The organism is Streptomyces sp. NPDC041968, assembly GCF_055589025.1.
Window position 1 is genome coordinate 1 of record NZ_JBVJCB010000020.1, and the last position, 54,756, is coordinate 54,756.

At 71.6% G+C, this 54,756-nt stretch carries 51 protein-coding genes and 7 pseudogenes (1 of these 58 only partly in view); 23 read left to right on the forward strand and 35 right to left on the reverse strand.

Annotated elements, in window-relative coordinates; translation table 11 throughout:
* Positions 1-577 precede the first annotated feature (577 nt).
* The 3 genes from ACZ6EG_RS33280 (at position 578) to ACZ6EG_RS33290 (ending at position 3,679) form a co-directional block, all read left to right on the forward strand.
* Complete coding sequence (locus tag ACZ6EG_RS33280; RefSeq protein WP_262377497.1) at positions 578-700, forward strand: hypothetical protein; 123 nt, start codon at positions 578-580, stop codon at positions 698-700.
* Between the two features lie 100 nt (positions 701-800).
* Positions 801-995 carry a hypothetical protein gene (locus ACZ6EG_RS33285; protein ID WP_469610250.1) on the forward strand — a complete coding sequence of 65 codons (195 nt, stop codon included), beginning with the start codon at positions 801-803 and terminating at the stop codon, positions 993-995.
* A 20-nt stretch (positions 996-1,015) separates the two neighbouring features.
* A complete protein-coding gene (locus tag ACZ6EG_RS33290) occupies positions 1,016-3,679 on the forward strand; it encodes a helicase associated domain-containing protein (RefSeq protein WP_469610253.1) in 2,664 nt (887 codons plus the stop codon).
* Positions 3,680-3,873: 194 nt separating this feature from the next.
* On the opposite strand, the gene ACZ6EG_RS33295 is transcribed toward ACZ6EG_RS33290, so the two are convergent.
* The 4 genes from ACZ6EG_RS33295 to ACZ6EG_RS33310 form a co-directional block, all read right to left on the reverse strand.
* Positions 3,874-5,688: a hypothetical protein gene (locus tag ACZ6EG_RS33295; protein ID WP_469610256.1), complete on the reverse strand. Its 1,815-nt coding sequence runs from the start codon at positions 5,686-5,688 to the stop codon at positions 3,874-3,876.
* Positions 5,685-6,104, reverse strand: coding sequence for a hypothetical protein (locus ACZ6EG_RS33300; RefSeq protein WP_469610259.1), 420 nt, complete (start codon positions 6,102-6,104; stop codon positions 5,685-5,687). The genes ACZ6EG_RS33295 and ACZ6EG_RS33300 overlap by 4 nt, the downstream gene beginning before the upstream one ends.
* 594 nt (positions 6,105-6,698) lie before the next feature.
* A complete protein-coding gene (locus ACZ6EG_RS33305) occupies positions 6,699-7,010 on the reverse strand; it encodes a hypothetical protein (protein WP_469610262.1) in 312 nt (103 codons plus the stop codon).
* A 38-nt stretch (positions 7,011-7,048) separates the two neighbouring features.
* Positions 7,049-7,204 (reverse strand): hypothetical protein, encoded by a 156-nt coding sequence (locus ACZ6EG_RS33310; protein WP_469610264.1) that lies wholly within the window; start codon positions 7,202-7,204, stop codon positions 7,049-7,051.
* Between the two features lie 632 nt (positions 7,205-7,836).
* Between ACZ6EG_RS33310 and ACZ6EG_RS33315 the strand changes: the two genes are divergently transcribed.
* Positions 7,837-8,307, forward strand: coding sequence for an NUDIX domain-containing protein (locus ACZ6EG_RS33315; RefSeq protein ID WP_469610268.1), 471 nt, complete (start codon positions 7,837-7,839; stop codon positions 8,305-8,307).
* Positions 8,308-8,578: 271 nt separating this feature from the next.
* On the opposite strand, the pseudogene ACZ6EG_RS33320 reads toward ACZ6EG_RS33315, so the two are convergent.
* From ACZ6EG_RS33320 to ACZ6EG_RS33350, 7 genes and pseudogenes are all read right to left on the reverse strand, one after another.
* Positions 8,579-8,740 (reverse strand): annotated as a pseudogene (locus ACZ6EG_RS33320) (DNA helicase); the annotation flags it as partial.
* Between the two features lie 13 nt (positions 8,741-8,753).
* On the reverse strand, positions 8,754-10,010 hold the full coding sequence (locus ACZ6EG_RS33325; RefSeq protein ID WP_469610271.1) for a serine hydrolase domain-containing protein: 1,257 nt from the start codon (positions 10,008-10,010) through the stop codon (positions 8,754-8,756).
* A gap of 1,141 nt (positions 10,011-11,151) precedes the next feature.
* Positions 11,152-11,805: a DUF5825 family protein gene (locus ACZ6EG_RS33330; protein ID WP_469610274.1), complete on the reverse strand. Its 654-nt coding sequence runs from the start codon at positions 11,803-11,805 to the stop codon at positions 11,152-11,154.
* 29 nt (positions 11,806-11,834) lie between these two features.
* On the reverse strand, positions 11,835-13,754 hold the full coding sequence (locus ACZ6EG_RS33335; protein ID WP_469610277.1) for a RiPP maturation radical SAM C-methyltransferase: 1,920 nt from the start codon (positions 13,752-13,754) through the stop codon (positions 11,835-11,837).
* 93 nt (positions 13,755-13,847) lie between these two features.
* Complete coding sequence (locus tag ACZ6EG_RS33340; RefSeq protein WP_256359348.1) at positions 13,848-13,976, reverse strand: hypothetical protein; 129 nt, start codon at positions 13,974-13,976, stop codon at positions 13,848-13,850.
* Positions 13,977-13,992: 16 nt separating this feature from the next.
* Positions 13,993-15,822: an alpha/beta hydrolase family protein gene (locus ACZ6EG_RS33345; RefSeq protein ID WP_469610280.1), complete on the reverse strand. Its 1,830-nt coding sequence runs from the start codon at positions 15,820-15,822 to the stop codon at positions 13,993-13,995.
* Positions 15,819-17,045, reverse strand: a complete 1,227-nt coding sequence (locus ACZ6EG_RS33350; protein ID WP_469610283.1) for an MFS transporter — start codon at positions 17,043-17,045, stop codon at positions 15,819-15,821. Before ACZ6EG_RS33350 ends, ACZ6EG_RS33345 begins: the two co-directional genes overlap by 4 nt.
* 425 nt (positions 17,046-17,470) lie before the next feature.
* On the opposite strand from ACZ6EG_RS33350, the pseudogene ACZ6EG_RS33355 reads away from it, so the two are divergent.
* The 3 genes and pseudogenes from ACZ6EG_RS33355 to ACZ6EG_RS33365 all read left to right on the forward strand — a co-directional run bounded on the left by ACZ6EG_RS33355 (position 17,471) and on the right by ACZ6EG_RS33365 (position 19,395).
* Positions 17,471-17,928 (forward strand): annotated as a pseudogene (locus tag ACZ6EG_RS33355) (hypothetical protein).
* Between the two features lie 41 nt (positions 17,929-17,969).
* Entirely contained in the window at positions 17,970-18,365 is a 396-nt protein-coding gene (locus ACZ6EG_RS33360; RefSeq protein WP_391972023.1) for a MerR family transcriptional regulator, read from the forward strand.
* 148 nt (positions 18,366-18,513) lie between these two features.
* Positions 18,514-19,395 carry an NADP-dependent oxidoreductase gene (locus ACZ6EG_RS33365; protein ID WP_469610286.1) on the forward strand — a complete coding sequence of 294 codons (882 nt, stop codon included), beginning with the start codon at positions 18,514-18,516 and terminating at the stop codon, positions 19,393-19,395.
* An 84-nt stretch (positions 19,396-19,479) separates the two neighbouring features.
* On the opposite strand, the pseudogene ACZ6EG_RS33370 reads toward ACZ6EG_RS33365, so the two are convergent.
* Positions 19,480-20,256, reverse strand: a pseudogene (locus ACZ6EG_RS33370) (IS110 family transposase); the annotation flags it as partial.
* Between ACZ6EG_RS33370 and ACZ6EG_RS33375 the strand changes: the two are divergent.
* Positions 20,188-20,483, forward strand: a pseudogene (locus tag ACZ6EG_RS33375) (IS110 family transposase); the annotation flags it as partial. The pseudogenes ACZ6EG_RS33370 and ACZ6EG_RS33375 overlap by 69 nt on opposite strands.
* Positions 20,484-20,689: 206 nt before the next feature.
* Entirely contained in the window at positions 20,690-20,890 is a 201-nt protein-coding gene (locus ACZ6EG_RS33380; RefSeq protein ID WP_391972025.1) for a type II toxin-antitoxin system VapB family antitoxin, read from the forward strand.
* Between the two features lie 91 nt (positions 20,891-20,981).
* Here the strand turns inward: ACZ6EG_RS33380 and ACZ6EG_RS33385 are convergent.
* The 4 genes and pseudogenes from ACZ6EG_RS33385 to ACZ6EG_RS33400 all read right to left on the reverse strand — a co-directional run.
* Positions 20,982-21,150, reverse strand: a pseudogene (locus ACZ6EG_RS33385) (IS5/IS1182 family transposase); the annotation flags it as partial.
* Positions 21,151-21,436: 286 nt separating this feature from the next.
* A complete protein-coding gene (locus tag ACZ6EG_RS33390; RefSeq protein ID WP_469610289.1) occupies positions 21,437-21,532 on the reverse strand; it encodes an FAD-dependent monooxygenase in 96 nt (31 codons plus the stop codon).
* 90 nt (positions 21,533-21,622) lie between these two features.
* The gene (locus ACZ6EG_RS33395) at positions 21,623-22,615 is read right to left on the reverse strand and encodes an endonuclease/exonuclease/phosphatase family protein (protein ID WP_469610372.1); all 993 of its coding nucleotides are present in this window, start codon (positions 22,613-22,615) and stop codon (positions 21,623-21,625) included.
* Between the two features lie 77 nt (positions 22,616-22,692).
* A complete protein-coding gene (locus tag ACZ6EG_RS33400; protein WP_469610292.1) occupies positions 22,693-23,385 on the reverse strand; it encodes a D-alanyl-D-alanine carboxypeptidase family protein in 693 nt (230 codons plus the stop codon).
* A gap of 87 nt (positions 23,386-23,472) precedes the next feature.
* Between ACZ6EG_RS33400 and ACZ6EG_RS33405 the strand changes: the two genes are divergently transcribed.
* The gene (locus ACZ6EG_RS33405; protein WP_391972027.1) at positions 23,473-24,186 is read left to right on the forward strand and encodes a response regulator transcription factor; all 714 of its coding nucleotides are present in this window, start codon (positions 23,473-23,475) and stop codon (positions 24,184-24,186) included.
* Positions 24,179-25,270, forward strand: coding sequence for a sensor histidine kinase (locus ACZ6EG_RS33410; RefSeq protein ID WP_469610295.1), 1,092 nt, complete (start codon positions 24,179-24,181; stop codon positions 25,268-25,270). The genes ACZ6EG_RS33405 and ACZ6EG_RS33410 overlap by 8 nt, the downstream gene beginning before the upstream one ends.
* Positions 25,271-25,694: 424 nt before the next feature.
* Here the strand turns inward: ACZ6EG_RS33410 and ACZ6EG_RS33415 are convergent, their stop codons facing one another.
* From ACZ6EG_RS33415 to ACZ6EG_RS33425, 3 genes are all read right to left on the reverse strand, one after another.
* Entirely contained in the window at positions 25,695-27,500 is a 1,806-nt protein-coding gene (locus ACZ6EG_RS33415; RefSeq protein WP_469610298.1) for a serine/threonine-protein kinase, read from the reverse strand.
* Positions 27,501-27,610: 110 nt separating this feature from the next.
* A complete protein-coding gene (locus tag ACZ6EG_RS33420; protein ID WP_469610382.1) occupies positions 27,611-27,982 on the reverse strand; it encodes a DinB family protein in 372 nt (123 codons plus the stop codon).
* Positions 27,983-28,387: 405 nt separating this feature from the next.
* A complete protein-coding gene (locus tag ACZ6EG_RS33425) occupies positions 28,388-28,948 on the reverse strand; it encodes a hypothetical protein (protein ID WP_391972030.1) in 561 nt (186 codons plus the stop codon).
* Positions 28,949-29,105: 157 nt separating this feature from the next.
* Here ACZ6EG_RS33425 and ACZ6EG_RS33430 point away from each other — a divergent pair, with 157 nt between their 5' ends.
* Entirely contained in the window at positions 29,106-29,684 is a 579-nt protein-coding gene (locus tag ACZ6EG_RS33430; protein WP_391972031.1) for a TetR/AcrR family transcriptional regulator, read from the forward strand.
* Between the two features lie 69 nt (positions 29,685-29,753).
* Here the strand turns inward: ACZ6EG_RS33430 and ACZ6EG_RS33435 are convergent.
* A pseudogene (locus ACZ6EG_RS33435) lies at positions 29,754-29,930 on the reverse strand (tetratricopeptide repeat protein); the annotation flags it as partial.
* Between the two features lie 533 nt (positions 29,931-30,463).
* Here ACZ6EG_RS33435 and ACZ6EG_RS33440 point away from each other — a divergent pair.
* On the forward strand, positions 30,464-31,351 hold the full coding sequence (locus tag ACZ6EG_RS33440) for a septum formation family protein (RefSeq protein WP_469610301.1): 888 nt from the start codon (positions 30,464-30,466) through the stop codon (positions 31,349-31,351).
* Between the two features lie 497 nt (positions 31,352-31,848).
* Here ACZ6EG_RS33440 and ACZ6EG_RS33445 read toward each other — a convergent pair whose 3' ends face one another.
* The 4 genes from ACZ6EG_RS33445 to ACZ6EG_RS33460 all read right to left on the reverse strand — a co-directional run bounded on the left by ACZ6EG_RS33445 (position 31,849) and on the right by ACZ6EG_RS33460 (position 36,806).
* Positions 31,849-32,718: an AraC family transcriptional regulator gene (locus ACZ6EG_RS33445; protein ID WP_469610304.1), complete on the reverse strand. Its 870-nt coding sequence runs from the start codon at positions 32,716-32,718 to the stop codon at positions 31,849-31,851.
* 596 nt (positions 32,719-33,314) lie between these two features.
* On the reverse strand, positions 33,315-34,484 hold the full coding sequence (locus tag ACZ6EG_RS33450; RefSeq protein ID WP_469610375.1) for a macrolide family glycosyltransferase: 1,170 nt from the start codon (positions 34,482-34,484) through the stop codon (positions 33,315-33,317).
* Positions 34,485-34,567: 83 nt separating this feature from the next.
* Positions 34,568-35,221: a CatB-related O-acetyltransferase gene (locus ACZ6EG_RS33455; protein WP_469610307.1), complete on the reverse strand. Its 654-nt coding sequence runs from the start codon at positions 35,219-35,221 to the stop codon at positions 34,568-34,570.
* Positions 35,222-35,336: 115 nt separating this feature from the next.
* Complete coding sequence (locus tag ACZ6EG_RS33460) at positions 35,337-36,806, reverse strand: MFS transporter (protein WP_391972035.1); 1,470 nt, start codon at positions 36,804-36,806, stop codon at positions 35,337-35,339.
* Positions 36,807-36,955: 149 nt separating this feature from the next.
* Between ACZ6EG_RS33460 and ACZ6EG_RS33465 the strand changes: the two genes are divergently transcribed.
* Positions 36,956-37,522, forward strand: a complete 567-nt coding sequence (locus tag ACZ6EG_RS33465; protein ID WP_469610311.1) for a TetR/AcrR family transcriptional regulator — start codon at positions 36,956-36,958, stop codon at positions 37,520-37,522.
* Between the two features lie 43 nt (positions 37,523-37,565).
* On the opposite strand, the gene ACZ6EG_RS33470 is transcribed toward ACZ6EG_RS33465, so the two are convergent.
* From ACZ6EG_RS33470 to ACZ6EG_RS33480, 3 genes are all read right to left on the reverse strand, one after another.
* Complete coding sequence (locus tag ACZ6EG_RS33470) at positions 37,566-37,871, reverse strand: hypothetical protein (RefSeq protein ID WP_391972037.1); 306 nt, start codon at positions 37,869-37,871, stop codon at positions 37,566-37,568.
* A gap of 261 nt (positions 37,872-38,132) precedes the next feature.
* The gene (locus tag ACZ6EG_RS33475; protein ID WP_469610315.1) at positions 38,133-38,621 is read right to left on the reverse strand and encodes a hypothetical protein; all 489 of its coding nucleotides are present in this window, start codon (positions 38,619-38,621) and stop codon (positions 38,133-38,135) included.
* Between the two features lie 84 nt (positions 38,622-38,705).
* The gene (locus ACZ6EG_RS33480; RefSeq protein WP_469610318.1) at positions 38,706-40,079 is read right to left on the reverse strand and encodes an NlpC/P60 family protein; all 1,374 of its coding nucleotides are present in this window, start codon (positions 40,077-40,079) and stop codon (positions 38,706-38,708) included.
* A 175-nt stretch (positions 40,080-40,254) separates the two neighbouring features.
* On the opposite strand from ACZ6EG_RS33480, the gene ACZ6EG_RS33485 reads away from it, so the two are divergent.
* Positions 40,255-41,379, forward strand: a complete 1,125-nt coding sequence (locus ACZ6EG_RS33485) for a hypothetical protein (protein ID WP_391972040.1) — start codon at positions 40,255-40,257, stop codon at positions 41,377-41,379.
* 68 nt (positions 41,380-41,447) lie between these two features.
* Positions 41,448-43,058 (forward strand): serine/threonine-protein kinase, encoded by a 1,611-nt coding sequence (locus tag ACZ6EG_RS33490; RefSeq protein WP_469610322.1) that lies wholly within the window; start codon positions 41,448-41,450, stop codon positions 43,056-43,058.
* Between the two features lie 224 nt (positions 43,059-43,282).
* On the opposite strand, the gene ACZ6EG_RS33495 is transcribed toward ACZ6EG_RS33490, so the two are convergent.
* The 3 genes from ACZ6EG_RS33495 to ACZ6EG_RS33505 all read right to left on the reverse strand — a co-directional run bounded on the left by ACZ6EG_RS33495 (position 43,283) and on the right by ACZ6EG_RS33505 (position 45,401).
* Positions 43,283-44,173, reverse strand: coding sequence for an SCO4651 family lipoprotein (locus ACZ6EG_RS33495; protein WP_391972042.1), 891 nt, complete (start codon positions 44,171-44,173; stop codon positions 43,283-43,285).
* Between the two features lie 149 nt (positions 44,174-44,322).
* Positions 44,323-45,021, reverse strand: a complete 699-nt coding sequence (locus ACZ6EG_RS33500) for an NUDIX domain-containing protein (protein ID WP_391972043.1) — start codon at positions 45,019-45,021, stop codon at positions 44,323-44,325.
* On the reverse strand, positions 45,018-45,401 hold the full coding sequence (locus ACZ6EG_RS33505) for a DUF4406 domain-containing protein (RefSeq protein WP_391972044.1): 384 nt from the start codon (positions 45,399-45,401) through the stop codon (positions 45,018-45,020). The genes ACZ6EG_RS33500 and ACZ6EG_RS33505 overlap by 4 nt, the downstream gene beginning before the upstream one ends.
* A 48-nt stretch (positions 45,402-45,449) precedes the next feature.
* Here ACZ6EG_RS33505 and ACZ6EG_RS33510 point away from each other — a divergent pair, with 48 nt between their 5' ends.
* The 4 genes from ACZ6EG_RS33510 to ACZ6EG_RS33525 all read left to right on the forward strand — a co-directional run bounded on the left by ACZ6EG_RS33510 (position 45,450) and on the right by ACZ6EG_RS33525 (position 48,635).
* Entirely contained in the window at positions 45,450-46,208 is a 759-nt protein-coding gene (locus tag ACZ6EG_RS33510) for a DeoR/GlpR family DNA-binding transcription regulator (protein ID WP_391972045.1), read from the forward strand.
* Positions 46,209-46,497: 289 nt separating this feature from the next.
* Positions 46,498-47,556, forward strand: coding sequence for an aminoglycoside phosphotransferase family protein (locus tag ACZ6EG_RS33515; protein WP_469610327.1), 1,059 nt, complete (start codon positions 46,498-46,500; stop codon positions 47,554-47,556).
* Positions 47,557-47,723: 167 nt separating this feature from the next.
* Positions 47,724-48,164, forward strand: a complete 441-nt coding sequence (locus ACZ6EG_RS33520; RefSeq protein ID WP_469610330.1) for a VOC family protein — start codon at positions 47,724-47,726, stop codon at positions 48,162-48,164.
* Between the two features lie 165 nt (positions 48,165-48,329).
* Positions 48,330-48,635, forward strand: coding sequence for a DUF8108 domain-containing protein (locus tag ACZ6EG_RS33525; RefSeq protein ID WP_356611004.1), 306 nt, complete (start codon positions 48,330-48,332; stop codon positions 48,633-48,635).
* Between the two features lie 120 nt (positions 48,636-48,755).
* Here the strand turns inward: ACZ6EG_RS33525 and ACZ6EG_RS33530 are convergent.
* A pseudogene (locus tag ACZ6EG_RS33530) lies at positions 48,756-49,145 on the reverse strand (dihydrofolate reductase family protein); the annotation flags it as partial.
* 49 nt (positions 49,146-49,194) lie between these two features.
* Positions 49,195-49,587: an SgcJ/EcaC family oxidoreductase gene (locus tag ACZ6EG_RS33535; protein ID WP_469610333.1), complete on the reverse strand. Its 393-nt coding sequence runs from the start codon at positions 49,585-49,587 to the stop codon at positions 49,195-49,197.
* Between the two features lie 176 nt (positions 49,588-49,763).
* Here ACZ6EG_RS33535 and ACZ6EG_RS33540 point away from each other — a divergent pair, with 176 nt between their 5' ends.
* Positions 49,764-50,360 carry a dienelactone hydrolase family protein gene (locus tag ACZ6EG_RS33540; protein ID WP_469610336.1) on the forward strand — a complete coding sequence of 199 codons (597 nt, stop codon included), beginning with the start codon at positions 49,764-49,766 and terminating at the stop codon, positions 50,358-50,360.
* An 86-nt stretch (positions 50,361-50,446) separates the two neighbouring features.
* Here ACZ6EG_RS33540 and ACZ6EG_RS33545 read toward each other — a convergent pair whose 3' ends face one another.
* A complete protein-coding gene (locus ACZ6EG_RS33545; protein ID WP_469610339.1) occupies positions 50,447-51,490 on the reverse strand; it encodes a saccharopine dehydrogenase family protein in 1,044 nt (347 codons plus the stop codon).
* Between the two features lie 129 nt (positions 51,491-51,619).
* On the opposite strand from ACZ6EG_RS33545, the gene ACZ6EG_RS33550 reads away from it, so the two are divergent.
* Positions 51,620-52,558 (forward strand): helix-turn-helix domain-containing protein, encoded by a 939-nt coding sequence (locus tag ACZ6EG_RS33550; protein ID WP_391972051.1) that lies wholly within the window; start codon positions 51,620-51,622, stop codon positions 52,556-52,558.
* Between the two features lie 66 nt (positions 52,559-52,624).
* Here ACZ6EG_RS33550 and ACZ6EG_RS33555 read toward each other — a convergent pair whose 3' ends face one another.
* A complete protein-coding gene (locus ACZ6EG_RS33555) occupies positions 52,625-52,975 on the reverse strand; it encodes an STAS domain-containing protein (protein ID WP_469610342.1) in 351 nt (116 codons plus the stop codon).
* Between the two features lie 714 nt (positions 52,976-53,689).
* Here ACZ6EG_RS33555 and ACZ6EG_RS33560 point away from each other — a divergent pair.
* Positions 53,690-54,151 (forward strand): carboxymuconolactone decarboxylase family protein, encoded by a 462-nt coding sequence (locus ACZ6EG_RS33560; RefSeq protein WP_356610992.1) that lies wholly within the window; start codon positions 53,690-53,692, stop codon positions 54,149-54,151.
* 74 nt (positions 54,152-54,225) lie between these two features.
* Here the strand turns inward: ACZ6EG_RS33560 and ACZ6EG_RS33565 are convergent, their stop codons facing one another.
* On the reverse strand, positions 54,226-54,756 hold the 3' end of the coding sequence (locus tag ACZ6EG_RS33565; protein WP_469610347.1) for a nitrosuccinate lyase. It continues 885 nt past the right edge of the window; the window shows 531 of its 1,416 coding nt (coding positions 886-1,416); the start codon falls outside the window, past its right edge; it ends in the stop codon at positions 54,226-54,228.

A 54,756-nucleotide genomic window follows, 5' to 3' on the forward strand; every position in this document is an offset into this window, starting at 1 on the left:
CCCGCGGAGCGGGTACCACATCGCTGCGCGATGTGCAAGCGAACACCCGCGCTGCGCGCGGGTGTTGCGCTCCCGCTCCGCGGGAGCGCTGGCGGGACGCTGCGCGTCCCGCTCACCAAGCCCGCTTCGCGGGCTTGGTGCCGCTCCGTCCGCTGCGCTCCCGGAGCTGCGGGGATTCGCCCCGCTGACCCTGGGCTTCGTTTCGCTCCGCCCTGGGTCGGCGGGTCCGCTGCGCTCCCCCGCCTCAAGGGCCCTTCCGGCTGCGCCTCCAGGACCCAGGGGCCCGCTAGCGCGGGCCTGGCTGGCTACGAGGAGCGGGTGTCGCTCATTCGTGTCGGGTTCTAGTGTAGTGGCTGCCTCAGATAGATGCAGCATGTACCTTTGGCAGAAATCTGGGACACCCGCCAGTCACTCGGGAATCTCCCAAGTTCCGAGAGGATGGCCAGATGACCGGTCACCACGAATCTACCGGACCAGATCCCACGCTGAGCAGCGATTCGATGCGCCGGGTGACGCAGTATCAGACGGCGGGTGTGAACGACCGGTTGAGACTGTTCGCGCTCCTGGAGCTCCAGGCGTGCCCGCGAGCGAGGCGGACGACCTGGTGGCCGGGGCGCAGTGCGAGGTGGTGGAGCTGGACGGCATGGCGCCGGCTTCTCGGGGTGTGCTGTGTTCGCGGACGGCTGGGACGAAGGCGTGATGGCGGTGAGCGAGGCCCTGGGGGGCATCGCGGGCCGGGACTGGCCACGGCGCGGCGCCGGTCGGGCGGGGTGGCTGAGCTGGCCGTACATTTCGCGGACGTGAGGCAGCGTGAACGGGCGGACATGGTGCGGCTGGAGGGGTTCGTCCGGGAGACGGTGAACAGCGACGAGGACTGCGACCAACCGCCCTTCAAGGACGGAAAGCCCGGCTGGCACAGGGCGGGTGCGTCGATCTGGAACGGATCGGGTGCCGCCTGCATTCCGCACGCGGCCATCGAAGGACCACAGAAATAGGAATCAGGGAGGGCTTAGAAATGATTTTGATTCCGCTCAAGGAACACCAAGTCGACCAGAAATTGTGCTTTCGTAACTGGGTCGGATTTCCTGCAAGATCCTTTGTGCCTCCGGAGGGGGCACGTGCCATGGGGGTGTCCGCGACCGGGTCCGGTAAGACGATCACCACCGCTGCGTGCGCTCTGGAGTACTTCCCGGACGGCCGGATCCTCGTCATGGTGCCCACCCTGGACCTGATCGTGCAGAGTGCCCAGTCCTGGCGGCGGGTCGGGCACCGGGCGCCGATGGTCGCGGTCTGCTCGGTGGACAAGGACGAGGTCCTGGAGCAGCTCGGAGTGCGCACCACCACCAACCCGATCCAGCTCGCCCTGTGGGCGGGGTCCGGGCCGGTGGTCGTGTTCGCCACGTACGCCTCCCTCGTGGACCGCGAGGACCCCGCCGACGTCACTGGTCGCCGGACTGTCCCTGGGCCGTTGGAATCGGCTCTGGCGGGCGGAGAGCGGCTGTACGGGCAGCGGATGGCTCCGTTTGACCTGGCCATTCTGGACGAGGGGCACATGACCGCCGGGGACATGGGGCGGCCGTGGGCGGCGATCCACGACAACACCCGGATCCCTGTCGACTTCCGGCTCTACCTGACCGCCACCCCGCGCATCCTCGCCGCGCCCCGGCCGCAGCGCGGGCGGGACGGGCAGGAGCGGGTGATCGCTTCGATGGAGGACGACTCCAGTACCTATGGCACCCGGATTTTCGATCTTGGGCTGGCGGAGGCGGTGGAACGCTCGATCCTCGCCGGTTTCGAGATCGACGTGCTGGAAATCCGCGACCCGGACCCGATCCTGGGACTGTCGGAGAACGCGCTGCGCGGTCGGCGCATGGCCCTGCTCCAGGCCGCACTGCTGGAGCACGCGGCGCAGCGGAATCTGCACACCACCATGGTGTTCCACCAGCGGGTCGAAGAAGCCGCAGCGTTCGCCGAGCAGATGCCGGCGACGGCCGCCGAGCTGTATACCGCTGAGGCCTCCGCGGCGGCGCTGGCCGAGGCGGATGAGCTGCCCGCGTCGTCGATCGACGCCGAGCTGTACGAGCTGGAAGAGGGCCGTCACGTGCCCCCGGACCGGGTATGGGCGGACTGGCTGTGCGGGGACCACCCCATCGCCCACCGGCGGGAGGTCATCCAGCGGTTCGCCAACGGCATCGACGCCCAGAACCGGCGGGTGCACCGGGCGTTCCTGTCCTCCGTACGCGCCCTCGGGGTCGGGGTCGACATCACCGGACTGCGCGGGGTCGAGGCCGTGTGCATCGTCGGCTCCCGCAGCTCCCAGGTGGACGTCGTTCAGAACATCGGACGTGCCCTGCGCCCCAACCCGGACGGCACGACCAAGACTGCGCGGATCATCATCCCCGTCTTCCTCCAGCCCGGGGAGGACCCGAAGGACATGGTCGCCTCCGCCAGCTACCAGCCCCTGGTCGACATCCTCCAAGCCCTGCGCTCACACTCGGAGCGCATGGTCGACCAGCTCGCCTCCCGCGCGCTGACCCGCGGTACCGAACGCCGGCGCATCCACGTCCGGTCTGCCTCCGCGGCCGGCCCGGAAAACGGGGACCTGTCCGAGGAGGCCAGCGAGGAGCAGCAGGAGGTCGACCGGGTCACCTCGGTCGTGGTCAACTTCGCTGCTGCCCCCCGCGACGCCGCCGACATCGCCGCCCTGACCCGCTACCGCGTCATCCGGCCCCAGTCCCTGGTCTGGCTCCAGGGCTACCAGGCCCTGGTCCGGTGGCGCACCGAGAACGGCATCCCCGGCCTGCACGCCGTCCCCTATGACGTCGAGACCGAGGTCGGCGTCACGAAGGACTTTCCCCTGGGCCGGTGGGTGCACCAGCAGCGCAAGGCGCTGCGCGGCGGCGAACTCGACCCCCACCGCAAAGAGCTCCTCGACGAAGCCGGGATGGTCTGGGAACCAGGCGACGAAGCATGGGAGAACAAACTCGCCGCACTCCGCTCCTACCACCGTGCGCACGGGCACCTCGCACCCCGGCAAGACGCGCTGTGGGGCGAGGGCGAGGCGATGGTGCCCATCGGACAGCACCTGGCCAACCTCCGTCGCAAAGACGGCCTCGGCAAGGACCCGGAACGGGCGACACAGCGCGCGCAGCAGCTGGCGGAGATCGACCCGGACTGGAACTGCCCCTGGCCCCTCGACTGGCAACGCCACTACAAGGTGCTCGCCGACCTCGCCGCCGACGAGGCCAGCGGAGTACTGCCCCACATCCAACCCGGGGTGCTGTTCGAGGACGATGACATCGGACGATGGCTGGAGCGCCAGAAGAACCCGGGCACCTGGAAACAGCTCTCCGAGGAGCAGCAGCAGCGGCTGTTGAAGCTGGGTTTACAGCCCGACCAGGCCCCGGTCCCCGCCCCGACGGCAAGCCACACGGCGAAGGGGCCGAGCAAGGCGCAGCAAGCCTTTCAACGCGGCCTCGCAGCCCTAACCCAGTGGGTCGAGCGGGAAGGCAATCGGCCGGTCCCACGCGGCGCGGTCGTCGAGATCGAGGTCGACGGCCAGGACGAGCCGGTGCCGGTGAAGCTCGGCGTGTGGGTCTCGAACACCAGGTCGAGGCGGGACAAGCTCACTCAGGAGCAACTCGTTGCCCTACGGGAGCTCGGTATCGCTTGGGCATGACTCTGGCACCGACCCATCGGTGCGCTAACCAGACAGCGCCGAGCCCGCAGTCCCCCAAGGGAACGCCTGCCGGGACTGCGGGTTGCAGATTCGACTGGTGTCTCAGCTGCTGCCGCCACTCTGATCAATTTCTGTGTCCGGGGCCTCTTGCCCGGCGGTCGCTTCTGGGACGAGGCGATCGGTGTCCGACAGTTTTAGCGCGCGGTGAACTCCCGAGATGGGCGGGGACCGTTGTCCGCCACGATGATCTGCAGGTCATCGATATGCTGGAGGGAAGCGCCGAGCAGGGTGGTGTACATCTTGCGTAGCCGCTCGAGATCGATGCCTTCGTGGCCGACGTTGTTGCTGAGGCCGTCGATGATCAGGATGTTCGGGAGCGGAATGCTGTTGTCACGCAGGGCAACAAGTTGGTGTGCGAGGACGTGCGCCACGTTGACGAGGACTTCCACTCCCTGAGAGCCGAGGTCTGAGAAGGACCGGCCGTCGACGATGGGCAGGTACGTCTTGCGACTGATGTACGTGCCTGCCGGTTCTTCGAATCGTGGGGTGTCGAAGGCGCGGAGGATCGCCTCGAAGGCTTCGTCGAGTTTCCGCAGTCGTTCTTGGACGGCAGGGTTGCTGTGCCTGGAAGCGTCGATGCTCGCGTTGAGAGATTCTTGTTCCTGCTCAAGCTCGGCGATGCGGCGTGCCTGCTTCTGGGAAGGCTCGTACAACGACAGGGCTTGTTCCAGGCTGATCAAGCGTTCTTCAAGCCGGGCTTGTTCGGCGGCGGTGGCGCGGATGCGGTCGGTCTGATCGCTGACGAAGGCTGACGTGGCTCGGTCTAGCTGTGCTCCGAGGTCGTTGCGGAGACGGGCGTGGCCTGCGCGTGCGGCCTGGAGTTCTTCGATTCTTTTCGTGCTGCGTTCGATGAGTTGCTTGGTTTCCGAAACCTGCTCGATCACCCGGTCCTGCTCACTGGCGAGGGATGACGGTGCCGCGGTCTGCGGAGGGGTCTGCAGGCACAGTCGGCAGGTGTGGTCGTCACCGCGCTCTGGGATGCCGGACCCGCAACGGGGACAGGTGTGGAACTCGAAGTCGTTGAGAAGCCGTTCCGCGACGAGTGCGCGGGTGAGGCGACGGCTTTGGGCGATGAGCTGGTCGTGTAGCTCGCGCAGGTTGGCTACCGCCGCAGATTCCGCGGCGGTAGCCATGTCGATGCGCGCGAGTTCGCTTTCAGCATCAGCAATCCGAGAGCGCAGGGTCACCGTGGAAGGGTCGGTGAGCTCACTCGTTAGTTGCTGATCCGCTGTGCGTGCCGCCCGAAGCTTGGTCTCAGTGGCTGTGCGCTGCACCTCCAGCTGGGCTTGTGAGCCGAAGGCTGTCTCAGCCAAGAGTCGTTCCAGGGTGACGGAGTCCACAGTGAGGGCCTTGAGCTCCGTGGACACTTCGCGAAGTCCGGTGGATTCAGGGTCATGGATGCCGTACAGAATCTCGAAGACGTAGCGGCGTTTGATGTTCTTCGCGTGGTTGTCAGCGGTGCCGAAGACAGAAGCGTCGATCTCCTTCTGTCTCAGGACGCAGTACATGAGGTAGTCGCTTGCCGTCACGGGGACAAGCGGGCTCGTTTGGTCGGTTGGAGCTCGCGGCACCTTGATGCGAGGCAGGCCGAGGCGGTCGAGGAGCCAGTCGCGGAAGGTGTGGTCGTAGCCGGCCTGGAGTTCGCTGGCCGGCAACCGCCAGGCTTCCTCTTGGCCTCCGATCTCGGCGATATCGACCTTGGCGTTCGTCGTGGTGACAAGGGGGCGGACGATGCGGAAGCGGCGGTCGCCGATGAGTACGGTGCCGGCCATGGTGCGCCCTCGGAGCTCGGGGACGACGCTTACATCGGCGCCGAGCAAGGCCCGAAGGCAGCTGATCGTCGCCGTCTTACCGCCGCTCATGGCGCCAGTAATGGCGTTCATCCCACGCTCGAACCGGATGCGGCGGCTGGTTCCGACCAGGTGCAGTTCTTCGATCCGGATTCTCACAGCTGTGTCCCCCAGTCCGCCTCGACGATGTCGGGGAACGCTCGATAGATCATGTCTTCGAGAGTGGTGCCGGTGAGGTTGAAGTGCCGGCGCAGGAGCCGGGCCCGATCGCGTACGGGGCGCCAGCTTTCGGATTCGGCAAGGGCCTGCGCGACCCTTCTTCCGGCTGGCGTGGTGCGGTAGGTCGCAACCGCGTTCTCGTGCTTGGGCTCGATGAGGCCCTTGCCTGTCAGAGCACCAAGGAGGGCGTAGTAGGCGGGGTCCCAGGGGCCATAGCGATAGCGGATCATGCTCTGCTCGATGGCTCCTGTCAGCCACGGATCGTCGCCTGGGTCGGCGTCGGGTCGGCGCTCAGCCATCAGATGGTTGAAGTGCTCGGGGTAGCGCAGGAGAAAGTCAAGTTTGGCGAGCTTCATCCTGCCTTCGATGCCTTTGGATGCTGCTGTCTCGGAGAAGGCGTCGATGAGGATAAGGAGCCTGGCTTGGGCGTCGGCGGAAGGAGGGAGTCCGTCTGGATACTCCGGGGGCGCGGTGGGGGGGCGGGGCGATATCAGGCAGGAGACTCATGGCCAGTCCCCCAGTCGAAACGGCATTCGTCGGAGATGGCGCACGCCCGGCCCATGAGCAGCACGCTGTCCCCGGCATAGAGGGGCCAGCGGTCGTGGGCAGCGGCGCTGGTTTCGAGAGTGGTCTGGAGGCCGTCGAAGATGGCGTTCGCTGGGCGAGGATCTGCCGCGTGCCTGCGGATGGTACGGCGCGCGACCAGCAGCAGCCGCTCGTCCAGGCCGCGACCGGGCACTACTACACCAGCCGGTTCACCGCCGGCGACATGGACTTCACCCTGCTCAACCGATCCACCGACTACGGCACCTCGCCGAGGCTCAGACCGCCGACCCGGCACACACCAGCAACTGAAGAACAGCAAGGAGCGGGCCCACTGATCTCCTGGGGCCCCTGGCATGCCCGTCCCGGGGCAGCCTTCGGAGTCCGTGGGAAGTCGCCTCAGCGGGCTACGTGGCAGTGGGGGCGGGATCGATGAACGAGATCGGCTTGCCGGTTGCGTGAGCGTAGTCGATTTCCCTGCTCGTGGACTCGCCGATGTACCCGCCAGGGTTGACGACCAGAACCCGGTCTGCCAGGTCGATCTTGCGCAGGTGGAGGGCGTCCAGCGCCTTCTTCTGCTCGTCGGTGATCACCTCGTCGGCTTCGCCTGGCGCGAGGACGATGACCCCGGCGAGGGTCAGATCACGATTCACCGCACGCATCTCGTCCACGAACCGGGTAGAGCCGCAGATGCAGACGATTTCGGGTCGGTCGGACACGGCTCAGCCCTTCGCTCGAACGGGACACCGCCGGCCGTTCATCCGTCGGCTCGTTCCTTCTCGATCGCATTCATTCTGCGGGCCTTGTCGATCTGCGCGCGGATCATCGTGTCGAACAGAGCTCCCGGATCGCCGTCGGGTCCGGCGTTCGCAGCCAGCAGCGAGGCGACTTGGCTGGCGAGGACAGTGACCACGTCGGCCGTCCCCACCGGGCCGCGGACCTCGATTTCTACAGGCCCGTCGGGGCGGCGTACGCGCCCACTCTTGCGGCCCCCCATTCGCCGGCAGCCCATGTCGGTACCACTTCTCGTGACGTAGGCAGCAAAGATGCTCGCCCAACGTTCAAATCGAACTCAGGCGGGCACTTTGGGCTGCTACTTCTTTTCTCTCTTGTAACTCCAGTAGGTCAGGAGGATGGCAGCCACCAGAACGAAACCTCCTAGGGCCCACGTAGCTACTGGATTGTCGAATCCGATTCCGGACGTCGCAGTGTTCATTTTCCTCCTAGAGCCATGAGCCAGTGATTCCGACGCCTCCCAGGTAACCGCCAGCCGCGTAGCCGACGTCAACCGCCTTGGCGGCCTTCCCTGCCGCTCCCGCCAGCTTCATGGCGGATCCGACACCACCAGTGGCGGCACTGAAGATGCCAACCACAGCCGTCTCATTGGCGGAATTCCCAGAAGCGATGGAACCTGCCACGGTCAAGCCCACGGATGCGACCGTGGCACCTATCGCTACCGGCGCTGAAAGGAGGCATGTTCGACACCTACGCCAGCAGCTTCGATGCGGTCTGGGAGACCGCGACGCCGGTAAGCGAAGGGTGATCATGGCACGGACCGAGTACTACGACGACCCGATTGCACCTGAGCCGAACAGTTTGGTGGTCGCCGCGTCCGCCGTGGTTACCGACGACGAAGGGCGTGTGCTCCTTCAGCGCCGACGGGATAACGATCTTTGGGCGCTCCCTGGTGGCGGCATGGAGATGACCGATTCACTCCCAGGAACCGCCGTCCGCGAGGTCAAGGAGGAAACGGGCCTGGACGTAGAGATCACCGGACTCGTGGGCACGTACACCGACCCTCGTCATGTCATCGCTTACTCGGACGGTGAGGTGCGCAGACAGTTCAATGTCTGCTTCACCGCCCGTGTGGTCGGGGGCCTGCTCGCAATCTCGGACGAGTCCACGGAACTGCGGTTCGTACGGTCGGATGAGATCGGTCAACTGCCGATGCACCACACGCAGCGGTTGCGGATCCGTCATTTCCTGGAACACCGTGAGCGGCCTTACCTCGGCTGACCTCGTCGGCGGCGTAGCTTTGGTGCTCGTCACTGCCACCTCTACTTGCTATCCCCTCGACGTCGCGCGGCCTTTCACGTCAGCCTGACGGCATGGCCCCTGTGGCGCGAGTCAGTCGTCCAGCAGAAATGTCACGTCCTGCCACCGGTGACCTCACAGCCATGCCATCGAGCGCAAGTACAGAGAAACAGTTCAAAGGGTCGATGTCATCAACCTGACACTGTCTCAGTAATGACACGACTGCGCTGGCATCGCAACGGCACGCTTGGTGGTCGCAGTCGTCCAGACCGCGCAGGCGAGAGACATGGTGGCGGGTGATGGCCTCGTCCGCGGTGTGGCAGAAGCGCGCGACGGTGCGCAGGGCGCGTTGGGAGATCTCACGGTCGCCGATGCGGACGGCTCTGGTCAGGCCGAGGGCTTGTCCAGTCTGCCAGTGCGCCCCTTGGTCACCCGCGCTTCCGGTCGCCGCACACCGCCCGGTCCAGCAGGCGGACCGCGGCCTCCGCCTGCTCGAGGAAGCGCTTCTCGTCACCGAAGCGCGTGGTGAAGACAGCGGCTGCGGCCGACACCCGGCCGCCGGGCGTGACGGCGGTCTCGGAGGCGGTGCCGAAGGACGTGCCGCCGTGGTACCAGATCCCGCGCCCGCAGCCCTCGGCCGGGCGCCAGGCGAGGCCGAGCCCGTAGCGGGTCCTGCCGTCGGTGGCATAGCCGGGCGCCGGGACGGTGGTGCGCATCTGCTCCAGCTGCTCCGGCGGCAGCAGCCGGCCGCCCATCAGGGCGCGCAGGAAGGTGTTCATGTCGCGGGTGGTGCTGATGATGCCGCCGTCCGCGCCGCCGCCCACGGCCAGCGTGGTGTCGGTGAGGTCGTCCCGGCCGGGGAACTGCGTGTACCCGGCGGCCGTCGGCATCGGCACGTACGGCGAGGTGTCCGGTATCAGCGTGCGGCGCAGCCTCAGCGGCTCGATGATCCGGTCGTGCACCTCCTGCGCCCAGGGGTTGCCCGTGGCCTTCTCGATGACCATCCCGAGCAGCACGTAGTTGGTGTTGGAGTACGCCCACTGTGTCTCGGCGCCCGGATCGTCCGCGTCCGGCAGCCAGCCGGGGGCGCGCTCCATCGCCACGGCGACCTGCTCCTGGGGGGTCTGCGAGCGGAACCGTTGTGCGTGGAAGCGCTCGGGCGTCAGCTCCGCCGGATCCTCGAAGGCGATGTCCGTGTAATTGGCCAGGCCGCTGGTGTGCTGAAGCAGGTTGCGCAGGGTGATGCGGCTGCCGTCGTTGCCGTTGCCGGCGACCACCCCGGGCAGCCACTGCTCGACGGTGTCGTCCAGGCTCAGCGTGCCCTCACCGACGAGCTGGAGCGCGGCCACGGCCGTGAAGGTCTTGGTGTCGCTGCCGATGCGGTAGTAGGCGTCGAAGGGCACCCGGCCCCCGTCCTTCAGGCTCGCGGTGCCGGACCGGGCCTGCGTCTCGCGCCCGGCCGCGTCCCGGGCGAGCACCGTCAGCCCGGTGGCTCCCGTGTCCCGTACCGTGTCCGCGTCCCGCTGCAGCCGCAACCGCGCGTCCCGGCCGCCGGAGCCCATGGCCTCGGCCGTGGTGCCCGGCCCGAGAAGCGATGCGGTCCCGATTGCGGCGACCCCGGCCACGGCCAGCCCCGCACGCCACCGTCCGGACCGGCCCCACCGCGCACTCTTCGTGGTCTCCATGCCCGGAACGCTACGGAGGGCCGGCGCCGCGGACCATCCAGCTGGCTGCCCGGACGGGGGTGGTGCTGGCCCCCTACCACCCGACGGCCACCGCCCTCCTTGCCGCACCCCCTGCTGATTGGGCCGGTGAGAAGCGGTTCTGGCCCGACTTTTCGTGGCGAGATGACAGTGGGTGTTGTCAGCCGTATGGGATTGGGTGCGCGGGAAGTTCTGCAGCCATCACCTTCGGGGGATCGATCGTCCTCGCAGTACCCTCCCTGACCAGCGCCCTGGCGGAGACGCTTGTGGACCTCGCCTGGTTCGTCGGGAGTGCAGATGATGGCGTCTTCCGTCGGCTCCGAGGTTGCCGCGGCCGCCGACCCGCTGGGCGTCTTGACAGCCGTCGCAGTGCATCAGCTCGCGGACCGCGTCCTCGAACCGGGAGTGGTGCAGTGCGTGCAGTTGGGCAGGGTGTAGCGCAGGCCCTGGGCCCGTGCCGCTTCCCACTGGGCCTGCTGCCGGCGGTGGCAGAGCCCGCCGGCGCGTGCACGGCCAGGACCATGACCAGGACGGCGCGGGAGCAACAACTCTGCAATTCGCTCTCTGACTTCCCCCGCAGCTGTGCTCTGCCGGCGCCTGCTCCCCCTGATGCGCCGCCTCGTACGGCACCGAAGCGCGGAGGCCCCAGCCGACGCGCGACAGGACCAAGACCGGCCTCGATCCCCCGGGCGACCAGTGCACCTGAGGCGGATCAATTGCGCCAGCCCTTGCTGGAGATCGATCTCTTCGCCGCCTTGGGGTGGAGGCGTCGAGCAGCGTTTTCCCTCGCCGGATGGACGGCGCGTGGGGCGCGAGGCGGGCCGCACGGGCCCGATGCGGCCGGCCACGCCCGGGCCTGCCCGGGCCGCGTCCGGCTGCGGCTGTCCGCGCGTGACAGGGCCTCGCACGCACCTGGCTTCCGTCCGGGGAGCGGGGCAGCGGCAGGCTGGGTACCTGCCGGAGGTCTGCCGCTTTCCGCGTCCAACCCGTGCTCCCTCAGCGCGCGCACATGGGCGTGCAGGGCGCGGGGCGCTCGTCCAGGTCGCCGCGGCGGAGCACGGCGCCCGGGTTCACGTGCCGCCGGCCGGCGCTTCTTCCTCGGCCACGATCGAGCCCCGTTCCTTCAGATGGCGATCGACTGCTGGAGCCACCGGCTGACACGGTACGGCAGCCACCACGCGTACGGGCCGACGTCCAGGACGAGGTGCTCGGAGCGGAAGTCGGCCAGGGCGGCCTGGTCGACGGTGTCGGCGAGGGCGCCGTAGTCCAGCAGGCGGACCGCGGTGTCGTACTCGGGTTCGTCGGCGGTGAAGCGGCGCAGCTCTCCCCAGCGGCGGTCGCGGATCTGCAGGAAGCCGGGGCCTTGGCGCCACAGGCACTTGCACAGGTAGTGACCGCGCCGCCATGAGCGCAGCGACTCCCCGGCGTCGGCGGGGCCGTGCAGCGCGGCGGGCGGCTGGAGATGGCTGAGCCGTCGCCAGGTCTCCCCCTCCCCCGAGTCGAGGCGCAGTTCCCACTCGACCATGACCGCCCGCGCGGTCAGGTCCCGGACCAGGGAGAGCCCGTACACGGCGGCTGCCGAGTCCGCGCCGGTGGAGAGGTCGACAGGGGCGGGCAGCCGCACACGGCGCGCGCCCAGCTCCCACAGGCGTGCGGCCTGGCCGCGCGCCGGGCCGGGCAGGGGCACCTCGCCCAGGAACATGCCGGGCAGCTCGCACGCGGCGGGGTCGTAGTCGCGCCAGGCGAGAACCGTCGGCGCGGTGAGGGTGGCGGTCATCGTGCTCCTTCGAAGCGGGGCGGGAGGGGTCAGGCCGGCTCGGGGACGGCGGCACCGTCGGGGGCGTCCTCGGTGTGGATGTGCCGCATGAAGTCCAGGCGCAGCAGGTCCTCGTTGACGGCGGCCGGGGCGATGTGGACGTACTGTCCCGCGTCGGCGAAGACGATGCCGAGGGCGAGCCAGGTGTCGAGGAGCCGCCGGACCCCGTCCTCGTCGCGGGCCGCCCCGGGGACGCGTGCCGCGGCCTTGCGGGTGAGGGCCTGCACGCTGTGCGGTTGGTCGAGGAGGCGGAAGAGGGCGAGTTCGAAGGGGTCGGTCAGCTCCTTCACCCGCCAGTCGAAGGCGCGGCGACGGCTGACCAGGACGATGCGGTCGCCGTGGTCGTCGTGGGTGAGCCGGGCGTCGGTGTGGTGCTTCTTCCAGTCGGCGAGGGCGTTGTTGAGGGCGCTGACGGTGGGTTCGCCGATGCCGCGGGCGGGCGCCTCGAAGACGTACGCCATGCCGTACAGCTCTTCCTCGGGCAGGTCGTAGGTGAAGCGGTAGTGCGCTTCGGGGCGCAGACCGGTGAAGCCCAGTTCGGGGCGTTCGAAGTAGGGGCTGAAACGCTCGATGGCGATGCGCGCGGACAGGTCGACCGGTGGGTCCAGGTGTTCCAGGGCCGGTATCTGGGCGATGACCGGGTCGTAGTCCTCGGCGCTCTCGCCGGGAAATCCGTGCAGGTAGTTCCAGGCGACGGAGAGTCCGGTCTCGGCGCCGTCACGCAGCATCCGCACGTTCTGGCAGCCGCTCACACCCTTGTCCATCAGGTCCAGCACGCGGCTGTTGAGGCTCTCGATGCCGGGTTGTACGTAGATGAGTCCGGCGTCGGCGAGGGTGCGCAGCTGGCTGCGCCTCATGTTGGCCTTGATCTCGATGTGCAGGCGCAGGTCGTAGCCGCTCTCGATGATGCGGGGCAGCACGGTGGTGAGGTAGCGCATGTCGAGGATGTTGTCGACGACATACATGTCGAGGACCCGGTGGCGACGGGCCAGCTCCATGATCTCCTCGTAGAAGGTGTCGGGGCTCTTGGAGCGGAACTCCATGAAGGAGCCGTTGAGCCCGCAGAAGGTGCAGTGGTGTTTCTCGCCCCACCAGCAGCCCCGCGCCCCCTCGACGACGAGTTTCGGCTCGACCCAGTTGCGGGCGACGGACGCGGCGAGCCGTTCGAAGTAGCCGCTGTAGTCGGGCGGCAGGATCGCGGCGGGCGGCAGCGGGCGGGTGGCCATCGGGTTGGCGACACTCGCGCCGTCCGCGTCGCGGTGGCACAGGCCGGGAATGGAGTCGAGCGGGCCGTCCTCCGCGAGCGCGCCGAGGAGTTCAGGGAAGGCGGCCTCGCCCTCGCCGCGTACGACGTGGTCGACGAAGGGGAAGTTGCGGTGCACGGTGGCGCCCTGTTCGCCGTCGCAGTTGGCGCCGCCCATGACCGTCACGATGTGCGGGGCGAGCTGCTTGACGCGGCGGGCGGCGGCGAGCGCGGCGGTGTTCTGCTGGAACGTGGAGGTGAACCCGACGACATCCGGCTCGCTCGCCACGATCTGACGGGCGATCGTCTCGACGAACTCCGGTGCGATGCGGTGCAGTTCGCGGGTCATCTTCATCCGCGCGGACTTGAGCTTGCCGCTCATCGTCGCCACGAACTCGTCCTCGCGCCAGGCCGGGTCGTCGTACAGGGCGGAGGAGAAGACCCAGTCGCCGCAGCCCATGAAGTAGGAGGAGAGGGCGTAGTACTCGTAGTCGTCGCCGGTGAACTCGGTGCGCTCGGTGATCCAGTCGGTGAACATGAGGTTGGCGTGCAGCACTTCGGCACTGGCACCGGGCACGTGCTCGTCCACACTCCGTTTGAGGATGCCGAGGGCGAGGGAGGGCAGGTCGATGGGCGACCAGGGCATGTTGACCAGCAGTACGCGCATGGGCGCTTCTCTCCTGACGTGGTGCGGGTGCGGGGGGCGGGCGACGGTGCGGGCCGGTCGGCCCCGGGGCGCCCCGGGGCCGGCCGGTGAGGATCAGTCCTCGACGGTGTCGTCGCCGTCCTCTGCGTTGCGGAACGGGACGGTGACCGTGATGCCGACGCTCGGCTTGCGGTTCGTCTCGTCCTCGGCCAGCGGGTCGTTGTGGATGACGTCCTTCTGCATGGGTTTCTCCTTCTCTCTAGTGTTCGACTGTGTGGTGCGCTGACCCCTCTCCGGCCGGAGCGGGGCGTCTGGGGGGTGGGGTGGTGCGGGCGGTGCGGGCGGTGCGCCGGAGCGTGCGGTCGAGGAAGCGCACCGCGCGGCGCAGGACGGTCACGTGGTCGCCGCCGTCGTAGCCGTCGTGCCCGGACTCGAGCCACAGGGACTCGTGCAGGGCACCGGCCGTGTCGAGGGCCGCGAGGTAGGAACGGATCTGTGCGGGCGGGCACTTGGTGTCGTGTGTGGCGGCGACGACCAGGAGCGGATCGCTGACGCGGGCGGCGTAGCGGATCGGCGAGCTGTGCGCGTACGCGTTTGGCACCTGTGCGGGTGTGCCGCCGAACAGCCGCTCGTCCAGCGCGCGGAGGGCGGGTGTGGCGGCGGCGTGTGCGGCGGCGTAGTCGGCCACGGGTTTGACGGCGACGCCCGCCTGCCAGAGCCCGGGGCGGGTGCCGAGGGCGAGCAGGACGAGGTAACCGCCCCAGGAGGTGCCCCAGAGTCCGGTGGCGTCCGGCCGGATGTGCCCGCGCGCCACGAGGTCGGCGCGGACGGCGGCGAGGTCGGTGACCTGGGTGTGGCCGACGCCGTCGCGGAAGGCGCGCTGCCAGCCCGGTCCGTATCCGGTGGAGCCGCGGTAGTTGACGCGGGCCACGGCGAACCCGGAGGCCACCAGGGAGTGCACGGTGCCGTCGTAGGCGTCGCGGTCGTGGTCGGCGGGGCCGCCGTGGACGAGGAACACGGCGGGGTGCGGCCCGGGGGTGGACTCGGGAAGGCTGAGCAGCGTGTGTACCGGGCCGTCCGGTCCCGGTGTGTGTATGTCGCGCAGGGTGCCGGGCACGCGGCCGTCGACGGTGCCGAGCGGGGGCAGCGGTGTCCCGGCCGTGGACCTCATGCGGGGCGGGTGGGTGCTGTCCGTCCAGAGGGTGTGCAGGTCGCCGCCGGGGCGCGGGGCCGCGTCCAGGAGGGTGCCGGGCGGAGTCGGTACGGGGCCCAGGGTGCGGCGGGCGAGGTCGGCGCGGCGGAGCAGGGAGCGGCCGTGCCGGTCCTGCCGGATCAGCACGGCGCCGCCGTCCGGGTACCAGCGGGCGGTGAACTGGGTGTCCAGGGCGCACCAGTCGTGGGTAACGGTGCCGGTCGCGGCGGTCCAGGTGGCGAGGGTGTAGCGGTCCCCGCGCTCGCGGACGAGCAGCAGGGTGGGGTGGTCGTCGGGCGCGGGGCCGAAGCCGAGGGCCCACAGTCTGCCGTGCGGGCCGTCACCGGGGAGGGCCGCGACCTCGGTGCCGTCGGGGGTGAGGAGGGTGACGGCGCGGGGCGCGTCGGCGGTGCGGGTGAGGGCGAGGAGGTCGCCGTGGGGGGCGAGTCCGGCGAGCGCGGCGGGGCCGTTCACACGTGTGACCTCGCGTCCGGGGCCGCCGCGTGTCCCGAGCCTGACGGTGGTGTGGTCGCCCAGTCCGATGCCGAGGGCGACGGTGGCGTCGGCGGTGACGGCGAGGCCGCGGGCGGTGCCGTCGGGGACGCCGGTCAGACCGGGCCGGCCGGGGCCGCCGGTGAACGGGCCGTCGAACGGCTGGAATTGCCAGTGGCCGATGCCCCGCGCGTCCTCGGCGAACCACCACACGTATGCGTCGGCGTCGATCGCGCCGTGCAGGGTGCCGCCGGGGCGGTCGGTGACGCGGCGGGCGCGGCGGGCGGCGGCGTCCCAGGTGAAGACCTCGCAGCGGCCCTCCGCGTCGGCGGTGAAGACCATGCGGTGCGGATCGGTGGCGCACACCCCGGGCAGCGCGGCGCGGTACACCTGGAAGCGGCTCATGCGGCGGCCTCCGCGAGGGCGGCGCGCCGGGTGGTGTGCGCGGCGAGCAGGACGAGGAGGGCGGCGCACCCCAGCGCGGGCGCCGCGGAGTTCAGCTGGCCGGCGAAGAGACCGGCCAGGACCGGGGCGAGGGCGGCGGTGGCGCCGGAGGCGGTGGCGATGACGGCGCCGACGCGGGCCTGCAGTTCGGGCTCGGTCGTCAGCAGGGCACGGGCCTGGAGGACGACGGCGGGCAACGGCACGAGGAGGCCGATCGCGCCGAGCAGCACGCCGTACGCCCAGGGCCCGTCGGCGAGGGCGAGGGCGGCGGTGAGCGGGGCGAGGAGCCAGGTGACCGTGGTGAGGATGCGGGCGGCGCCGAGGCGGGCGGCGGCCTTGGGCGCGGCGAGGGACCCGGCCAGACCCGCGGCGCCGGTGACGGCGAGGACGAGGCCGAGCGGGAGCGCACCACTGCCGGAACGGTCCAGCACGAAGACCGCGGAGTAGTAGAGCATCGCGGCCACCCCGTTGACCAGCGCGATCCACGTCAGCAAGAGGCGCAGCAACGGCCGTCGTCGCACCAGGTACAGCCCGGCGGCGGCCGCACGCCACAGCCCCTCGCCCGAAGGAGCCGCCGCGGCCTTCAGATCCGTACGCATGGCCCGTACGCAGCCGGCGACGACGGCGTAGGAGAGGGCGTCGGCCGCGAACGGCAGGGCGCGAAAGAGCTGGTAAGCGGCTCCGCCGAGGGCCGGGCCGAGGATGAGTGCGCCCTGGTCGGCGGCGGCGAGCCGGGCCACGGCGCGCGGCTGGTCGTCGGGCGGGCAGACCAGGGCGACCGTGCCGCGTGACGCGGCGTCGTGACAGGCGGTGGCGAACCGTTCGACGAGGACGGCGGCCACGAGGTGCGGAAGCGTCAGGTGTCCGGTGAGCAGGGTCACGGCGACGGAGCCCATGGCCAGCGCGGCGACGACGGCGGACCAGAACATGATCGTCTTGCGCGCGCCGCGGTCGGCGGGGACGGCCGCGAGCGGCCCGAGCAGCAGGCCCGCGGCCAGCGAGAGCCCGGCGACGAGCCCCGCGGTCCGCGGTGAGTGCCCGAGGCCGAGGAGCAGCAGGGGAAGGACGGCGCCGGATGCCTGGGTGCCCAGTGCGTCAACGGCGTTGGCCCACCAGAACAGGCGGAAGTCCCGGGCGGACTGGTCGCGCCCGGGACGGGAAGTGCCGCGGCGGCCCCGGAGCAACCGGGGCCGGGGTAATCCATCGCGGGGGTCCGCCGCTCCCGCCTGCGTGAACGACTCCACGATCTCCCCCAGCTCGATGAAGCAGTCGTGCAGGTTGTGTAGAAAGCGAAACGAGCGGGATCGTAGCCAGCGCCTCGAACGCGCTACAAGGTCGCGAATCGGTTGGCTGGAAAGCGCGAGGGGGCGCGGAGGGGGTGGGGATCCCGGGTCAGCAGCAAAGGGAGGGGTGTGTTCCGGTGCTGTCCGCGAGGAGGGTGAGGTGTGAGAGACGCGTGTGACGTGTGAGGCGTGTCGTTGGCATGCTCCTGGTCAAGCGCCGAGCCTGCCGAAGCGGTCCGGGAGGACGTCGGACGGGGCCGGGGCCGGACCGGTGCCGGTGCTTTCCCGGCCGAGGATGGCCAGTTCTTGCCGCCGGTGTTGCAGAAGTGAAGTGCTTCTTCGACCTGGACGTGAGGGGCCGTTGCCGGACGTGCGTGTCCCAAATGCCTCGGAGGACTGGCAGGCGGTCCTCGATTCTGTCGTGGACAAGGGTTGGAAGTGCCGGTACTCCGAGGGGGAAGCAGTGCTTCCGGTGCCCCGGGCCGAGGTTGCGCTGTCCCGTGCGGCGGATGACGGGTGCCCGGAGCTGCGGGTCTGGCCGGCTGCCGATGTGTTGGCGATCTTCCGTTTCCGTGCCGGCGATGAAGTCGACTTTGACGTTGACCTGCGGGAGTTGCAGGGCCAGGAGTGACTTGATGTGTTCTGCGGCTTACTTCGAGAGATCGGGCGGCAGCTGGGCAAGCCGGTGCTGATGGACCCGGAAGGCGACTCCGGCCATCCGGTGTTCGTTTTCGATGTGGAGGCCGATCGAGTCGTTCTCTTCGCAGACCCGCAGGTCAGGTGATGTCGTCCGAACCTGGAGCACGCGGGCGTAGGCTCTCAGGGATGCGGATAGGCGAGTTGTCCAAGCGCACGGGCGTGAGTCCGCGCTCACTGCGGTACTACGAAGAGCAGGGCCTGCTGACCAGCTCACGCTCCGGCGCGGGGCAGCGTCACTATTCCGATGCTGCGGTCCAGCGCGTGTCACTCATTCGACAGCTGTTCGACGCGGGTCTGTCCAGCAGTGTGATCGCGACTGTGCTGCCGTGTGTGGACGTCCCGGGTGACCTGGGCGTCGCCGAGGAGACGTTCACGGCGATGATGCGCGAGCGCGACCGGATCGACGCCGACATCGCGCACCTGATCGAGACCCGGGAGGCACTCGACGTGCTGATCAGGGGCAACCGCCGACACCGGGCGGAGCTGTCCACGGCCCCGGAACCGGTGGCGCGGTCGTCCTGATGCTGTGATCTGCATCTCAGCCGGTTGCCCCTCACATCGATGTCAGAGGTGAGGATGGCGACAGCGCCCGGAATCACCGGGTCGGTCGTACGAGAGGCGGCGGAAGATGGGGCAGGCATGGGGTTTTGGCAGGTATGGCGGGCCCGAGGTGCAGGAGTTCTTCGATCGTCCCGATCCTGTCCCCGGTCGCGGCGAGGTGCTGGTCCGGGTCGACGTCGCCGGCGTGAATCCCCTCGACCACCTTCTGCGCTCCGGTCTGGTCGACGGGCTGGACGGCGGGCGTCCGTTTCCTCGCGTGCTGGGCATGGAGGCAGCCGGAACCGTTCTCGCCCGGGGCGAGGACGTCAACGGGCTCGAGGTGGGTGACGCGGTCTTCGGCTTCGCGCTCACCGGTGGCGGCACCTACGCCGAGACGACGGTGCTGTCCGCGCCGAACACCGCGCGCATCCCGGAGGGTCTGTCCGCGACCGTGGCGGCAACGCTGCCAGTAGCCGGGACGACCGCGGTGGACGTGCTCGACCAGCTCAGCCTCCCGGCCGGTGCCACGGTCCTGGTCAACGGAGTCGGGGGCGGGGTCGGCCTCGCCGTCGCCCGGCTGGCCATCGGCCGCGAGCTGCGCGTGATCGGCACCGGGAGTACCGCCAAACGCGAGCACGCCGAGGCCATCGGGGTGCGGTTCATCGACTACACCGCCGAGGACGTCGCCGCCGCGGCACGCGAGCTGGTTCCGGACGGCTTCGACGGGATCGTCGACCTGGCCGGCGGCACCTCGCTGCGGACGGTCGCGCCGCTGGCCCGGGATGCCCGCAACGTCATCGCTGTGGGTGACATGTCCGTGCCCGATCTCGGTGGACGTTTCGTCGAGCGTCGCGTCGACCGCGAGAACCTGGAGCGGTCGGCCCGGCTGGCCCTCGACGGACTCCTCGCACCCGTGATCACCGCCGTCCATCCGCTCTCCGACGCCCCGGCCGCCCTCGCCACCGTCGAGAACGGTCACGCCTCGGGCAAGGTTGTCATCAAGGTGGCATGAGAAGTGCCGGCCGTCCGGCGCTGTCGGCCGTCCACTGCGGGCTGACGAGAACCCGTGGGTCAGCGCATCATCGACTGAGCACTTTCACCTGTACGGGGCTGAGGCACGTTCAGGCGTACGCCGACAGGTGACTGCGGCCGTCGGCTGCGGCTCGTAGAGGGTTCCGTCGCGGAACGTCGCGAACAGGACGTCGGCCCGCCGTCTGGCGAAGCGGAGCAGGGCCTGGGTGTGGTGCTTGCTCTGCGCAAGGAAGCTCGTTTGAGCTGCTTGTTTTCCCGCCGGGAGGGCTGTTCGCCGCGGGGCGATGAGCCGAGCCCCGGGTCGCCGGGGCGAGACCCGCGTAGGCGGAGGAGTTCCTCGATCCCCCCGGCCAGCAGCTTGCGCTGGTCAAGGACGGCAGTCAGCGAGGCGGTCAGGCCCGGGACGATCAACGCGGCCGCCTCGGCCCCCGGGGCCGTCACGGTCTGCTCGTCCAGAGCATCGAATATGTCCTCGACCAGACGCTCGGCCATCCGCGACGCCTTCGACCACAGCAGCGTGACCAGCCGCCGACGGCCGGCCTTACGGATCTGGGCCGGTGACCCGAACCGTTCCAGCAGTGTGACGACGGCCGGGTGCTGCAACCGCGGAGCACCCGTTCCAGCGACGGATGGATCTGGATGAGCAGTCCGTGCAGCCGATTCGCGACCCGAGTGGCCTCGCCGGCCAGGTCGGCGTCGAACCCGACGATCATCCCAGCCCGGCGATCGTCTCGTCCTCGCCGTCGATCGCCCGCAACATGTGCGGCATCGCGCGGGCGCCTCGCCCCTCACCAGAGTCTCCGGCAAGAAGTCGAGCATCACCCGCCAATGGGTCAAGAACAACCGGCTCAACGCCGCCGGATACCTCTGGGCCCTCGCCTCCATCACCGCCTCCCCCGGCGCCAAGGCGCACTGCCGGCGCCGCCGCGACGACCACGGAGACTGCACGCGGCCGCCCAACGCAACCTCTTCAACCGCATGCTCGGCCAGCTCTACTACTGCCTCCAGCACCACGAACTGTCCGAAGAACAAACCGCGTTCCCCACCGAACTCGCCGTCGCCGCTTGACGCGTTGAGCTCCTGAAGGGTCAACGGCGCAGCCAAGGCCGCAGCGGAGACCGGAGTCCTCGCGGTGCACCCGAAGGCCGCAATCGTGCGCACCTCGCTGATCAACATAGAGACACCCCTCGCTTGTTGCGCCCCATCGGATCGTGATCACGCGTCAACGCCTTGAGCGGTTAGAGTCCGGACACGACACGATGAAGGGGAGATCCGTGGCCAAGATCAACGTCAGTCTCGATGCCGAGCTGGTGGTGGAAGTGATGGTTCTTGCTGGCGTCGGATCGCCCCAGGACGCCGTCGAGCTGGTCGTCCGCGACTACATCGCCCGTGGTCATCGCACGGAGGCACGCACGGAGCGCAAGGATCAGAACCTGCGCGAGGTAGAGGTCAAACCGCAGGAACCACAGGGTTGATCATTCGCTGCGTCCGGCGGCTAAGAGGTCCTCACGAAGGCGCTGGACGTGGCGATGGGTGATGAGGCAGGTGGCGAGGCCGAGGAAGGCTTCCGCGGTCGGCCAGCAACGCGTCGGGGCGCCGGCGGGGTCTGCCGACCTGGCCTGCGACGGCGGGGATCTTGCCGAGCAGTGGCTCGAGTTGGGTGACGCCGCCCGCGGTTGCCGCCGGTCAGCGACACTGCGAGCGGGATGCCCTGGCCGTCGACGATGAGGTGGTGTCACCGCCGACCCGGCGGCCGGGCCGGCGACGGCAGTGTCGTGCCGGTGCCTCAGGGGGCGCTTTACGGGCGCTGCCCCAGGTGCGGGGGCCGCGGTCACCATGCTGCCCCGCCCGGACAGGGAGTCCCGTCGGGCGCGCCCTGCAGTGCTCGTGGCGGCCGCGCGGGGGTGACGTGCGGGACCGGGTGCTGCTGCCCTGAGGGTGCCGTGCGAGCGGTCGCGTGACAGGGCCCCGGTGCCGCGATCGCCCGGCCCAGGGCGTAGCCGCCCTCGATGCCGGTGTCTTCATTTCCCTGGTTGCCGACAGTCGTGTACATGGGCGGCGTCGCCGGTCAGCAGCAGACGGCCGGTGCGGTTGCGGTCGGCGCCCCGGTGAGGCACCCGGAACCGTGACGACCTGCCAGGCCGGTGAAGAACGCACCACCCGCCCCGGCGCGCCCCGACGGGCGACCCGACGGCTGCCGGGCCCGGTCACCAGCTGACCCCGGCCGCCACCGGCAGATGGTCGCTGCCCGTAGCCGGCAGCACCCACGAGCTGTCCGGTGTGACGCCCTTGACCAGGATCTGGTCGATCCGCGCCACCGGGAACGTCGCCGGATAGCTGAAGCCGAAGCCGTCCCCGGCGGTCTCCTGCGCCGACGTCATCTGTGAGGTGAGGGGGTCGAACGCGCGGTCGTCCAACGTGCCGTTCAGGTCGCCGAGGAGCACCACCCGGTCGTTCTTGTCGGCGGCGATCGCCTTGGCGAGCGCCGGTACGCCCCGATCCCGGCTCTCCGTCCAGAAGCCCTGCCGTGGCATCACGCGTACGGATCCCAGGTGCGCGACGTACACCGCGAGCGGCCCCCGGTCCGTGGCCACCGTGGCGCGCAGCGCCCGCGCGTCGGCCTTCTTCACGGCGAGCGGCTTGGCGGCGCCGAGCGGTCCGGCGTCCTGCGCGATGTCGATCATCCGCATGTCCGACAGGGGCAGTTTGCTCCACAGTCCGACCGTGCCCATCACCGTGTGGTGCGGGTACGCCTGCGCCAGCCCCTTCTCGTACGCCGGCTTTGCCTGCGCGGTGATCTCCTCGAGGGCCAGCACGTCGGCCTTGGAGCCCACCAGGTCGCGGGCGGTGGCGGCCGGGTCGGGATTGCCGGCGCCCACGTTGTGGGTGGCCACGGTGAGGTCGGCGGCGCCCGCGCGGGACTTGTCGGTGAGCATGCCGCCGAACATGCTCAGCCACACGACCACCGGCAGCAGCAGCGCCACCACCGCGGTGATGGAGCGCCGCCACAGCGCGCCCGCCAGCAGCACCGGGACGAACACGCCGAACCACGGCAGGAACGACTCGATCAGGCTGCCGGGATTGCCGGACCCGTTCGGGATCTGCGCGTGGCACAGCATGAGCAGTCCGAGCAGCAGCGCCAGCGCCGCGAGGATCCGGCCGCGCCTCCACGGCCCTGGCCGTGAACCGATGCGGATCAGCCGCCGCAGGCGCGTGTCCCGCCGGCCGTCCGCATCGTCGGTCGCCGGGCCGGGTGCCACGTCGGTCACTGTGTCGGTCACTTGTTCATCCTCGGGTCCTGGGCGGGGGCGGCGTACATGGCCGGGCAGCCGTGGTCGATCGCGTCCGGGCGCAGTTCGTTGTGCCAGGGTTCACTGCGGTAGATCGGGCACAGCCCGTAGGCGGCGCCGTGCCGCGGCAGCCACGCCGCGGCGTCGGAGTGTCCGATGCCGACCGCGTCGCCCGACACATGGGCGGACGTCTTGGCGGTGGCCACCCATCGAGCGGCCTGCTCCTCAGAGCCGTGCTTCGCCACGGCCTCGCGAAGAAGCTGATTCTGGTGGGCCAGGGAACGCCGGCCGCTGTTGACGTAGGCGGTGATGTTCTCGCGCGCCGCGTCTTTCGCCGCCGGCCGCAGGGTCTTGCGCGGATCCGGGTCGAGCTCGGCCACCGCCGGAACATCGTCATCGAGAACCGTCACACCCTCGGGTACGACCCCGTCCGCCGCGCCCAGCCGCCCGTGGTGCTCACGGTGCGGGGAAACCGAATGCGACGGCGAGAGCGCTGCCGAGGGCGACGACGGGTTCGGTGGTGGTGAAGAAGAAGGGGCGGACGACGCCGAGGGCGAAGGCGTCAGCAATTGACAGACGAGGACTGCGGTGATCGCCGCAGTGGTGACTATCGGGCCGACGACACGGAGCCGGTGTTTCCGGCGGAGCCCTGTCGAGACGGATGGTGCGGTGCGCGTCATGCCGCCAGTCAAGGGAGCACGGTGTTGCCGGGGCGTATCCGGTTTTCGATACGCTGACGATATGTACCGGCTCGTAGCATTGGCGGCATGCGTGTGTTGATCGTCGAGGACGAGCCCTACATGGCGGAAGCCATCCGCGACGGCCTGCGCCTGGAAGCGATCGCGGCCGACATCGCGGGGGACGGCGACACCGCTCTGGAGCTGCTGGACCTCAACACGTACGACATCGCCGTTCTGGACCGCGACATCCCCGGCCCGTCCGGTGACGAGATCGCGGAGCGCATCGTCGCCTCCGGCAGCGGCATGCCGATCCTCATGCTCACCGCCGCCGACCGGCTCGACGACAAGGCCACCGGGTTCGCGCTCGGCGCCGACGACTACCTCACCAAGCCCTTCGAGCTGCATGAGCTCGCCCTCCGGCTCAGAGCGCTCGACCGGCGGCGCGCCCACCACCGGCCGCCCGTGCACGAGCTCGCCGGTCTGCGCCTTGACCCGTTCCGCAGGGAGGTCTACCGCGACGGCCGCTATGTCGCACTGACCAGGAAGCAGTTCGCCGTCCTCGAAGTCCTCGTCGCGGCCGAAGGCGGTGTCGTCAGCGCCGAAGCGCTTCTGGAGCGGGCCTGGGACGAGAACGCCGACCCGTTCACCAACGCCGTGCGCATCACCGTCTCCGCCCTGCGCAAGCGGCTCGGCGAACCCTGGATCATCGCCACCGTGCCGGGCGTCGGCTACCGCATCGACGTGTCGCCCAGTGGCAGCGGCACCGGTGAACGCGGCGAGACCGGTGGCAACGGTGGGTAGGCCCCCCGGGCTGAGCGTCCGCCTCAAACTCACCTTGAGCTACGCCGGGTTCCTCATGCTGGCCGGTGCCATGCTGCTCGCCGCCATCGGGTTCTTCCTCCTGCGCAACGGGTGGCTGCGGACCAACGAACAGGGGCGGTGGCGAGCCACACCGGGCACCTACTTCGTGCAGGGCTTCGCGCCCATGGCCGCCGGGGTCATGGTGTTCCTGCTGCTCTTCGGCCTCCTCGGCGGATGGCTCCTCGCCGGCCGTATGCTCGCCCCCCTGGACCACATCGCGCAGGCCACCCGCAGGGCCGCCGCCGGAGCGCTCTCCCACCGCATCCGGCTGCCGGGCCGCCAGGACGAGTTCCGCGAACTCGCCGACGCCTTCGACACGATGCTCGACCAGGTCGAAGCACACGTCGGGGAACAGCGGAGATTCGCGGCCAACGCCTCGCACGAACTGCGTACCCCGCTCGCGATCTCGAAGACCCTGCTCGATGTCGCCCGCAACGATCCGCACCACGACAGGGCGGAGCTCCTCGACCGCCTCACCGCCGTCAACACCCGGGCGATCGGTCTGACCGAGGCCCTGCTCCTGCTCAGCCGCGCCGAACAGCGGTCCTTCACCCCGGAACCCGTCGACCTGTCCCTCATAGCTGAGGAAGCCGCCGAAACCCTGCTGCCGCTCGCGGAGAAGCACGGCGTCACCCTGGATACCGGCGGCGCCGTCGCACCCACGACGGGATCACCGGCGCTGCTGCTGCAGCTGACGACGAACCTCGTGCACAACGCGATCGTCCACAACCTCCCCGAGAAGGGCACCGTGCGGGTCACCACCGGCGTCCGCCCGCACACCGTGGCGCTCACGGTCGACAACAGCGGCGAGCAGGTCCCCGAGAACCTGCTCGCCACCCTCACCGAGCCCTTCCAGCGCGGCACCGAACGCGTGCACACCGACCACGCGGGAGTCGGCCTGGGCCTGGCCATCGTCAAGACCATCACCCAGGCACACGACGGCACGCTCACCCTCACCCCACGCCCCGGCGGAGGCCTGCGCGTCACCGTGGAACTGCCCGCGCGCAGCCCCGCACGCGACTGATGACCAGGTGATGACGCCGCCAACGCCGCCGTCAGCCAGATCCAGGTCGGTCATCGATCCTTCGTCGAAGGGAAGGTCCGGATGTCCGCGGCGGGCACCCGCAACCGCCTCCGGTGGCAGGCCGATGTGGCACGCGGCCGCCCCAAGGAAGGGAAGGTGTGCCGTCACGTGACCGGGTCCCCAGCCGAGGTCAGCGACCGGCCCGGCATCGAGGGCACGCGCTTGGCGTAAATCGACGACAGCGGTGTCGTAGGCCACGCGGGCGGTGTGCAGGGAGGCCGGTTCGGTCACAGCTGGGGCACGAGTGCCCCGCCTGCCCTGATCAGTTGTCCTTCGCCAAGCGTCGGCCACCGTTGCCGTTCTGACTCCGTTGGCCTGCGCCGCGATTCCGGAGACGAGGTGAGACCCTGCTCGCGCCTCGGGTTCAGTTGCCTCCGGCCTCCTGCGCGTTGCGCCAGATCTGCAGGTCGACGGTGACGTAGGAGCCGGGGTCGCTCTCACTCGACTTGCCGCGGTAGGTGGCCACCGCCACATGGCCCGCGTCGCTGAGGACGCAGATCTGCGATCCCTGGGTGAGCTGGGTGAGGTCGATCTTCTCGGTGTAGCGCGTCTCCGTGCGGCAGGTCTCCAGGGAGCCCTTCTGTGCGTTGTTCAGCAGGACGAGCTTCCCGTTGTCGGTGCCGATCGACGACTCGTCCAGGAAGTTGACGACGCTGAAGTAGAGATCCCCGCCGCCGTACGCCGCGTCCTCGCTCTCCACCGGCCGCGGCGGGTTGTCGGCGAGCATGAGCTGGTAGCCGTCCGTCAGATCGATGCCGGTGTACGACACGGGCCGCGGGTCCTTCCTCTGCTGTCCCGCGCCCGGGCTCCCGTCGCCGCCCGCAGGGCTGCTGCTGCCGGCGGGGGCGTTGGCCCCGTTGTTCTCGTCCTTGCCGCCCCCGTCCGACAGCAGGGAGCCGACGACTCCCAGGACGACCAGCGTGCCCACGACCGCCGCGGCCACGATCAGCCCCGTCCGCTTGGACTTCTGGCGCGCCGGCGGCCCGGCGGGATGGTGGGTGACGGGCGGTGGCGTGTGGGGGGCGGGGTGGCCGGGGGCGGGAGTGTGGTGCCCGGGGTAGTGGGGGGCCGGGGTGTGGTGGCCCGGCGCGGGCTGTCCGGGGTGTCCGGGGGGCGGCACCGGACCCACGGCGCCCGGCGCGGCGGGTGTGGCGAACCCGGTCGGCGCGTACGGGTCCACCGTGCCCGGCGGCGGCTGCGGGGGTGAGACCTGGGTCGGCGTCGGAGTGACGGAGGGCTGCGGCGGCGGGGTCCTGGCCGGTTCGGGCAGGCGGAGCCGCTCGGTGATCGATCCGGCGACCGTCCGCGGCAGCCAGTCCTCGCCCTGGCGCAGTGCGGTGGGCGACAGTTCGTGGCACAGCTCGATGATCTCGGTAAGGCTCGGCCGGCCGGCCGGGTCGCGGCTGAGGCAGCGGGTCACCAGCGGCAGCAGCTCCCCCGGCAGCCGGCTGAGGTCGGGGTCCTCGTGGACGATCCGGTAGAGCACCGCGTGCGAGGAGCCTTCACCGTAAGCGGGCGAGCCGATCGCGGCGAAGGCCGCGATCTGTCCCAGGGCGAAGATGTCGGTGGCGGGGGTGACCGTACCGGCCGAAGCCTGCTCGGGCGCCATGAACGCCGGGGTGCCCACGCTGACGCCGGTGCCGGTCAGCGCGGTCGCGTCGGCCGCGCGGGCGATTCCGAAGTCGATCACGCGAGGGCCGTCGGAGGCCAGGAGGACGTTGGCGGGCTTCAGGTCGCGGTGCACGATCCCCGCGCCGTGGATCACGTGGAGCGCCTCGGCCACCCCGACCGTCAGCAGCAGCACGCTGCGCAGCGGCAGCCCTCCGTGCTGGGCCACGGCGTGCGCGAGGGAGGGGCCCGGCACGTAGGCGGTGGCGAGCCAGGGCTGAACTCCGTCGGTGTCGAAATCGATGACCGGCGCCGTGTACAGACCCTGCACCCGCTGGGCGGCTTGGACCTCCTGCTTGAACCGCCGCCGGAACTCGGGCTCCTCGCTGAACTCGGACCGGATCACCTTGAGCGCGATGGGCCGGCCGCCCGGCGTGTAGGAGAGGTACACCTTGCCCATGCCTCCCGTGCCGAGGACGGCGGCCAGGCGGTAGCCGCCCACAACAGCCGGGTCGCCCTCCTGGAGTGGCTTGAAGAGGTCGGCGGAAGGTGTGCTGCTCATGATGAACCATCCCCTGTTTGCGGCAGTCCGGCCCCCGCCGAAGCCGCGAAGCCAAAGGGGAGCGTACCGACTGCCCCTCGGCGTCCCCGACACGTCACGCAACGGTTCCGCTACGAAACCGCCGCACCCGCCGCAAGCCGGTGCCTCGCGCGCCTGCCGGGGTCCCCCAGGCCGGTCAGGAGGGCGAGGGCGTCGCCCGTCGCCGCTCGACGGCCGGGCCGGGCCGGCGTCTTCCCGGCTACTTCCGCCAGGCGGGCACGGGCGGCAGGCGGGCCGGGCGGGTCGACCGTCAGGGCCGGGGCGTCGCTGCGGCCTTGGAGTGCCGCCGCGACGGTGGCGAGTTCCCGTTGCACGAAGGGCGCGGGCCGGTGCGCCGGTTCGTGGCCCGTGGCCGGGTCGGTGTGGTGGTGCACCTCCACCTCGCGCAGCATGCTGCTGACGGCGCCGCGCACGGGGCGCAGTCCCGCGCCGAGCCAGCGCACGGGGACGTCCCAGGCGTCCTGCGGGGCATGAGCCAGGCGGAGACGGAGCGCATCTGGCTCCCCTTCGCCCTGTGGCTCCTCGCGGCCGGCGCGTTCCTCGTGCGCACCGTCCGTGGCTGACGGCGCAGGCGATACTGGCACTCCTGCTCAACCACGCCCTGGCGGCCGGCTGGTGAGCGCTGGGACGGCGGCCGCGCAGCGATCCGGCGCCGGCTGGTGCTCCCGGGGGAGGGGCTCGACTGCCTCCCGGGCGCCGGTCTCTCGGTGCCGTGGCTGCGCCGGGGGCGAGCTGCCGGAGCGGGAGCGGCGGCTTTGAAGGGCGCCTCGTGGAGCCTGTAGCACGGGGTGCGGGCCGGGCCTGCGCGGTCCCGGCCGCGTCGGGCCGGGCCCGGCGTGGTGGTGCCGTCAGCGCCGCAGGCGCAGGGCGGAGACGAGGAAGAAGATCCCGCCGAGGAAGGCGTATCCGGCCAGGGCGGTCAGCGAGGCGTCGTCCTGTGCGGCCTGGGCGACGAAGGAGGCCCCGGCCAGGGTGGAGATGCCGCCGCTGGCGATCATCGGCCACTGTCCTTTCATGCCGCGCCGCAGGACGCCGACGACCAGCTGGACGAGGCCGGCGGTGACGGCCCAGGCGCCCCACAGGCGCAGCACGGCCGGGATGCCGGAAGAGACGGCCGCGGCCAGTCCCACGGCGGTCAGGGTGCTGAGGGCGATGTTCACGTACAGGGCGCGGACCGGTCCGCGGGCGGCCCGCCCGGACCGCACGTCGACGATCGCGCAGGCCACGTCGAACAGCGGATAGGCGATCAGCAGCGCCTTGGTGAGGGGCCCCAGGGTGTCGGCGGCCGTCCACAGCAGGCCGGCCCATACGGCGGCGAACGCGAAGCGCAGGAGGTACAGGCGCCGCAGCGTCACGGCGGCACCCGCCGCCGGCGCGGGGGTGGCGGGGGTGTCGAGGGTGGTGTCCATGAGGATGCCTTTCGGGAAGGAGCGGCACGTTCGCCGCAGCCGGAGTGGGACCAGCCCTCGATGAGGGAGAACGTTCGGTCTCTTTTCATCTAAGGCCGTCCGCGGCCGACCGTCAAGACCGAACGTTCTCCCTCAGGTGGCTGGTACGGTGGACGCCATGAGTGCGAGCACCGGGGGCGCAAGGACGTCCGAGGCGCGGTCACGACTGCTCGGCACGGCGACCCGCATCTTCTACGCCGAGGGGATCCACTCCGTCGGCGTGGACCGGATCGTCGAGGAGGCCCACGTCACCCGGGCCACCCTGTACCGGCACTTCACGGGCAAGGAAGAACTCGTCCTCGCCTACCTCCAGCAGGCCGACCAGGGCATCCGGGGCCAGATCGAGGCGGTGCGCGCCCAAGGGCTGCCGGCCCGCGACACGGTCCTGGCCGTCAGCCGGACGATCACGCAGGGCATCCGGTCCCCCGGCTTTCGCGGGTGCGCCTTCCTGAACGCGGCAGCCGAGTACCCCGACCCGGCCCACCCGGTCCACCAGGCCGTGCTGGCGCACCGGGCGTGGTTCCTGGAGACCGCCGTGGACTTGCTCGCCCAGGCCGGCTGCGCGCCCGCGGACGAGGCGGGCCGGCACTTCGTCATGCTCCGGGACGGCGCCATGGCCGCCGGATGCCTCTTCGACCCCGCGCTCATCTCCGACACGTTCCTGCACGGCGTGGAAGGCATCCTGCCCTCCAGGTGAGAACACCCCTTCCTCGTGCCGCCCCAGGGCGAGCACGACGAGGGCCAGATCCCCGAGAGCGGTGAGCGTGTCCGGGTGGTCCGGGCCCAATGGCGCCTCCCGCTGGGCGAAGACGGAGGGGCGCAGCCGCTCCGCGTCCTCCGGCCGTCCGCGATCCTGTGACAGGGAGGCGAGACTCCTACGACCGGATCGCGGGCACCTTGTCGCTGGTGGGCCCCAGGGCCGGTCGCGGAGCTTCTTCTGCACATCAGTAGCGGTCGTGCTTGGTTCAGGTGGAGTGACGAACCATTCGATGATGTCTGAGCCCGCCAGGCATGGGGGAATTGCGTGACCACGGCCGCCCAAGGACCTCACCATCCAGCAGGATCTGCGCCCGGCGCCGAGGGGGCCCGGTGCTCCTGGAACGGACGGCCACCCATCTGATCGGCAACGCCGTCCGGCACCACCGTCCAGACGGCGTACCTGCGGGTGGTCGACGCCGGCGAGAGCCCGCTCTCTGAGCAGTCAATCGCTTGGAAGTACCGCGCCTGCTCCCCGCCCGTGGACGAACGACGTCGGGCGTGAGTTCAGGGCCTCACCAGTGCCCGGCCGGCCGGTGCCGGCGTCTCCGTACCGGTACAACCTGCCGGTACAACCTCCGTGGCCTGTCCCGAGTCTGAGATGCCGCGATGAGGTGAGGGCCTGCCCCCTCCCCCGAGCCACCCGGCCACGACCGGGCACCGGGATGGCATACGATCCGCATGCCCCACCTAAAGATCCAGTAAGAGGATGTACACGTCATGACTGCCCGTGCCCCCTACCGTTCCCTTCGCGGCATATCCGCCGTTGCCGCCCTGCTCGCGATCGGCGCGGTGGGATGCTCGGACGTCACCGACGCCGTCGACAGCGCCAAGGACGGCGCGAAGAAGGTGGCCCGCCAGCGCTCGGTGTTCTCGCTGGACACCGGTGACTGCTACAACCCGTCCGGCAAGGCCGAGGGGACGGCGTACACCGTCGAGATCGTGCCCTGCGACGAGGCGCACGCAGGCCAGGTCGTGGGCGAGTTCTCGATCGACGAGGGCAAGAAGTACCCCGGCGACGACGGGGTCTCGGCGATCGCGGACACCCGCTGCCCGGTCGAGGCGCAGAAGTACGCCCCGGACACCTGGGCGCTCCCCAAGGGCGCCGAGCTCTTCTACTACACCCCGACCGCGGAGAGCTGGGCGACCGGCGACCGTTCGGTGAGCTGCACCTACACCGCCGGGAAGGGCAAGCTGAGCGGCACGCTGGACACCGCGAAGTCCCTCAAGCCCGAGCAGCTCACGTACCTCAACGGGTCGAACGCGGTCTACGAGGCCCTGTGGGCGAACCAGTCCGAGAAGGACACCGTCGAGGCCGACCTGCCCGGTTACAAGGCGCAGGCCAAGGCCGTCGCGGCCGCACTCCAGGCCCACGTCGAGGGCCTGGACGGCATCGACGGCGCCGAGGTCGGCACGCTCCGTTCGACGCTGGCGAAGGCGGCCGGCGACTGGAAGAAGGCCGCGGACGCCGCCGACGCCGACACGTTCTACGCTGCCTACGACCCGGCGTTCACCGGCATCGACCCGAACAAGTCGGTCGCCGCCCGCAAGGAGCTTGGCCTGGCCACCACCGTCCCGGCCGACGAGGCCGAGGTCTGGGCGGGCTGACACCTCTGAGGGCCGGTCCCCGGTCGGCCGGTCCCCGGTCGGCCGGTGCCCGGCCCCGCTTTACGGGGACGGGCCGGCTCTCGGGGAGAGCCTCCTTCCAGACGGTTGCGGTTCGCCGCCCTTGTACGCAGGGGCACGCGGTCGTCGACGAGGCGCCGGAAGCGAGACACTCCCCAGGTCTGGTGGCAGAGGCCCGCCACGTCCGAGGACGCGATCCCGTCCGCGCGGGTGCACAACTCCGGCGTCTGCGGGGCCCGGCGCTGCGCCTTCGAGCGGGGGCCGCGTGCGCGGTTGCACAGGACGTCGGGGAGCCTCCGAGCGGGCTCCCTCTACGTCATGCCTGATGCCTTCCAACCCCGACCACCGAACGTGTGCCTGTCTGTTTCGTCAGTGCGGCGCTTCCCCGCGGCGCGGGCGCGGGCGGCGAGCGGTGGCCAGGTAGCGGTCGCACGGATCCGCGCCCATGGGGCAGCGCGGGGGGCCGTGTTCGACGGTCGTCAGGCCGGTTCGACGGGCAGCCACAGTTCGCAGGTCGCGGTGGTGAAGTCGTCCGCGCGCTCGAGGATCGCGACGATCGAGGGGCCCGGGCGCAGCCGCCACGGGTTGGAGGGGAACCACTCGGTCGCGGTGGCCGCCCAGGTCGTCTGCAGGGCCTGCGGATGGGGCCCGCTGGTACGGAAGACCGCCCACCTCCCCGCCGGCACCTCGATGGTGTCGAGGTCCTCCGGCGCCTCCGTGTCGTGGGCGAGGGCCACTCCGTGCAGGTAGGTCAGTTCGCTGCCCTGCACGCTGTCGGGGTCGAGGTCGTCGGAGACCTGCAGCAGGCCAACCGGTTCGGTGTCGCCGAGTGCCTTCAGCCGCAGGTGCTCACCTTGCGGCAGGGCGGCGATGTGCCGCTGGATGTGGGGGTTGACGCCCTGGTGGACGAGCGGGACCCGGGCCGCGTGCCCGGCGAGCCGGAACGCGGGCCGGTCGATGAGGCGGGTGTCCATGGGGTTGCTCCCTTCTACGGTCAGGCGGAACCTGAGCTGCGGTTGTGTGCGCAAGGGGCCTCCATCGCGGCGCACCTCGCCGGGGCCGGCGCCATGGACGGCCCGGAACGCGCGTCCGAACGCCTCACCCGAGCCGTATCCGTACCGGACGGCGATGCTCAGCAGATCGTCCTCGTCCCGGACGACGTCGGCGGCGGCGACGGTCATGCGCCGCCGCCGTACGTACTGCGACAGCGGCATGCCCGCCAGCGACGAGAACATCCGGCGCAGGTGGTACTCGGTCGTGCCGAGCGCCGCTGCCAGCCTGCGGACGTCGGGTTCCTCCGCGAGGTGCTCCTCGACGGCATCGACGAGCTGGTTGAGTGCCGAGATCACGAGGCCTCCCTTTCAGATGTCGACCCTGGCAGCAGCCGCCTTGGCCGCGCCCGACCGTTGCGAACCGATTCGATCATCCGCCCGGACAAGCCGGTGGGGTCGTCTTCGCCCGGTGGCAGCCCGCCTCCGGGCGCGCGGGGTCAGCCGATGACGCGCAGTTCGACGTCCGGCCGGCGGTGGCAGGCGTCGCAGAGGGGCCCGACCGGCCATGTGGCCTTGAGCGGCCGTGTTCTGCCACTGTCGACGCAGGTCGCCGTGGATCGGGGCGGCAGGCGTCGCAGTAGGGGGCGCGTCTTTTCCCTTACGGCGCTGGACGGGACGCTGACGGCCGGCGTCGCGGGCGGCGGCGCCCGCGGCTTCGACCACCGTCTGCGAGGGCACGAGGACGACACCCGGGTCCTCGCGCGAGCCCCTCCCGCGGGAGCACCCGGCGGAGAGCGTCGGCCCCCGTGTTCCCCTGGCGGATCAGGCGAAGGCGACGGCCGGCGTGGCGGCAACTGGTGCCAGGTAAAGGACAGGGAAGACGAGTGTCTTCCAGGAGCGGACGTGCACCACCGTGCTGGTCGCCGACGAACACTCAGGGCCCGCGGCCGCTCTCAGTGCGCGGCGCCCTGGGCGGCGGCCAGCACGTTCTCGATGAGGTCGGCGGCGTGCGGGGTGCCGCCCTCGGCCCGGGCCGCGGCCTGCAACCGCTGGGACCGGTCGACGCGTTCGGGATCGGTGACCAGGTCGTGCAGTGCCGTGCGAAGGGTCTCGACGGTGGCGTCAGCGGTGTCCACACGGCGGGCGACGCCGAGTTCCACGAGCCGGTCGGCGTTCATGAACTGTTCGGCTCCCTGCGGCACGGCGATCATGGGAACGCCGGCGAGGAGCCCTTCGCCGCAGCCGCCCATGCCGGCGTGGGTGACGAAGGCGTCGGCCTGTTCCAGGATCGCCCGCTGCGGGATCCAGGAGTGCACTTCGACGTTGGCCGGGAGGGTGCCGAGTTCTTCGGGGTCGGTGTACTTGCCGATCTGGAGTACGACGTGCCAGCCGGGCAGGTCGCCGAAGGCGGCGATGCATTGACGGTAGAACGCGGGTCGGCGTGTGTAGGCCGAGCCGAGCGAGATCAGCAGCACGTGGTCCGCACCGGTCGGGCGGGTCCAGGCGTCCGTGTCCGCTCGGGTGTCGAAGCAGGGGCCGACGAAGGTCACCGTGTCGGTGTCCACTCGATCGGCGTGCGGCTGCATCGCGCGCGGGATCAGCGCGAGGGCCCGGGCGGGCGGGCCGGAGAACGTGTCCACGTCCGTGGTGGTCGCACCGCAGTCGGCGAGCCACCGTGCGAACCTGTCCCGGTACGCGTCGGCGCCCGGCAGCTTCCGCAGATGCGCCGCGACTTCCTCCTGGTAGCCGTCCCAGCCGACGAACGTCGGGGACAGCTGCACGAGGGGGCGGCCCTGCGCTTCGGCGAGGGCGCGCGCGGCATAGGCGCCGATGTCGTAGAGGTACAGGTCGGCCGGATCGTCGTCGTAGGCGGCGCGCAGTTGCGGTAGGGCCTGGACGGCGTCGTCGAGGAAGAGGCTCGCCGCGGCGATGGGATCGGCGGGCCAGTCGTTGTCGGCGACGGGCAGCGTGGAGGTGCAGGGCACCAGCTCCGCGCCGGCGGACCCGATCCGGTCGGCCACGAAGGGGTCGTTGGCGTAGGTGACCCGGTGCCCGCGGTCCACCAGCTCGCGGATGAGCGCGAGGCTGGGCAGGACATGGCTGACGATGGGGACGCCGACCATCGCGATGTGGGCGCGGCGACGGGACACGGGCGATCACTCGTTTCTGGCGCGGCGGTTGCGGGCGGTGTGGCGAGGACGCGGTGTCAGGGCCGGTCGATCTGCGCGGCGGCCCGCTCCAGGTCGGCGACGGTCCCGGACATGATCGTCCGCACGTGTTCGGTGATGTGCCGTACGGGCCAGTCCCACCACGCCACGGCGAGGAGCCGGGCGATGTCCGCTGCGTCGTAGCGGGTGCGGATGAGCCGGGCCGGGTTGCCGCCGACGATGCCGTAGTCGGGGACGTCTGCGGTGACCACGGCGCCGGCGGCGATGATCGCGCCGTGACCGATGGTCACGCCGGGCATGACCGTGGCGCCGTGGCCGAACCACACGTCGTTGCCGACGACCGTGTCGCCCCGGCCGGGCAGGTCGGTGATCAGGTCGAAGTGCTCCGCCCAGGAGCCCCCCATGGTGGGGAACGGAAAGGTGGAAGGACCGTCCATGCGGTGGTTGGCGCCGTTCATGATGAACCGGGTGCCCGTCCCCAGTGCGCAGTACTTGCCGATGACGAGCCGCTCGGGACCGTAGTGGTAGAGGACGTTGCGTGTCTCGAACGCGGTCGGGTCGTCCGGATCGTCGTAGTAGGAGAAGTCACCGACCTCGATCAGCGGCGACTTCACCAGCGGTTTGAGCAGAACTACGCGCGGGTGCTCGGGCATCGGGTGGAGGACGGTGGGGTCAGCGGGAACGGGCGGCATCGTGGAGGTGGTTCCTCTCCGGGTGGACCTGGAGCGTCGTCCTGGTGGGTGCTGGGAGGTGTCCCGCTGGAGGAGCTTGCGGCGGTACATCTTCCGGCCAAGGCGGTTGTCGTCGTCAACTGCTTTTCGTGGATGCCGCGTTCGAGGTGGTGACCGCGTCCGGATCGGTGGAACGTCGCGGGACCGCGGAGCTTTGCGCGGGCCTGGCACCGGCCAGCCACAGGCCGGTGAACACGGCGGTGGCCAGTGTGACGGCGCCGGCCGCGACGAAGGCGCTGTTGAGGCCGGTCTCGAAGGAGGCGCCGCCGGATTGCCCGGTGCGCACGACAGCTCCGAGTACCGCCACGCCGAGCACCGCGCCGATCTGCCGGGTGGTGCTGCTGATGCCCGAGGCGAGGCCGCCTTCCTGCGGGCTGACTGCTTGGATGGCGGCTCCCGTCAGTGGGGACAGGGTCAGGGCGAAGCCGGTGCCGACGGCTCCCAGCCGCCAGCACACGTGCGCGTAACCGGTGTCGGCGTGCACCATGCCGAGCGCCAGCAGTCCCAGGCCGGCCAGGGCCAGGCCGGTGGTGACCACGGTGCGGAAGCCGTACCGGGAGGCGAGCCGAGCCGCGTAGGGGCTGACGATCACCATGGCGAGGGACACCGGCAGGGTCTGCAGGCCGGCGCGCAGGATCGAGCTGCCCTGTACGTACACGAAGAACTGGGAGAAGAAGAACGACGAACCCATGAGCGCGAACCCCACCACGGTCATGGCGGTGTTGGACACGGTGAACAGGCGCTGCCGGAACAGCCGCAGCGGCAGCATCGGAGCGCAACGGCGCGCCTCGACGGCGACGAAGGCGGCGAGGAGGAACACCGCGGCGGTGAAGGCGCCCAGGATCACCGGGGACGTCCAGCCGCGGGCACCGCCCTCGATCAGCCCGTAGGCCAGCGCTCCCACCCCCAGGACGGACAGCACCGTGCCCGGGATGTCGATCGCGGGGGCGGCCGGGTTGCGGGTCTCCTCGAGGCTGCTCAGACCGGCCAGCAGAAGGGCCACGCCGATGGGCACGTTGACCAGGAAGATGGCGGGCCAGCCGAAGGCGTCCGTCAGGACGCCGCCGGCCACGGGGCCTGCGGCCAGACCGATTCCGCTGAGTCCGGCCCACAGCCCGATCGCCTTGATACGTTCGCGCGGCACGGGATGGGCGGCGGCGAGCAGGGCGAGCGAGGCAGGGCTCAGTGCCGCGGCCCCGATGCCCTGCAGCACCCGGCCGGCGATCAGCCAGCCGAGCGAGGGCGCGAGGGCGCACACCACCGACGCGGCGGTGAACACCGCCACGCCGGTCAGGTACACCCGCTTGCGGCCGAACCGGTCGGCGAAGACACCGCCGGACAACAGCAGCATGGCGACCAGCAGGACGTACGCGTCGACGATCCACTGCAGACCGGTCAACTGAGTGTGCAGCCGGTGCTGCATATCGGGCAGTGCCGCTCCGACGATCGTGTTGTCGAGCAGGACCATGAACTGGCCCAGGCAGGTCACCGTGAGCAGCACAGCCCGGTTCGATCGGCTGCCTGTGGTCGCTGGCGGTGCAGCCATGGGGTCCCCCTCGATCGGTAGTTGTGCCCGGCCGCTTGCGACGCAGGTGGCGAGAGGCCGAGCACCCTAAAGCAGCCGCTGACTGCTTTAGGGGACTATAGGGACGGTCGCCTCGCAAACGCAAGTGATGACTGCGTTAAGGTGGGGGCATGAACGAGCGACAGCGAGCCCGGCGGCCCGGCGGGCGCAGCGCCCGCGTCGGCGCGCAGGTGCACCAGGCCGTCACCGAACTGATCAGTGAGCGCGGCTACGGCAGCTTCACCGTCGGCGAGGTCGCGGCCCGCGCAGGCGTAGCCGACAGCAGCATCTACCGCCGGTGGGGCAACCTGGAAACCCTGCTCACCGACGTGGCACTCACCCGCCTCAACACGCAGTCGCCGATGCCCGACACCGGGAGCCTGGCCGGCGACCTGCGCACCTACGCGGCCCAAGTGGCCCGCGAGATCACCGGACCCGAGGGGCCGGCGGTGCTGCACCTGGCCGTCGCCCTGTCGAGCAGCGGTCAGCAGGGCATGCGGGCTGGTGGAGACCTCCGCGCCGAACGCACCCGCCAGCTGCAGTCCATGCTCGATCGCGCCCGCGACCGTGGCGAGCGCGCACCCGACGCGTTCGACGTGCTGGACCACATCCTGGCCCCGATGTACATCCGCGTCCTGTTCGGCATGGTCCCGCTCACCCCGGACTACATCGACGGGCTGGTCGACCGCTTGCTGTGACCTCGAACCGGCCCCCGGGAACGTGCACGTCCTGGTTCCCTTCCTAGGGCGAGTAGATGATCAGCGCCGTGGTCGGCACGAACGTGGCCAGGGCGCTGAGCCACCAGTAGGTCCGTGAGGTGAGCGAACTCCGTCGGGCCAGAGCGCGGTTCACGGACAGCCACAGCAGGACGTACGGGACGACGACGACGGCCGCGATCGGCAGCCAGAGGACCATGGGGTCGTTGTCCGTCGCCTCGGGACCGCTCGTCCAGCTCGCCGCGAGGAACCACAGGATCCAGATCGGTATGACCCCGGGGACGCCCAGAAGCACGTTCGCCCCCAGGGCCGCCTGCCACCGTCCGGTCATCGGTCCAGCCTTCCGTCGTTCGCCGCGTCGCCAGGCGCGCGACAGCGCGTTGTACTGCTCCGGGACGTGGTGGAGGCCCAGCAGCGAAGGGTGGCATCCTCCGGCCCCGCCGGCCGTGATCTGCCGGCCGCGTGGCGCCGGCCGTGCCCTGGATGCCGTCGGGGCGGGCCCTTCCGCAGTGCCGGGCCGTCCTTGGAGCGGGGGCCGGTGCGGTGTCCCGTGCGCCGGGGCACCGCACCGGGTGGGTTCAGCCGGCGGGGCTCAGCACTCGGGTACGCCGTCGATCCAGTTGGAGGCGTTGTCGATGTAGTAGCTCGACATGTAGCCGCGCTCGCCGTGGGTCGGCATGACCCACAGCCAGTACGGGTTGCCGCCCACGGACTCGATGCCGTACGTCTGGCAGTACACGTAGACCGCCTCGGGGGCGCTGACCTGGTTGACGATGCGGAAGCAGTTGACCGTGCCCGGCCGGAGCTGGCATTCCTCGCCGCCGGTGCGGAGGTTGACGCCCGACGCCCACACGCCGTACCAGCCGGCGCCGTGTCCGTCGGCGTGCGCGGTGCCCGCCGCGCCGGTGAGGGTGCCGGTGGCGGCGAGGGCGGTCGCGCCGATGACGGTGGCGGCACGCGTGCGCAGGCCGGAGGCGATGCGCCCGGCGAGGCTCGTCCTGCTCGTCGCCTTCGCCGCCGCCGCCGTCGTCGTCGTCTTCGTCGTTGGCTTCGTCGTTGGCTTCGTGGAAAGGGAGGTCATTGGTTCCTCTGTCCTGTCTGGGGCGCGGTCGCCGGGACCGCGAACGGGATGGTGGCGCAGGGAGTGCGCGCGGGGCGGGCGGGGTCAGTACCAGCCGGTGCAGGCGATCGTTCCGCCCTTGCCGTTGGTGCCGCAGGCGCGCATCACCAGGCCGTTGTCGTTCCACTGGGTGGTGTACGCGTCGCCGCCGGAGGTGACGGTGGTGTAGCCGAGCATCGGCTCCCACGTCTCGCCGCCGTCGCTGCTGCGGTCGACCCAGATCTCGTCGCCGACCGTGCCGCCGATGATGCGGCCCCAGGCGCACGCGGTCGTGCCGTTGTAGCGCAGCTCGACGGTGCGGCCCCACACGGTGGCCGACTTGGCGGTCCAGGCGCCCGTGGAGTTCGGCTCGGTGCCGTCGCCGCAGGACGTGTTCGAGTCGGCGCCGTCCAGCGTGCCCCCGATGGCCGCGTACTGACCGCAGGACGGTACGCCCGGCATGATCGCGGGGCCTTGCAGGAACAGGTTGCTCACCCAGCTGCGGTAGTCCGGCAGGTAGGTCCAGACGTTGTTGACCATGCCGTCGACGGTGACCCGTTCGCCGACCCGCTGGCACAGCGCGCGGACGGCGACGGAGATGCCGTTGCCGTTCTGCCACTTGACCGGGCTGCCGGTGTGGGAGTCCTCGCGCAGGTTGGGCTGGCCCCACGTCTTCACGTGCTGGCCGAGCCCGTCGTACTCCCAGACCGGGAACACCCCGCCGGTGTGCGGCCGGAACGCGCCCTGGTAGCGGTCCCAGCGGGCGTCGGCGACCCGGACGACGTCACCGGAGTTGGGGGCCTCGACGACCTTGCCGTCGCCGAGGTAGAGCGCGACGTGCGTGATGCTCGTACCGAAGTAGAGGATGTCGCCGGGCAGCAGCGGGGCCTCGCCCTGTTCCTTGGTGAACTTCGTGTGCGCGTAGCCCGGGTTCTGCCAGGTGGACTGCGTGGTGCGCTCGCTGACGATGTCCTGCCGGGTCGCCTTGTACCAGGCCCAGCGCACCAGTCCGATGCAGTCGAAGCTCCAGAGCTTGGGGTCTCCGTACGAGCGTGGGTCGGTCGGGTCGATCATGCCCTGGCTGGGGCCGGGCAGGCCCTGGGCGTGGCCGCCACCCCAGGCGTAACTCCAGCCCACGTAGCGGCAGGCGACCTCCACCGCGTCCTCGGCGGTGGCGCTCGCCCCCGCCTTCAGCGGGGCGCAGGCGTCGGCGGCCCGGCCGGCGGCGGGGGTGGTGGCGGGGGTGGTGGTCCGGCCGGCGGCGGGGGTGGTGGCGGCCCTGGTCTCGGGGGCCGCCGCCGGTGTCGCCGTGGCGGCGGTCGCCGTCGTGGCCGGCAGGCCCAGACAGGCCGCCGCCATGACCGCGGCGAGCAGCAGTCTCAACGGGCGCCCGCGGTCCAGGGGTCTTCGGCCACGGTCACCGCGCTCACTTGGTCTCATCTCGTTTTCCCCGGTTCCTCATCGTGTGTCGGCGTGCCCGGGCGTGCGTCGTGGCGGCCCGGACGGGCCCAGCAAAGCGCCGCCGGGCCAGAGCTTTGTCCCGCAGGACAATCCGTGGACAATTGGCGGACAAAAGTCGGCCGTCCGGGGCCGGGCACAGTCGGGGGACTTCGTCATGGGCAGGCACGAACAGCCTCTCGACCCGAGAGGCGGGCCGCTCGCGCTCTTCGCTCGGGACCTGCGCGGGCTGCGGCGCGCCGCCGGTTCGCCGTCGTACCAGCGTCTTGCCGCACGGACCCATTTCGCCGCCTCGACGCTGGCCGCGGCGGCGGGCGGCAAGCGGCTGCCGAGCGCCGCGGTCCTCGCCGCCTATGTGGCGGCGTGCGGCGGTGACGTGGCGACGTGGGAGACGCGCCGCCGCGCCCTGTCCGCGGAACTCGCCCAACGCGCGGAGCTCTCGGGGCTGTCGGAGGCCGCGGAAGCCGCCCGACTCGCGGAGCTGTCGGAGGTCGCTGAAGTCGCGGGGCCGTCCGGGGCCGCCCCGGTGTCCGGCGCACCGGCGCAGCTCCCGCCTCCCCGCAACGCGGCGCAGGGCCCGTCCGGGGCGGGTCCCGCGCGGGACGCGCCCGCGGTGGTGTTCCTGGGCCGGCGGCACCTCCTGCGCCGCGCCGTCGGCATCACGGGAGCCGCGCTGCTGCTCGCGACCACGGGGGCCGCGTCCGCGCCCCGGGGCGACGCCGAAACCCGGGCGCTCGACTCGTGGTTCGCCCGCGACGCCGGCATCCCCGCCCGCTACCGGCGCGCGATCGTGGCGGCGGGCACCGCCTGCGCTGCGCCGCAGGTCTCGCCCGCCCTCGTCGCGGCGATGCTGAAGACCGAGAGCGACTTCGACCCGCAGCTGAGCGATCCCGCCGCGGACGAGTACGGCATCGCCCGCTGGACCCCCCGCGTGCTGCGGTACTACCTCCCGGAAGGCCGGCAGGACCATGTCCCCCGGCCTCCGCTCGACGCGGAGACGTCCATCGCGGCCCTCGGCCGGATGCTGTGCACGCTGGCACCGCAGCTGGAGGGCGTCGCCGGGGACCCCGCCCTCAACCTCGCCGCGGCCTACCGCACCGCTACCTGGGTGGTGCAGAAGGAGAACGGCATCCCGGACCGCATACGTCCCTACACCGACCGGGTCCGCTCCCACCTCCTGCGGTACGCGCCCGAGCGCGGCGTGTGCCTGCCGTACGCCACGGCGGAGAGTTCCTACCCGGCCCCCTGCGGGAGGGCGGTGGCGGGCTCTCCCGCCGCATGACCTCGCCTTTAGGCTGCTGTCCGGGGCCGGACCTTCGGCCGGGCGGGGATCAGGGGGACGACAGTTCGATGAACGGCACCACCGAGGTGTTCCAGCCCCTCCAGGCGGGCGACCCTCCCGTCGTGGCCGGCTACCGGCTCGCGGCCCGGCTCGGCGCGGGGGGCATGGGCCGGGTGTACCTGTCGCACACCCAGGGCGGCCGCCCGGTCGCGATCAAGGTGGTGCGCCCGGAACTCGCCGACGACCCGGCCTTCCGGCGGCGCTTTCGCCGGGAGGTGGAGGCCGCCCGCCGGGTCAGGGGCGCCTACACCGCGGAACTCGTCGACGCCGACACCGACGGCCTGCCCCCCTGGCTCGCCACGCTGTACGTGCCCGGGCCGTCCCTGACGGCGGCCGTCGCCCGGCGTGGCCCGCTGCCGGTGCCCGCGGTGCTGTGGCTGATGGCCGGCGTGGCCGAGGCGCTTCAGGCGATCCACGGCGTGGGGGTGGTGCACCGGGACCTCAAGCCGTCCAACGTGCTGCTGGCCGCCGACGGACCGCGGGTGATCGACTTCGGTATCTCGGTCGCCGCCGACCTCTCCTCGCACACCGCCACCGGCTCCACGGTCGGCACGCCCCACTTCATGGCGCCCGAGCAGGCGACCGCCGGTGGGATATCCCCGGCGACCGACGTCTTCGCCCTGGCCCAGACGGCGGCCTTCGCTGCGCTGGGCGAACCGTTGTACGGGGAGGGCACGGCGCCGGTGGTGCTGTACCGGATCGTGCACGAGGAACCCGACCTGTCCCGGCTGCCGGAGGCGTTGCGTCCGCTGTTCGCCCGGTGCCTGGCGCCCGACCCGCGGGAGCGGGCCACACCGGCGGAGGTCGTCCAGTGGTGCCGGGAGCATCTGGGGGCGGACGCCGACGCGGGCGCCGGGCCGGCCGTCTGGCGTGAGGTCACCGGCCCCGAGGCGAGTGTCCCGGACCCGGTGCGCACGCCGGTGAATCCCCCGACGGCGGCCTCGACGCTGTCGCTCAGGCCGGCCCGGCGGCGGGCGCCGCTGGGCCGGCGCACCGCGCTGCTCACGGGTGCGGCCGTGGTGGCGGGCGCTCTGCTGCTGACGGGGCTGACGTGGTTCACCGGCGACGGGTTCGGCCTCGGCGAGCGCTTCGGCCTCGGCGAGCGGGCCGCGGGCGCCCCCACGTCGACTCCCGCGCCGACGCGGTCCGCGGCGTCGCCGTCGCGCACCCCGCAGGCGGCCGGCGGCTCCCCCGGGGCGTCGCAGCCCGCCCCGGACGCCTTGGACACGTCGGATCCCCACGTGCGGTCCCCCGTGTGGCTGCGCCGGGCGAACTCCCTGAGCCTGAACGAACCGATGCTCCCCGAGGACCGGACGGGCGACATCCGCCTGGACTGCGAGGACGACGTCGACTGCGCGCTGCAAAGCGACACCAGCCGGTTCGTGCAGCTGTTCAACGGCAAGGCCGCCTCCCCCGAGGCCTGCCGCCACCTCCTGGGCGGTGCCACCGGCCCCGAGTACCGCACCTGGACCCTCGCGGCGGCCGACGAGGGCACCCAGATCTGCGTCGGGAACGACTCGGGCGACATCGCGGCGCTCACGATCCAGGTCAAGCAGACGGCCCTGCGCGAGGAGGCCTTCCTGCAACTGGGCATGACCGTCTGGAGGAAGGCGGCCTGAGGCCTGCGGAGGAATCACTCGGCGAGGTCCAGGGCCCGGGCCCGCCGGAGGGACACTCGCCCGCCGCGGACGGGTTTCCCCAGCGGACGGTCGCGGTGTTCGCCGGTGGCGGGCATCGTCTCCACGTACCGGGCCCTGCCGGACTCGCGATCGCGCCCGGGTACCTCGACACGGTGTGCGGACGGCTCCTCGACCATGCCGGGCCCCCGGGGCCGGATTCCGGGTCAGCTCTGCTGCCGGCCCTGCTTCATCACCTCGGCCGTCATGTCGGCCACCTGGCCGGCCGGCGGTGCCTGTGCCTCGACCTCGGTGCCGAAGTCGGAGTAGTTCATCACCATGGTCATCTTGATCTGCTGCGGTGCGGCGCTGCTCTGGGCCTTGGCGCCGGCGGAGGGTGCGGCCTTGACGCTCATGTCGAGCTGCTGGCGCCGCAGCCGTCCGTCGCCGTCGAGCCAGACCTGCATCGGCAGCGTCGGGCCGACCTGCTGGCGCAGCTGGTCGCCGCCCGGCAGCTCGGCGACGTCCACCGACACCTTGTAGTGGGTGGTGTCGACGCCGTCGATCTTCTCCTGGCCGACCTTGGTGACGTCCTGGTCGGTGATGGCCTTGGCGTAGGCGGCCGACTGGGCCGGGTCACCGATCTGCCCGGCGTTCACGCCCAGTGCCTGCGCGGCCTTCTTCAGGTCGATCTTCATCCAGGTCTTGCCGCCCTGGGCCTTCTGCCCCGGCACCTTCTGGTAGAGGACCTGGTCGACCACGCGCTGCTCGATGCTCTTGCCCTGGGCGGTCACGGTCATGACGCTGTCGCCCTCTTCGAAGTCGAGCGCGCCCTTGCCGTCGGTCGTGATCGACTCCTGCGGCGCGGAGAGCTTCATGTTGATCGTCATTTTGGCCGTCTCCGCCTCGGCCGTCCTGTCGTAGGCGGCCCGCACCTGCGTGGTGCCCTGCTCCTGCGCCCCCGCATCGCCGCTCGCGTTCGCGTTCGCGCTTCCGCTGGATGCTGTACCGGCCTTCTGCGACTTCGGCTCCTCGTCACCGCCGCAGCCCGTCAGTACGGCACTCGCCATGACGGCGGCCACGCCGATCGCGCTCGCCTTCATCCCCCTGCTCGGCATGTGAACTCCCCATCTCCTCAACGGCTTGCGGCCACTGCGGCCCCGCGGCTGTCTGCCGTCCCGAATGCCCCGGGGCTGGCGGAACACACGCCGACCGGTGCGGAGTTGGCGCGGTGCTTCGCCCGCCGTGCCGGTGCGGGCGGGCGGGTTCAGCCGCCCTGCGGGGGCCGGGCGCCGGGCGCGGGCCGGGGGGCGAAGGGCCCGTGCAGGGCTGCCCATTGCAGGAGCAGGAGGGTCTTTCCGTCGGTGATGCGCCCGTCGGCGGTCATGGCGAGGGCCTCGGTGAAGGGGAGTTCGAGGACCTCGATGTCCTCGCCCTCCTCCTCCACTCCCCCGCCCGCGGCGATCCGGTCGGCCGGGGTGTAGGGGGCGGCGAAGAAGTGGAGTCGTTCGGTGACGGAGCCCGGGCTCATGTAGGCGTCGAGGACGTGGGTGAGCGGGCCGAGTCGGACGCCGAGTTCCTCGGCGCTCTCGCGGCGGATCGCGGTGGCCGGGTCGTCCTCGTCGAGCAGTCCGGCCGCCGCCTCGACGAGCATGCCGTCATGGTGGCCGTTGACGTAGGCGGGGTAGCGGAACTGGCGGGTGAGCAGGACGTGGCCGCGTTCGGTGTCGTAGGGCAGGACGACGGCGCCGTTGCCGCGGTCGTAGGTCTCGCGCTGCTGGGTCTCCCAGCGTCCGTCGCGGCGCCGGTAGTCGAAGGTGGTGCGGCGCAGGACGTGCCAGCCCTGGGAGGTGAGTTCGACGTCGCGGATCCGGACGCCGGGGTTGCGGTCGAGGCCGCGTCCGGCGAGGTGCAGGCCGGTGCGCCCGCGGTGGTCGGGGGTGTCGGTGCCCGGGAGGCTGTTCACGCGCTCTCCTGCGGGGTGCGGCGGGGAAGGTCGGCGACGTCGTGGAGGACGGGCAGGCCGCGCCGGCGGGCGGTGGCGACGTCCTGGTCGGCGCCGGCGGATGCGCCCGGCAGGCGCAGCACGGCGTCGCAGTGGGTGAGCAGCCGGTCGGCGGCCGGGTAGAGGACCTGGTCGGCGAGGGGGTCGGTGGGGCCGGCGCCGGCGGAGCGCAGGACGGGCAGGGCGATCCACTCGCCGATCACGGGGAGGTGGCCGGCCGCGAAGACGGGCCAGGCGGCGGCTTCCAGGCGGGCGAGGTTGGCGGCCATGGCCTGCGGGTCGCCGCCGGTGCCGGAACGGTAGGGGCCGGCGATCAGGATGAGCAGGGGCTTGTCGTTCATGACCGCTAAGATACATGCAGAATCGTGCAACATCTGGAAGGAACGTGCATGCTGGCTGCTGAACGACGCGAGCACCTGCTCGGGCTGCTCGCCCGGACGGGCAAGATCGTGGCCAAGGACGTCGCCGCCGACCTGGGCATTTCCGAGGACAGTGTGCGGCGCGACCTGCGGGACCTCGCCGCGGAGGGGCTGTGTCAGAGGGTGTACGGCGGCGCCCTGCCCGCGTCCCCGGCGGTGGTGGACTACGACGCCCGCCAGGCGGTGGCCCCGGACGGCAAGCGGAAGGTCGCCGCGGTGGCCGCCGCGCTGGTACGGCCGGGCAGTTCACTGATTCTCGACGGCGGTACCACCGCCCTCGCGGTGGCGCGGGCGCTGCCGAAGGAGCTCGCCTGCACGGTGATCACCCACAGCCCGACGATCGCCACGGCGCTGATCGACCACCCGGGGGCGGAGCTGTTCCTGCTCGGCGGGCGCGTCTTCAAGCACTCGGCGGTCACCTGCGGTGCCGCCGCGGTCGAGGCCGCGCAGAACGTCTCCGCCGAGCTGTGCCTGCTCGGCGTCACCGGTGTGCACCCCGAGGCGGGGCTGACCACCGCGGACGCCGACGAGGCGGCGATGAAGCGCGCCCTGGCCGCGCGGGCCGCGGACACCTACATCCTCGCCTCCCGCGAGAAGATCGGGACGGCCTCGCCCTACCGCGTCCTGCCGTGGGAGAAGATCACCGGTCTGATCACCGACGCCGACCCCCACGACCCGGTCGTCGGGCAGCTCGGGACGCTCGGCGTCCAGCTCCTCGCAGCCGCATGAGGGCACAGCCGGGGACCAGCCGGCCGGAACGGGAGCATCCCCTGGTCCGCGAGGCCTTCCCGGAGCCGGTCGCCGAGCTGACCGCCCTTCTGGAGGACGAGGGGAGGGCGAACCGGCGCTCTGCGCGAGGGACCTGCGACCGGCCGCCCCTGCACCGCCGGACACAGCGAGCCGGGCGGAAGGGGCCGCCGGCGGCGTAGGCGCGGACGGCGAAGGGTGTGCCCGGCGGCAGGACGCGACGGGGGTGGAACTCCTGCGCAACGCCGGCGAAGGCCCTACGCTGCCCCGCATGCCGATCCCCGTGCCGCTCAGCGGCGAACTGCGTGCCGTGTTCGGCTCGCCCACACAGGCCGTACTCCTGGACAGCAGTCCGCGCTCCCGGGTGTGGCGGGTCGGACTGGACGGCGGCAGCCGGGTGATCGTCAAGCAGATCGCCGAAGGGGGCACAAGCGGGCCCGACGGGGACGCGCGCTACGCGCGGGAGGTCGCCGCGCTGCGGCTCGCCGCGCGGGCGACCCGGCCGTCCGTCGCGCCCGCACTCCTGGCGACGGACGCGGCATCCCGCGTGATGGTCCTGGAACACCTGGACGACCTCGGCGCGGCCGATGACTGGATACCCGGCTACGCCGAGTCCCTGGCCCGGCTGCACGCGCTCACCGGGCCGGCCGATGCGGGAACGCTGCCCGCCTGGTCCGGGCCGGCCGCCGCCGACGCGGAGTCCTTCCTCGCGCTCGCCGCCGCCCTCGACGTCCCCGTCCCGCCCCGGGTGCCGGACGAACTGGCCGGCCTCATCGAGCGGCTCGACCCGGCGTCCCACCATGCGCTGCTGCACGGCGACCCCTGCCCCGGCAACGACCTGCGCACCGCCACCGGCGTCCGCTTCGTCGACTTCGAGCAGGCGTCGCTGGGCAACGGCCTGGTCGAGCTCGCCTACCTGCGCATCGGCTTCCCGACCTGCTGGTGCGCCCTGTCGGTCGCCGCCGCGCCGCTCGCGGAGGCCGAAGCCGTCTACCGGGCCACCTGGCGCGACCTCACCGGCCGGGAGGTTCCCGGCGACCTCGCCGACGCCTGCGCCGGCTGGCTGATCCGTGGCGACGCGCTCGTCGAACGCGCCCACCGCGAGACCGTGGACCACCTCGCACGCGTGCCCGTGGAGGACTTCCGATGGGGTGATGTCTCCGCCCGCGAACGCCTCGTCCACCGGCTCGGCGTGGTCGCCGACCTGACCCGCGGGCACGACCGCCTGCACGCACTCGGGCAGCTCAGCTCGGCGCTGGCCCTACGTCTGCTGCACCGGTGGCCGACCCTGCGCCCGCTGCCCGCGCACAGCACACGGCCCTGGTCCTGACCGCTCCGCGCGGCGGCCCGGCTCGCGGGCTGCCGCAGCGGTGCGGGGGCGCGATCCTGAGTCCGCGGAGGCCGACGGCCGGAGAATGCCGAGAGCGTGCCGCCGGCTCCGTCCCAGGGACGGCGGCGGCCGCCACCGGGCCGTACGAGGAAGAGGGAGCAAGCAGCATGGCGATTCAGCGGATGGACAACATCGGCATCGTCGTCGGGGACCTGGAGGCCGCCGTCGCGTTCTTCGTGGAACTGGGCATGGAGCTGGAGGGCCGGGCGGAGGCAGAGGGCCTCTTCGCCGACCGGTGCACCGGACTCGACGGCGTCCACTGCGACATCGCGATGCTCCGGACCCCGGACGGTCACAGCCGGCTCGAGCTGGCGAGGTACCGCAGCCCCGCGGCGACCTTCGCCGGCCCCCGCAACCCGCCGCACAACGTCCTGGGCACGCACCGGGTCATGTTCGCCGTCGACGACATCGAGGACACCCTCGCCCGCCTGCGCCCCCACGGCGCCGAACTCGTCGGCGACATCGCCCGGTTCGAGGACAGCTACGCGCTCTGCTACCTCCGCGGCCCCGAGGGGATCATCGTCGGACTGGCCGAGCAGCTGCGCTGAGGGGATGGCGCTGCGCGCCTTCGGCCCCGTGCCGGACGCTCGGGGCAACCCTTCGGGGACCCCCTCACGAGCGATGTGAAGGCGGCGTGTTGACAGTGCGGGGATGGCGTGCCGGAGGGTCGGTTATGGTTCAGCCGTCAACATGTGAACGAGAGGGGGGCGTCCGTGAACACGCCTAATCAACCGCCACAGCAGTACGGGCAGCAGGCGTACGGGCAGCCACCGCAACCGCAGTACGGGCAGCAGGGGTACCCCCACCCGCCGCAGCCCTACGCGCCGCAGCCGATCATCATCAACAACAACGTGTCGGCGGCCGCTTCGGCGTCGGCCGCGGCGTTCGCCGGCGGGTACGGCCGCAGAAAACGCCAGTCCTTCTGGGCGCACTTCTGGCTGTTCCTGTTCACTGCGGGCCTGGGCAACATCGCCTACGCCTGGTACGTGAGCGACTGGAACAAGAAGCGCGGCCTGTAGCCCGGCCGCGGCAGGAAGGGCCGTGCCGCACAGGTACGGCCGGGGCGGCGGGACGGGAGCGGCCCGGGGCCCGGTCGATGGGCTCGGGCGGCTTCTCACAGGGGTGGCGGCAGGGGCGTTTCACGCGGTTTCGCCGGGCCGGTGCACGCGGTAGCGCAGGTGGGTGACGTCCCGGGCCTCCAGCCGTCGCACGAGGTCGAGTTCGGTGGGGTGGCCGCCCAGGTGGTCGAAGAGCCGTCGGCCGTCGCCGAGGAGGACTGGGACCAGGTGGATCTCCATTTCGTCCAGTTGCCCGGCGCGCAGAAGCGCCTGTGCCGCGCCCGCTCCGTGGACCATGACCGGCCGGTCCCCCGCGGCCGCGCGGGCCTGCCGGGCGCAGTCCTGGACGTCGGTGACGAAACGCGCGTGGCCCGGTGGCACGTCCCCCTCGTCGACGTGGTGGGTGAGGACGAGGATCGGCACACCGTCGTGGTGGTCGCCCTGCCAGCGCCCGGCGAGTTCGAAGGTCCTCGGGCGGCCGGCGAACTCATCGGTGCGCCGTGCCGGGGCGGCGGTTGTCTCAGCCGGTGCGTACTTCGGTGTTCTGGCCCGCGTGCAGCAGCCACCTCCCGTCGTCCTGCCGGGTCATGACGTACAGCGGGGTGCCTTCGGTGTCGCCCTGCGCCGAGTGGTAGACCTGGCGGACCTTGACGGCCGCCACGTCGGCCCGCAGGAACTGGATGTGCGCCGCCTCGTAGGTGACCTGTCCGTCCCAGGTCGCGGCGGGCAGCACGGCGCGGGTGAACCCGGCGATCGCGTCGAAGCCGGTGAGGACCTTGCCGTGGGCGGTCGTCCACAGGGCGTCGGGGTGGAACAGGGCGAGGAATCCTTCCACGTCCTTGGCACGCTGAGCGCGCTCGACGGTGGCCACGACCTGTTCGATGGCTTCGATGTCCGCGGGGTCGGTGTTCATACGGACCAGCCTGCGACCTCAGGCGGACTTGAGGTCAAGAGCCGGCTCCGGGGACGGGGGTGGGTGTGTCCCGGCCCGGTGCCGGAGGCCGGCGGGCGCGGGCCCGCGGCTGTCGGTGGCGCGGGCCATACTCGTGCCGCGGCGCCGCCCGGGCGCCGCGGCACGAGGGGAGCGACATGGCTGAGGTACTGGTCTTCCACCACGGACACGGGCTGACCGCCGGCGTCCTCGGGTTCGCCGACCGGCTGCGGCGGGCCGGACACACCGTCCACACCCCGGATCTGTTCGAGGGGCAGGTGTTCGACAGCCTCCAGGAGGGTGTCGCTCACGTCGAGAAGGCCGGGTTCGGCACGCTCATCGCGCGCGGGACCGCCGCCGCCGAGGGGCTGCCCGCGGGGCTCGTCTGCCTCGGGTTCTCGCTCGGCGTCCTGCCGGCGCAGAAGCTGGCCCAGACCCGCCCGGGCGCCAAGGGCGCGGTGCTGCTCGAGGCGTGCCTGCCCGTCGCGGAATTCGGCGGTGCCTGGCCCCGGGGCGTCCCCGTCCAGGTCCACGGCATGGACGGGGACCCGTTCTTCTCCGGTGAGGGAGACATGGACGCGGCCCGTGCGCTCGTGGGGACGGCCGCGGATGCCGAGCTGTTCCTCTACCGCGGCGACCGGCATCTGTTCACCGACAGCAGCCTGCCGTCATACGACGAACACGCGGCAACGCTGGTCACCCGCCGGGTGCTCGACTTCCTCGGCCGCACCGCCCAGCCGGCGGAGGCCGGCTGACGCGTCCTTCGTCCCTTCTTCGTCCCTTCTTCGTCCCTTCTTCTTCCCTGGGGTTGAGCCCCCGGCGGACGGAGGGGCGGGCCGGGTCAGGCGGCGTGTGCGGGCTGGGGCAGGTCGACCGTTACGTGGGGGGCGAGGGCGCGCAGGAAGTCGGGGGCGTCGAAGATCTCGCCGGCGGAGGTGACGCCGACGGCCTTGACGCGGCCGGTGAGGACGCGGTCGAGGGCTTCGACGACGAGGGGCGCGGTGACGGCGTAGATGTCCTGGCCGGTGGCCGTGGCCCGGCGCCGGGTGCCGCCGGAGCGGACGACGACGTCGACGAGGAAGGTCTGGCCGGAGCGTCCGCTCTCGTCGGCGGCGGTCGGGGCCGGTGTGTCGGGGGCGGCGACGTCGCGGACGGCCTCGGCGGTCATGTAGGTGGTCACGTCGGGGATGGCCAGGTGCTGGGGGACGGTCACGACGTCCGCCATGGTGAACTCCGCGATCACGGGGCGGCGTCCCACCGGCTCGGGGAAGTCCCACTGGGCCGTGGGCGCGGCGTCGGTGCGCTGCTCCCACTGTCCGCCGCGGTAGCGCAGGCGGACGTTGCCGCGCCGTTCGCGGGAGACGGCGCCCGACCGCCGGGTGCCGGCGGTGGGGTGCCAGTCGCTGAGCGCGTAGGCGATGTGGGCCTCGTCGGCCGTGGTCCACTCGCCCATCGCCGCGGTGGCCAGCAGGTCGCCGAGGCCGCCGAAGAAGGCCATGGCCGGGACGATCACCGCCGAGGCGTCCCGGGCCCGCTCGCGGAAGTGCGCGTAGGTGTCGAGGTTGGCCTCGATCTCGGCGGCCACGTCCAGGTAGGGGATGCCGGCGCGCAGCGAGGCCTCGATCACCGGGCCGGTGGTCGAGGCGAAGGGGCCGGCGCAGTTGACGACCGCCGCCGTGCCGGCCAGGGCACGGTCCAGTGAGGCCGGGTCGTCCACCGACGCGACCCGGGCCTGCAGCCCGTGCGCGTCGGCCAGTTCGCCCAGCGCCCGCTGGTCGCGTCCGGAGAGCACCGGGACGAACCCGCGCGCGGTGAGTTCCGCGACCACGAACCGTCCGGTGTGACCGTACGCGCCGAACACCGCCACCATCCGGCCTGACTCCATGAGACTGCTCCCGTGATCTCGCTCGTCCGCTGCGGCGGTGGTCCGCCGGCGGTCCGACCCCCACATCCTGTGCTTTCGGCGGGCCACCGCACGAGCGTCGGAAACGACGTGCCGCATACACTTTCGGACATGCATCGCGTCGCGCTGGCCGTCACCGACGGCATGCTCCACTACGAACTGTCCGTGGCTGTGGAGGTGTTCGGGTCCGACCTGACCCATGTCGTGGACCCCTGGTACGAGTTCGTCCTCTGCGGGCCCGGGCCGGTGCGTGTCGACCGCTTCCTGCTCCAGCCCGACCAGGGGCTCGACGGTCTGGCGCGGGCCGACACGGTGGTGGTGCCCGGGTGGGCCGACACCGGCCGCGAACCCCCGGCGGAACTGGTCGGGGCGGTGCGCGCGGCCCACGCGGCGGGCGCGCGGGTGGCGTCGCTGTGCACGGGCGCCTTCGTCCTGGGCGCCGCCGGCCTGCTCGACGGCAGGCGCGCCACCACGCACTGGGCCCACGCCGGGGAGCTGGCCCGGCGCTACCCGGCCGCCACCGTGGATCCGGACGTCCTGTACGTCGACAACGGTGACGTGCTCACCTCGGCGGGCAAGGCCGCCGCCATGGACCTGTGCCTGCACCTGGTGCGTCTCGACCACGGCTCGGCCGGCGCCAACAGGATCGCCCGTCGTCTGGTCACCGCACCGCACCGGGACGGCGGCCAGGCGCAGTTCATCGCCACGCCCGTTCCCGAGCCGGGCGGCAACCACCCCCTCGGTGAACTCCTCCCCTGGGTTCTGCAACGCCTCGACCAGCCCCTCACCGTGGAGGATCTCGCCCGGCGGGCGGGGCTGAGCTCACGTCATCTGGCGCGTCACTTCAGGCACCTCACCGGCACCACGCCGCTGCAGTGGCTCCACGCCCAGCGCGTCCGCCGCGCGCAGGAGTTGCTGGAGACGACCGACGCCACCGTCGACACCGTCGCCGAGGCCGCAGGGATGGGCACCGCGACCACGTTGCGCCGCCACTTCCAGCGCACCGTCGGTGTCCCGCCCGACGCCTACCGCCGCACCTTCCGTCCCTGAGGGAACAGTTCCGGGGGCAGGAACCGGAAGGGGCGGGCCGCTTCGGGTGCGGCCCCGTGCGCCCGGTCAGGGCCGGCGCGTGCCGCCGTGCGCCCCCTGCGGCGCGCCTGAGGCCAGGCAGGCGGCGTCCAGGGCGGGGTCCAGGCCGGCGGCGAGGGACAGCAGCCGCAGCGGCTGCGGGCCCAGCCCGCACACCGTCGTCGTGCGGAGCGGGCCGCCCGGCGGGGCGGGGTCGAAGAGGAGGTGGAGACCGGCGACATCCATGAACGTGGCCTCGCCCATGTCCCACAGCAGATCGGTCACACCTGCCGGGAGTGCGGCGGTGGCTGCCCGCAGCGGGGGCAGGGTGTCGTAGTCGATCACTCCGCGCGGGCTGATCCGGGCGCGGGTGCCGTCGATCGTGGTGGTGATGTCCATGCTGGACGCGCCCCCTTCCGGGGGTTGGTGAGCCCAACGGCGGAACGGCTCCCGGTGACGGGGCGGGCCGGCGATGGCGGGATCCGGGTGCCCGGAGTGGGGGCGACTCCCGAAAGCCCAAAGGCCGGCACCCGCGGGGTGCCGACCGGTCTCGCGTCCCTCCACCGTCGCACACTCCACCGCGAGGGGCCAGGTGCCCCGGGCCGGTGTTCTTCGGGGGTGCCGGCGGTGGCCTTTCCGGGGCGGACGGGCCCTCGGCCGGGCCCTGGGGGCCGGTGGCTCGCGGAGGGCGTCCTGACCTGCCGCTCGGTGCGGGCGGTGGGCGGTGTCCGGCGCCCGGGCGGGAGGGGCCGGGCGTGCCGGTGCGCCGGCGGTTTGTGGAGCGACCGGGTTCAGTGCCCGTGGGCGTGGTGAAGAAGCCCGGGAATTGGGTCGTGTGTTCTATCGGGTGGCGGGCGCGAGGAGCGGCGGAGGCCGTAACCGCCCCGGTGCGGTCCCCGGCCCGGTGCGCGGTGGTGTCCGGGTCGAGGGGCGCTGGAGGAACGGTCGGGGGGCGGGGCGGGGGGCGGCGGGGCGGGGCATGCTGGCGGGGCCGGTGGCGGCCCAGAAGTTTTCTCCGGGCGCCGGTCACATCTTCGGTTTCCGGGTCGTCAGTGCGGTGAAGGCATCGCGGCCGTTCGCTACCGGCCGCTTATGAAACTGGTGGAGGAACCCATGACTGCTCGTATGCCCAACCCCGCGATCGTCGCCGGTCCCGAGGTCATCCCGGCCCTGCTGGGCGTGGCCGGTGCGGTGAAGAACACCGGGGTGCCGGAGGCCACGATCAACCTGATCTACCTGCGTGCCAGCCAGATCAACGGCTCCAGCTGGAACGTGCACAAGCACGCCGGTGACCTGAAGGCGGCCGGTGAGAGCGACGAGCGGATCCACACCGTCGCGGCCTGGCGCGAGACGCCGTTCTTCACCCCCGAGGAGCGTGCGGCGCTGGCGCTCGCCGAGGCGGCGACGCGGCTGAGCGACCGTGAGGACGCGGTGTCGGACGAGGTGTGGGCCGAGGCCGCCAAGTACTTCAGTGAGCAGCAGCTCGCCGGGATCCTGCTGGCCACGGGTCTGAGCAACCTGTGGCACCGGCTGATCCCCACCACCCGCCAGGCCGCGGGGCCGATCGCCGGCTGACCACCGGCGCGGGCCGGGGCGGGGCGGACGCACACGGCGTCCGCCCCGCCCCGCTGTTCGCTGTCTGGCTGTTTCTACGGGGTGGCGGGGCGGGCCAGGGAGCGGTCCACCAGGGCCGCGGCCGCGCCGGTGTAGGCGGCCGGGTCCAGGAGGCCGGCCAGTTCCGCGGGGGTGAGCACGCCCTTGAGCGCGGGGTGTTCGCCGAGCACGTCGGCCAGCGGGCGGGCGGTTTCGGCCGCCTGCCGGGAGGCCTGGGTCAGCAGCTGTGCCGCCTCGGTCCGGCCGAGGCGGGGGGTGAGGGCCGCACTGACGCGTTCGGAGACGATCAGCCCGCCGGTCGCCTGGAGGTTGGCGCGCATCCGGTCGGGGTGGACGACCAGTCCCCGGGCCAGTTCCACGGCCGTCTCGGCGGCGCCGCCGCTCAGGCGCAGCGCCTCGCGCAGGGGCTGCCACTCGGCGTGCCACAGGCCGGCGGAGCGTTCGTCCTCGGCGGGCATGCAGTGGGCCAGGACCGAGGCGAGGGCGGGTACCTGGAGGGCGGCCGAGCGGATGAGGGTGGCCAGGACGGGGTTGCGTTTGTGCGGCATGGCCGAGGAGGCGCCGCG

Excerpts from the sequence above, each read along its gene's own strand:
- ACZ6EG_RS33290 (WP_469610253.1), top strand. The coding sequence starts at position 1,016 with ATGATTTTGATTCCGCTCAAGGAACACCAAGTCGACCAGAAATTGTGC.
- ACZ6EG_RS33300 (WP_469610259.1), bottom strand. The coding sequence starts at position 6,104 with ATGAAGCTCGCCAAACTTGACTTTCTCCTGCGCTACCCCGAGCACTTC.
- ACZ6EG_RS33315 (WP_469610268.1), top strand. The coding sequence starts at position 7,837 with ATGGCACGGACCGAGTACTACGACGACCCGATTGCACCTGAGCCGAAC.
- ACZ6EG_RS33325 (WP_469610271.1), bottom strand. The coding sequence starts at position 10,010 with ATGGAGACCACGAAGAGTGCGCGGTGGGGCCGGTCCGGACGGTGGCGT.
- ACZ6EG_RS33330 (WP_469610274.1), bottom strand. The coding sequence starts at position 11,805 with ATGACCGCCACCCTCACCGCGCCGACGGTTCTCGCCTGGCGCGACTAC.
- ACZ6EG_RS33335 (WP_469610277.1), bottom strand. The coding sequence starts at position 13,754 with ATGCGCGTACTGCTGGTCAACATGCCCTGGTCGCCCATCGACCTGCCC.
- ACZ6EG_RS33340 (WP_256359348.1), bottom strand. The coding sequence starts at position 13,976 with ATGCAGAAGGACGTCATCCACAACGACCCGCTGGCCGAGGACGAGACG.
- ACZ6EG_RS33345 (WP_469610280.1), bottom strand. The coding sequence starts at position 15,822 with ATGAGCCGCTTCCAGGTGTACCGCGCCGCGCTGCCCGGGGTGTGCGCC.
- ACZ6EG_RS33360 (WP_391972023.1), top strand. The coding sequence starts at position 17,970 with ATGCGGATAGGCGAGTTGTCCAAGCGCACGGGCGTGAGTCCGCGCTCA.
- ACZ6EG_RS33400 (WP_469610292.1), bottom strand. The coding sequence starts at position 23,385 with ATGACGCGCACCGCACCATCCGTCTCGACAGGGCTCCGCCGGAAACAC.
- ACZ6EG_RS33405 (WP_391972027.1), top strand. The coding sequence starts at position 23,473 with ATGCGTGTGTTGATCGTCGAGGACGAGCCCTACATGGCGGAAGCCATC.
- ACZ6EG_RS33415 (WP_469610298.1), bottom strand. The coding sequence starts at position 27,500 with ATGAGCAGCACACCTTCCGCCGACCTCTTCAAGCCACTCCAGGAGGGC.
- ACZ6EG_RS33425 (WP_391972030.1), bottom strand. The coding sequence starts at position 28,948 with ATGGACACCACCCTCGACACCCCCGCCACCCCCGCGCCGGCGGCGGGT.
- ACZ6EG_RS33430 (WP_391972031.1), top strand. The coding sequence starts at position 29,106 with ATGAGTGCGAGCACCGGGGGCGCAAGGACGTCCGAGGCGCGGTCACGA.
- ACZ6EG_RS33440 (WP_469610301.1), top strand. The coding sequence starts at position 30,464 with ATGACTGCCCGTGCCCCCTACCGTTCCCTTCGCGGCATATCCGCCGTT.
- ACZ6EG_RS33450 (WP_469610375.1), bottom strand. The coding sequence starts at position 34,484 with ATGGTCGGCGTCCCCATCGTCAGCCATGTCCTGCCCAGCCTCGCGCTC.
- ACZ6EG_RS33455 (WP_469610307.1), bottom strand. The coding sequence starts at position 35,221 with ATGCCGCCCGTTCCCGCTGACCCCACCGTCCTCCACCCGATGCCCGAG.
- ACZ6EG_RS33460 (WP_391972035.1), bottom strand. The coding sequence starts at position 36,806 with ATGGCTGCACCGCCAGCGACCACAGGCAGCCGATCGAACCGGGCTGTG.
- ACZ6EG_RS33465 (WP_469610311.1), top strand. The coding sequence starts at position 36,956 with ATGAACGAGCGACAGCGAGCCCGGCGGCCCGGCGGGCGCAGCGCCCGC.
- ACZ6EG_RS33470 (WP_391972037.1), bottom strand. The coding sequence starts at position 37,871 with ATGACCGGACGGTGGCAGGCGGCCCTGGGGGCGAACGTGCTTCTGGGC.
- ACZ6EG_RS33475 (WP_469610315.1), bottom strand. The coding sequence starts at position 38,621 with ATGACCTCCCTTTCCACGAAGCCAACGACGAAGCCAACGACGAAGACG.
- ACZ6EG_RS33480 (WP_469610318.1), bottom strand. The coding sequence starts at position 40,079 with ATGAGACCAAGTGAGCGCGGTGACCGTGGCCGAAGACCCCTGGACCGC.
- ACZ6EG_RS33485 (WP_391972040.1), top strand. The coding sequence starts at position 40,255 with ATGGGCAGGCACGAACAGCCTCTCGACCCGAGAGGCGGGCCGCTCGCG.
- ACZ6EG_RS33490 (WP_469610322.1), top strand. The coding sequence starts at position 41,448 with ATGAACGGCACCACCGAGGTGTTCCAGCCCCTCCAGGCGGGCGACCCT.
- ACZ6EG_RS33495 (WP_391972042.1), bottom strand. The coding sequence starts at position 44,173 with ATGCCGAGCAGGGGGATGAAGGCGAGCGCGATCGGCGTGGCCGCCGTC.
- ACZ6EG_RS33505 (WP_391972044.1), bottom strand. The coding sequence starts at position 45,401 with ATGAACGACAAGCCCCTGCTCATCCTGATCGCCGGCCCCTACCGTTCC.
- ACZ6EG_RS33510 (WP_391972045.1), top strand. The coding sequence starts at position 45,450 with ATGCTGGCTGCTGAACGACGCGAGCACCTGCTCGGGCTGCTCGCCCGG.
- ACZ6EG_RS33515 (WP_469610327.1), top strand. The coding sequence starts at position 46,498 with ATGCCGATCCCCGTGCCGCTCAGCGGCGAACTGCGTGCCGTGTTCGGC.
- ACZ6EG_RS33520 (WP_469610330.1), top strand. The coding sequence starts at position 47,724 with ATGGCGATTCAGCGGATGGACAACATCGGCATCGTCGTCGGGGACCTG.
- ACZ6EG_RS33535 (WP_469610333.1), bottom strand. The coding sequence starts at position 49,587 with ATGAACACCGACCCCGCGGACATCGAAGCCATCGAACAGGTCGTGGCC.
- ACZ6EG_RS33540 (WP_469610336.1), top strand. The coding sequence starts at position 49,764 with ATGGCTGAGGTACTGGTCTTCCACCACGGACACGGGCTGACCGCCGGC.
- ACZ6EG_RS33545 (WP_469610339.1), bottom strand. The coding sequence starts at position 51,490 with ATGGAGTCAGGCCGGATGGTGGCGGTGTTCGGCGCGTACGGTCACACC.
- ACZ6EG_RS33550 (WP_391972051.1), top strand. The coding sequence starts at position 51,620 with ATGCATCGCGTCGCGCTGGCCGTCACCGACGGCATGCTCCACTACGAA.
- ACZ6EG_RS33555 (WP_469610342.1), bottom strand. The coding sequence starts at position 52,975 with ATGGACATCACCACCACGATCGACGGCACCCGCGCCCGGATCAGCCCG.
- ACZ6EG_RS33560 (WP_356610992.1), top strand. The coding sequence starts at position 53,690 with ATGACTGCTCGTATGCCCAACCCCGCGATCGTCGCCGGTCCCGAGGTC.